This window comes from Caenimonas aquaedulcis, assembly GCF_015831345.1.
GTDB classification, from domain to species: domain Bacteria; phylum Pseudomonadota; class Gammaproteobacteria; order Burkholderiales; family Burkholderiaceae_C; genus Ramlibacter; species Ramlibacter aquaedulcis.
This window is the reverse complement of sequence record NZ_JADWYS010000001.1, coordinates 3,767,651-3,823,554: the sequence shown is the minus strand read 5'-3', so window position 1 is coordinate 3,823,554 and position 55,904 is coordinate 3,767,651. Positions and strand designations below refer to the sequence as shown.

At 67.2% G+C, this 55,904-nt stretch carries 54 protein-coding genes, 1 tRNA gene and 1 pseudogene (2 of these 56 running past the window's edge); 27 read left to right on the top strand and 29 right to left on the bottom strand.

The window, feature by feature from the left end; all coding sequences use genetic code 11:
- The 3 genes in view from I5803_RS18380 to I5803_RS18370 are tightly spaced (at most 52 nt apart) and all read right to left on the bottom strand, a layout consistent with a single transcriptional unit that may run on beyond the window.
- Nucleotides 1-459: the 5' portion of an alpha/beta fold hydrolase gene (locus tag I5803_RS18380; RefSeq protein WP_196987767.1), read on the bottom strand. 441 nt of this gene lie to the left of the window's left edge; 459 of the gene's 900 nt are visible here — the first part of the coding sequence; its start codon is at nucleotides 457-459; its stop codon lies off the left edge, out of view.
- Between the two features lie 10 nt (nucleotides 460-469).
- Entirely contained in the window at nucleotides 470-1,330 is an 861-nt protein-coding gene (locus I5803_RS18375; RefSeq protein ID WP_196987766.1) for a 2OG-Fe(II) oxygenase, read from the bottom strand.
- Between the two features lie 52 nt (nucleotides 1,331-1,382).
- Nucleotides 1,383-1,661 (bottom strand): hypothetical protein, encoded by a 279-nt coding sequence (locus tag I5803_RS18370; RefSeq protein ID WP_196987765.1) that lies wholly within the window; start codon nucleotides 1,659-1,661, stop codon nucleotides 1,383-1,385.
- Nucleotides 1,662-1,732: 71 nt separating this feature from the next.
- Between I5803_RS18370 and hemA the strand changes: the two genes are divergently transcribed.
- The 5 genes from hemA to I5803_RS18345 all read left to right on the top strand — a co-directional run bounded on the left by hemA (nucleotide 1,733) and on the right by I5803_RS18345 (nucleotide 6,569).
- Nucleotides 1,733-2,992 carry a glutamyl-tRNA reductase gene (gene hemA, locus I5803_RS18365; protein WP_196987764.1) on the top strand — a complete coding sequence of 420 codons (1,260 nt, stop codon included), beginning with the start codon at nucleotides 1,733-1,735 and terminating at the stop codon, nucleotides 2,990-2,992.
- A gap of 165 nt (nucleotides 2,993-3,157) precedes the next feature.
- On the top strand, nucleotides 3,158-4,252 hold the full coding sequence (prfA, locus tag I5803_RS18360; protein WP_196987763.1) for a peptide chain release factor 1: 1,095 nt from the start codon (nucleotides 3,158-3,160) through the stop codon (nucleotides 4,250-4,252).
- Nucleotides 4,249-5,076 carry a peptide chain release factor N(5)-glutamine methyltransferase gene (gene prmC / locus I5803_RS18355; protein ID WP_196987762.1) on the top strand — a complete coding sequence of 276 codons (828 nt, stop codon included), beginning with the start codon at nucleotides 4,249-4,251 and terminating at the stop codon, nucleotides 5,074-5,076. Before prfA ends, prmC begins: the two co-directional genes overlap by 4 nt.
- A 44-nt stretch (nucleotides 5,077-5,120) precedes the next feature.
- Nucleotides 5,121-5,447, top strand: coding sequence for a Grx4 family monothiol glutaredoxin (grxD, locus tag I5803_RS18350; protein WP_196987761.1), 327 nt, complete (start codon nucleotides 5,121-5,123; stop codon nucleotides 5,445-5,447).
- Between the two features lie 123 nt (nucleotides 5,448-5,570).
- Entirely contained in the window at nucleotides 5,571-6,569 is a 999-nt protein-coding gene (locus I5803_RS18345; RefSeq protein ID WP_196987760.1) for an AAA family ATPase, read from the top strand.
- Nucleotides 6,570-6,571: 2 nt separating this feature from the next.
- Here I5803_RS18345 and I5803_RS18340 read toward each other — a convergent pair whose 3' ends face one another.
- Together I5803_RS18340 and I5803_RS18335 are read right to left on the bottom strand one after the other, a co-directional pair.
- The gene (locus I5803_RS18340) at nucleotides 6,572-7,252 is read right to left on the bottom strand and encodes a lytic transglycosylase domain-containing protein (protein WP_435520861.1); all 681 of its coding nucleotides are present in this window, start codon (nucleotides 7,250-7,252) and stop codon (nucleotides 6,572-6,574) included.
- A complete protein-coding gene (locus I5803_RS18335) occupies nucleotides 7,249-8,994 on the bottom strand; it encodes a proline--tRNA ligase (protein ID WP_196987759.1) in 1,746 nt (581 codons plus the stop codon). The genes I5803_RS18340 and I5803_RS18335 overlap by 4 nt, the downstream gene beginning before the upstream one ends.
- A 93-nt stretch (nucleotides 8,995-9,087) precedes the next feature.
- On the opposite strand from I5803_RS18335, the gene I5803_RS18330 reads away from it, so the two are divergent.
- On the top strand, nucleotides 9,088-9,729 hold the full coding sequence (locus tag I5803_RS18330) for an RNA pyrophosphohydrolase (protein ID WP_196987758.1): 642 nt from the start codon (nucleotides 9,088-9,090) through the stop codon (nucleotides 9,727-9,729).
- Nucleotides 9,719-10,219 carry a CNP1-like family protein gene (locus I5803_RS18325; protein WP_196987757.1) on the top strand — a complete coding sequence of 167 codons (501 nt, stop codon included), beginning with the start codon at nucleotides 9,719-9,721 and terminating at the stop codon, nucleotides 10,217-10,219. The genes I5803_RS18330 and I5803_RS18325 overlap by 11 nt, the downstream gene beginning before the upstream one ends.
- 6 nt (nucleotides 10,220-10,225) lie before the next feature.
- Here I5803_RS18325 and proB read toward each other — a convergent pair whose 3' ends face one another.
- The 4 genes from proB to rplU all read right to left on the bottom strand — a co-directional run bounded on the left by proB (nucleotide 10,226) and on the right by rplU (nucleotide 13,078).
- Complete coding sequence (gene proB / locus I5803_RS18320) at nucleotides 10,226-11,350, bottom strand: glutamate 5-kinase (protein ID WP_196987756.1); 1,125 nt, start codon at nucleotides 11,348-11,350, stop codon at nucleotides 10,226-10,228.
- A complete protein-coding gene (gene cgtA / locus I5803_RS18315) occupies nucleotides 11,347-12,414 on the bottom strand; it encodes an Obg family GTPase CgtA (RefSeq protein ID WP_196987755.1) in 1,068 nt (355 codons plus the stop codon). The genes proB and cgtA overlap by 4 nt, the downstream gene beginning before the upstream one ends.
- A 78-nt stretch (nucleotides 12,415-12,492) precedes the next feature.
- On the bottom strand, nucleotides 12,493-12,750 hold the full coding sequence (gene rpmA, locus I5803_RS18310) for a 50S ribosomal protein L27 (RefSeq protein WP_196987754.1): 258 nt from the start codon (nucleotides 12,748-12,750) through the stop codon (nucleotides 12,493-12,495).
- 16 nt (nucleotides 12,751-12,766) lie between these two features.
- Complete coding sequence (gene rplU, locus I5803_RS18305; protein ID WP_196987753.1) at nucleotides 12,767-13,078, bottom strand: 50S ribosomal protein L21; 312 nt, start codon at nucleotides 13,076-13,078, stop codon at nucleotides 12,767-12,769.
- A gap of 147 nt (nucleotides 13,079-13,225) precedes the next feature.
- Here rplU and I5803_RS18300 point away from each other — a divergent pair, with 147 nt between their 5' ends.
- From I5803_RS18300 to I5803_RS18265, 8 genes are all read left to right on the top strand, one after another.
- Nucleotides 13,226-14,209: a polyprenyl synthetase family protein gene (locus I5803_RS18300; RefSeq protein WP_196987752.1), complete on the top strand. Its 984-nt coding sequence runs from the start codon at nucleotides 13,226-13,228 to the stop codon at nucleotides 14,207-14,209.
- Nucleotides 14,210-14,293: 84 nt separating this feature from the next.
- Nucleotides 14,294-14,370, top strand: a tRNA-Pro gene (locus I5803_RS18295).
- A 148-nt stretch (nucleotides 14,371-14,518) separates the two neighbouring features.
- Nucleotides 14,519-16,255, top strand: coding sequence for a type IV-A pilus assembly ATPase PilB (gene pilB / locus I5803_RS18290; protein WP_196987751.1), 1,737 nt, complete (start codon nucleotides 14,519-14,521; stop codon nucleotides 16,253-16,255).
- Between the two features lie 35 nt (nucleotides 16,256-16,290).
- Nucleotides 16,291-17,508 (top strand): type II secretion system F family protein, encoded by a 1,218-nt coding sequence (locus I5803_RS18285; protein ID WP_196987750.1) that lies wholly within the window; start codon nucleotides 16,291-16,293, stop codon nucleotides 17,506-17,508.
- A complete protein-coding gene (locus I5803_RS18280; protein WP_196987749.1) occupies nucleotides 17,508-18,350 on the top strand; it encodes a prepilin peptidase in 843 nt (280 codons plus the stop codon). The genes I5803_RS18285 and I5803_RS18280 overlap by 1 nt, the downstream gene beginning before the upstream one ends.
- Nucleotides 18,351-18,956: a dephospho-CoA kinase gene (coaE, locus tag I5803_RS18275; protein ID WP_196987748.1), complete on the top strand. Its 606-nt coding sequence runs from the start codon at nucleotides 18,351-18,353 to the stop codon at nucleotides 18,954-18,956.
- 37 nt (nucleotides 18,957-18,993) lie between these two features.
- Nucleotides 18,994-19,749, top strand: coding sequence for a cell division protein ZapD (zapD, locus tag I5803_RS18270; protein ID WP_196987747.1), 756 nt, complete (start codon nucleotides 18,994-18,996; stop codon nucleotides 19,747-19,749).
- A gap of 11 nt (nucleotides 19,750-19,760) precedes the next feature.
- Nucleotides 19,761-19,967: a DNA gyrase inhibitor YacG gene (locus I5803_RS18265; RefSeq protein WP_196987746.1), complete on the top strand. Its 207-nt coding sequence runs from the start codon at nucleotides 19,761-19,763 to the stop codon at nucleotides 19,965-19,967.
- 18 nt (nucleotides 19,968-19,985) lie between these two features.
- Here I5803_RS18265 and I5803_RS18260 read toward each other — a convergent pair whose 3' ends face one another.
- The 6 genes and pseudogenes from I5803_RS18260 to I5803_RS18240 form a co-directional block, all read right to left on the bottom strand.
- The gene (locus I5803_RS18260) at nucleotides 19,986-20,465 is read right to left on the bottom strand and encodes an NUDIX domain-containing protein (RefSeq protein ID WP_196987745.1); all 480 of its coding nucleotides are present in this window, start codon (nucleotides 20,463-20,465) and stop codon (nucleotides 19,986-19,988) included.
- Nucleotides 20,462-21,346: an ATP-binding protein gene (locus I5803_RS18255; protein ID WP_196987744.1), complete on the bottom strand. Its 885-nt coding sequence runs from the start codon at nucleotides 21,344-21,346 to the stop codon at nucleotides 20,462-20,464. The genes I5803_RS18260 and I5803_RS18255 overlap by 4 nt, the downstream gene beginning before the upstream one ends.
- Nucleotides 21,343-22,581 (bottom strand): bifunctional glutamate N-acetyltransferase/amino-acid acetyltransferase ArgJ, encoded by a 1,239-nt coding sequence (gene argJ / locus I5803_RS18250; RefSeq protein ID WP_196987743.1) that lies wholly within the window; start codon nucleotides 22,579-22,581, stop codon nucleotides 21,343-21,345. The genes I5803_RS18255 and argJ overlap by 4 nt, the downstream gene beginning before the upstream one ends.
- Nucleotides 22,582-22,616: 35 nt before the next feature.
- The gene (locus I5803_RS22145) at nucleotides 22,617-23,051 is read right to left on the bottom strand and encodes a rhodanese-like domain-containing protein (protein WP_231402898.1); all 435 of its coding nucleotides are present in this window, start codon (nucleotides 23,049-23,051) and stop codon (nucleotides 22,617-22,619) included.
- Between the two features lie 174 nt (nucleotides 23,052-23,225).
- Nucleotides 23,226-23,729 (bottom strand): annotated as a pseudogene (locus tag I5803_RS22140) (MBL fold metallo-hydrolase); the annotation flags it as partial.
- 41 nt (nucleotides 23,730-23,770) lie between these two features.
- Nucleotides 23,771-24,556, bottom strand: coding sequence for a fumarylacetoacetate hydrolase family protein (locus I5803_RS18240; RefSeq protein ID WP_196987741.1), 786 nt, complete (start codon nucleotides 24,554-24,556; stop codon nucleotides 23,771-23,773).
- 159 nt (nucleotides 24,557-24,715) lie between these two features.
- Between I5803_RS18240 and I5803_RS18235 the strand changes: the two genes are divergently transcribed.
- From I5803_RS18235 to I5803_RS18195, 9 genes are all read left to right on the top strand, one after another.
- The gene (locus I5803_RS18235; RefSeq protein ID WP_196987740.1) at nucleotides 24,716-25,831 is read left to right on the top strand and encodes a TRAP transporter substrate-binding protein; all 1,116 of its coding nucleotides are present in this window, start codon (nucleotides 24,716-24,718) and stop codon (nucleotides 25,829-25,831) included.
- Between the two features lie 92 nt (nucleotides 25,832-25,923).
- Entirely contained in the window at nucleotides 25,924-26,583 is a 660-nt protein-coding gene (locus tag I5803_RS18230; RefSeq protein WP_196987739.1) for a TRAP transporter small permease subunit, read from the top strand.
- Complete coding sequence (locus I5803_RS18225; RefSeq protein ID WP_196987738.1) at nucleotides 26,580-28,520, top strand: TRAP transporter large permease; 1,941 nt, start codon at nucleotides 26,580-26,582, stop codon at nucleotides 28,518-28,520. The genes I5803_RS18230 and I5803_RS18225 overlap by 4 nt, the downstream gene beginning before the upstream one ends.
- A 53-nt stretch (nucleotides 28,521-28,573) precedes the next feature.
- Entirely contained in the window at nucleotides 28,574-31,867 is a 3,294-nt protein-coding gene (gene icmF / locus I5803_RS18220; RefSeq protein WP_196987737.1) for a fused isobutyryl-CoA mutase/GTPase IcmF, read from the top strand.
- Nucleotides 31,868-32,024: 157 nt separating this feature from the next.
- On the top strand, nucleotides 32,025-32,798 hold the full coding sequence (locus tag I5803_RS18215; RefSeq protein WP_196987736.1) for an ABC transporter ATP-binding protein: 774 nt from the start codon (nucleotides 32,025-32,027) through the stop codon (nucleotides 32,796-32,798).
- 1 nt (nucleotide 32,799) lies between these two features.
- Complete coding sequence (locus tag I5803_RS18210) at nucleotides 32,800-33,504, top strand: ABC transporter ATP-binding protein (protein ID WP_196987735.1); 705 nt, start codon at nucleotides 32,800-32,802, stop codon at nucleotides 33,502-33,504.
- Between the two features lie 40 nt (nucleotides 33,505-33,544).
- Nucleotides 33,545-34,744: an ABC transporter substrate-binding protein gene (locus I5803_RS18205; RefSeq protein WP_196987734.1), complete on the top strand. Its 1,200-nt coding sequence runs from the start codon at nucleotides 33,545-33,547 to the stop codon at nucleotides 34,742-34,744.
- A gap of 62 nt (nucleotides 34,745-34,806) precedes the next feature.
- The gene (locus I5803_RS18200) at nucleotides 34,807-35,691 is read left to right on the top strand and encodes a branched-chain amino acid ABC transporter permease (protein WP_196987733.1); all 885 of its coding nucleotides are present in this window, start codon (nucleotides 34,807-34,809) and stop codon (nucleotides 35,689-35,691) included.
- Nucleotides 35,688-36,644: a branched-chain amino acid ABC transporter permease gene (locus tag I5803_RS18195; protein ID WP_435520860.1), complete on the top strand. Its 957-nt coding sequence runs from the start codon at nucleotides 35,688-35,690 to the stop codon at nucleotides 36,642-36,644. The genes I5803_RS18200 and I5803_RS18195 overlap by 4 nt, the downstream gene beginning before the upstream one ends.
- Here the strand turns inward: I5803_RS18195 and I5803_RS18190 are convergent.
- Nucleotides 36,641-38,299: a hypothetical protein gene (locus I5803_RS18190; RefSeq protein ID WP_231402452.1), complete on the bottom strand. Its 1,659-nt coding sequence runs from the start codon at nucleotides 38,297-38,299 to the stop codon at nucleotides 36,641-36,643. The genes I5803_RS18195 and I5803_RS18190 overlap by 4 nt on opposite strands.
- Nucleotides 38,300-38,445: 146 nt before the next feature.
- Between I5803_RS18190 and I5803_RS18185 the strand changes: the two genes are divergently transcribed.
- Nucleotides 38,446-39,225, top strand: a complete 780-nt coding sequence (locus I5803_RS18185; RefSeq protein ID WP_231402451.1) for an SDR family oxidoreductase — start codon at nucleotides 38,446-38,448, stop codon at nucleotides 39,223-39,225.
- Here I5803_RS18185 and I5803_RS18180 read toward each other — a convergent pair.
- From I5803_RS18180 to I5803_RS18150, 7 genes are all read right to left on the bottom strand, one after another.
- Nucleotides 39,215-40,102: a carbohydrate kinase family protein gene (locus I5803_RS18180; protein WP_196987731.1), complete on the bottom strand. Its 888-nt coding sequence runs from the start codon at nucleotides 40,100-40,102 to the stop codon at nucleotides 39,215-39,217. The genes I5803_RS18185 and I5803_RS18180 overlap by 11 nt on opposite strands.
- Before the next feature lie 18 nt (nucleotides 40,103-40,120).
- The gene (locus I5803_RS18175; protein ID WP_196987730.1) at nucleotides 40,121-41,086 is read right to left on the bottom strand and encodes a DUF3426 domain-containing protein; all 966 of its coding nucleotides are present in this window, start codon (nucleotides 41,084-41,086) and stop codon (nucleotides 40,121-40,123) included.
- 35 nt (nucleotides 41,087-41,121) lie between these two features.
- Nucleotides 41,122-42,003: a 50S ribosomal protein L11 methyltransferase gene (gene prmA / locus I5803_RS18170; RefSeq protein ID WP_196987729.1), complete on the bottom strand. Its 882-nt coding sequence runs from the start codon at nucleotides 42,001-42,003 to the stop codon at nucleotides 41,122-41,124.
- On the bottom strand, nucleotides 42,003-43,352 hold the full coding sequence (gene accC / locus I5803_RS18165) for an acetyl-CoA carboxylase biotin carboxylase subunit (protein ID WP_196987728.1): 1,350 nt from the start codon (nucleotides 43,350-43,352) through the stop codon (nucleotides 42,003-42,005). The genes prmA and accC overlap by 1 nt, the downstream gene beginning before the upstream one ends.
- Before the next feature lie 14 nt (nucleotides 43,353-43,366).
- Entirely contained in the window at nucleotides 43,367-43,819 is a 453-nt protein-coding gene (accB, locus tag I5803_RS18160; RefSeq protein WP_196987727.1) for an acetyl-CoA carboxylase biotin carboxyl carrier protein, read from the bottom strand.
- A gap of 147 nt (nucleotides 43,820-43,966) precedes the next feature.
- Entirely contained in the window at nucleotides 43,967-44,503 is a 537-nt protein-coding gene (locus tag I5803_RS18155) for a TlpA disulfide reductase family protein (RefSeq protein WP_196987726.1), read from the bottom strand.
- The gene (locus I5803_RS18150; RefSeq protein ID WP_196987725.1) at nucleotides 44,500-45,093 is read right to left on the bottom strand and encodes a hypothetical protein; all 594 of its coding nucleotides are present in this window, start codon (nucleotides 45,091-45,093) and stop codon (nucleotides 44,500-44,502) included. The genes I5803_RS18155 and I5803_RS18150 overlap by 4 nt, the downstream gene beginning before the upstream one ends.
- Nucleotides 45,094-45,158: 65 nt before the next feature.
- Here I5803_RS18150 and I5803_RS18145 point away from each other — a divergent pair, with 65 nt between their 5' ends.
- Nucleotides 45,159-46,790, top strand: a complete 1,632-nt coding sequence (locus tag I5803_RS18145) for a long-chain fatty acid--CoA ligase (protein WP_196987724.1) — start codon at nucleotides 45,159-45,161, stop codon at nucleotides 46,788-46,790.
- 43 nt (nucleotides 46,791-46,833) lie between these two features.
- Nucleotides 46,834-48,249: a UDP-N-acetylmuramate:L-alanyl-gamma-D-glutamyl-meso-diaminopimelate ligase gene (gene mpl, locus I5803_RS18140; RefSeq protein ID WP_196987723.1), complete on the top strand. Its 1,416-nt coding sequence runs from the start codon at nucleotides 46,834-46,836 to the stop codon at nucleotides 48,247-48,249.
- Here mpl and I5803_RS18135 read toward each other — a convergent pair.
- The 6 genes from I5803_RS18135 to I5803_RS18110 form a co-directional block, all read right to left on the bottom strand.
- Nucleotides 48,246-49,286, bottom strand: coding sequence for a hypothetical protein (locus I5803_RS18135; RefSeq protein WP_196987722.1), 1,041 nt, complete (start codon nucleotides 49,284-49,286; stop codon nucleotides 48,246-48,248). The genes mpl and I5803_RS18135 overlap by 4 nt on opposite strands.
- A gap of 19 nt (nucleotides 49,287-49,305) precedes the next feature.
- A complete protein-coding gene (locus I5803_RS18130; RefSeq protein ID WP_196987721.1) occupies nucleotides 49,306-50,316 on the bottom strand; it encodes a hypothetical protein in 1,011 nt (336 codons plus the stop codon).
- A gap of 87 nt (nucleotides 50,317-50,403) precedes the next feature.
- Nucleotides 50,404-51,525, bottom strand: coding sequence for a 3-deoxy-7-phosphoheptulonate synthase (locus I5803_RS18125; RefSeq protein WP_196987720.1), 1,122 nt, complete (start codon nucleotides 51,523-51,525; stop codon nucleotides 50,404-50,406).
- 209 nt (nucleotides 51,526-51,734) lie between these two features.
- Nucleotides 51,735-52,292, bottom strand: a complete 558-nt coding sequence (locus I5803_RS18120; protein WP_196987719.1) for a hypothetical protein — start codon at nucleotides 52,290-52,292, stop codon at nucleotides 51,735-51,737.
- 25 nt (nucleotides 52,293-52,317) lie between these two features.
- Complete coding sequence (tldD, locus tag I5803_RS18115) at nucleotides 52,318-53,778, bottom strand: metalloprotease TldD (RefSeq protein ID WP_196987718.1); 1,461 nt, start codon at nucleotides 53,776-53,778, stop codon at nucleotides 52,318-52,320.
- 55 nt (nucleotides 53,779-53,833) lie between these two features.
- Nucleotides 53,834-55,904, bottom strand: the 3' portion of a protein-coding gene (locus tag I5803_RS18110; protein WP_196987717.1) for a protein kinase domain-containing protein. The gene runs 20 nt beyond the window's last position; only the last 2,071 of its 2,091 coding nucleotides appear in the window; its start codon lies off the right edge, out of view — the gene reads right to left on this strand; the stop codon is at nucleotides 53,834-53,836.

Here is a 55,904-nt window from a genome sequence, read left to right as displayed (position 1 = left end):
CAGACCGCGCGCGCCGCTCGAACTCATGATGCTCGTGAGGCTCGCCACGCGCGCGGGCGCGGCCAGCGCGACGCGCTGCGCGATCATCCCGCCCATGCTCACGCCCACGACGTGGGCGGTCTCGATGCCGAGCGCATCGAGCACACCCAGCGTGTCGTCCGCCATGTCCTGCACGCCGTAAGGCGCGCGCACCGGCAGGCCCACCTTGAACTTGAAGCTTTCCCACAGCAGGTTCGGCACGCCGAGGTGGTCGAAGTGCTGCGACAGGCCGATGTCGCGGTTATCGAAGCGGACCACGCGAAAGCCCGCGTCCTGTAGCGCCTGCACGAAGGCAGGCGGCCAGGCGATGAGCTGCATGCCCAGGCCCATGATGAGCAGCACCACCGGCCGCCCGGCCTGCGAGCCGTCGGCGTCCGTGTCCTCGACCTCGATGCCGATCCCGTTGGCCGTAACCTTCACAAGCGGCCCTTCACTCGAACTTCCGCTCGCGCAGCCACTTGGTCGCGATCCACTTTTCTCCGGCCAGCACGGGGGAGCCGCCGTGCAGCGTCTTCGTCGAAGGATGCGGCCGCTCGTAGCTGAAGAACACCGCGTTGCCCCGCTTGGGCGCGACTTCCAGGTGCACGTCGGGGAAGATCGTGCCGCCGCCCTTGTCGGGCTCGCCCAGGTACATGACGATCGTGGCGACCCGCTGGCCGCCGCGCTTGAGGATGGTCGGCGTGCCCGGCTCGTTCGGGTCGAAGTAGTCGTAGTGCGGCTTGTATTCCGTCCCGGGCCGGTAATGCAGCACCTGCAGGCCCTCGCCGTTTTCTTCGGGCCAGTCCACCAGCCGGGCGATGCGCGACTCGATGACCCGCACCAGCTCGTTCTCGCCGCGCTGGAAGAACATGCCGTTGCTGGTGCGGTCGGCATTGACCTCCTCGCCGCCGGTCTTGATGGAAACGGTGAGCGAGCGGGCCAGGCGCGGCTTGGCGAGTTCGATGAGCGCGTCGCACTCCTCGTCGGACAGCAATCCGCCGAACACCACCACCCGCGGGGCGACCATCGTCTGCAGGATGCAGACGCGGCGATCCCCGGCATCCACGTAGAGCGGCGAGTCGTCCAGCTTGGGGTCGGGCACCGGAACGCCGGGCGGCAGGCCGCTCTGCACCGCCTGCTGCTCGAGGTGGCCACGCAACGTGGTCTCCATCGCCTCGATCGCGACATCCTCGCTCCAGCCCGATGCGAGCATGGACTTGAGCACGGCGTCCGCGCCGTGCCCGGCCTGCGCCTGCTCGACGATCCATTGCCGCAACTGGGGAGTGATCTGCTGGGACTGGGTGGTGCTCATTGGATGTGATTTTGCCCGCGGCGCGGCCGGCCGGGCGTGGAATTGTTCCGCCTCAGCCGCGCCAGGCCTTGCTTCGCGCCCACTGCACGCTCGCGATCGCGGCCACCAGCGCCGCATAGCTGGCCATCTTCCCGTCCACGCCGAAATACCACAGGCCGGCCGCCAGCACCCCCACCCCAACTATAAAATTGATAGCAGCATCGCCCCACCAGGCGCTACCCGCGGACTGGCGCGGCAATACGAGGCGGGCCGCGAGCGCGACCAGCGCGCCCACGGCGAAGGCCGGGGCGACGAAGCCGAGCGCGTGAAGGATGAGGTCGAAAGGGCCCATGCGGGGGGAACTCGGGGGGGTTTGAGGCAGCGCAAGCACTGCGCCTGCCCGCAAATTTTATAATCCCATCCATGGCAGTCTGGGCTTTGGGCATCAATCACACGACCGCGCCGCTGGACTTGCGCGGCCGCTTCGCCTATGCCATCGACCAGATCGAGCCCACCCTGCACGCGCTGCGCGGCTCCCTGTCGCGCAAACCCGAAGCCGCGATCCTGTCCACCTGCAACCGCACGGAGATCTATTGCGCGGGCGACGCGGGGGACATGGACCACACGATCAACTGGCTCGCGGACTCCGGCGGCGTCGCCCCGGCGGTGCTGCGATCGCATGCCTACACCCTGCACGACGGGCTCGCCGCCAGGCACGCCTTCCGCGTCGCGAGCGGGCTCGATTCCATGGTGCTGGGCGAAGCGCAGATCCTCGGCCAGATGAAGGACGCGGTGCGCGTGGCCGACCAGGCCGGCGCGCTTGGCACGACGCTCAACCAGCTGTTCCAGCGCTCCTTCGCTGTCGCGAAGGAAGTGCGCAGCTCCACGGAAGTGGGCGCCCATTCGATCAGCATGGCGGCCGCCGCCGTGCGGCTCGCGTCGCAGCTTTTCGAAGACCTCGGCAAGATCCGCGTGCTCTTCGTCGGCGCCGGCGAGATGATCGAGCTGGCCGCCACGCACTTCGCCGCGCGCAACCCGAAAGGCATCGCCATCGCCAACCGCACGCTGGAGCGCGGCGAGCGATTGGCCACGCGTTTCGGCGGCGAGGTGATGCGCCTGGCGGACCTGCCCTCTCGCCTGCATGAATTCGACGCCGTGATCAGCTCCACTGCCAGCACCCTGCCCATCATCGGGCTGGGCGCCGTCGAGCGTGCGCTGAAGGCGCGCAAGCATCGCCCGATGTTCATGGTCGACCTGGCCGTCCCGCGCGACATCGAGCCGGAGGTCAAAGATCTCGAGGACGTGTACCTGTACACGGTCGACGATCTCGCCGGGGTCGTGCAGACCGGCCAGGCCCATCGCCAGGCGGCCGTCGCGCAGGCCGAGGCCATCATCGACGCCGGCGTGCAGAGCTTCCTGCACTGGATGGACCAGCGCGGCAGCGTCCCGCTGATCCAGCAGCTCAACGCGCAGGCCGACGAATGGCGCGCGCTGGAACTCGCGCGTGCCCGCAAGCTGATCGCGCGCGGCGAAAACGTCGATGCCGTGCTCGAGGCCATGTCGAAGGGCCTTACGCAGAAGATGCTGCACGGCGCGATGGCGGAGCTGCATGCCGGCGACGCCGCGTCACGCGAACGGGCGACGTCCGCGATCCAGCACTTCTTCCTGCGCAAAGAGCGTTAGCTGCGCTTGCACTGATGGCGCGCCTCTGTATTTTTGAACGCAGAGGACGCAAAGGATTCGCAGAGGGCGCAGAGAAAACCAATTCTCCTTTTGTCTTGCTCTGCGTTCTCTGCGTAACCTTCGCGTCCTCTGCGTTCAAAAGGACCTCTCGCACCGCACCCGCCAGTGAAAACCTACCTCCGCCAGCAACTAGAGCGCTACCCCATCCGCCTGAAGGAACTCGACTTCTTCCTGCAGCAGCCCGAAGTCGTGCAGGACATGGAGCGCTACCGGGCACTCACGCGCGAACACGCCGAAGTCAGCGAAGTCGCCGCCGTCTTCGAAAAATTCCTGCACGACGAAAGCGCGCTCTCGCAGGCGCGCGAGATGGCCGACGACCCCGAGATGGCCGAGATGGCCCGCGAGGAAATCGCGTCGCTCGAAGCGAGCCTCCCCGCGCTCGAGGACGAGCTGCAGCGGCTCCTGCTGCCCAAGGACCCGGACGACGTGCGCAACACCTTCCTGGAAATCCGCGCGGGCACGGGTGGCGACGAATCCGCCCTCTTCGCCGGCGACCTGCTGCGCATGTACACGCGCTACGCCGAGCGCCAGGGCTGGCGCACGGAGATCGTGAGCGAAAGCGAGGGCGAGGTCGGCGGCTTCAAGGAAGTCGTGATCCGCGTCGTGGGCGACGGCGTGTATGGAAAGCTCAAGTTCGAATCGGGCGGCCATCGCGTCCAGCGCGTGCCCGCGACGGAGACGCAGGGGCGCATCCACACCAGCGCCTGTACGGTCGCCGCACTGCCCGAGCCCGACGAAGCGCAGGCCGTGCAGATCAACCCGGCGGACCTGCGCATCGACACCTATCGCGCGAGCGGCGCGGGCGGGCAGCACATCAACAAGACCGATTCGGCGGTTCGCATCACCCACTTGCCGACGGGCATCGTGGCGGAATGCCAGGACGACCGCTCGCAGCACCGCAACAAGGCCAAGGCCATGCAGGTGCTCGCCGCGCGGATCAAGGAGAAGGAGCGCAGCGAGCGTGCGGCCAAGGAAGCCGCCACGCGCAAGGGCCTCATCGGCAGCGGCGACCGCAGCGACCGCATCCGCACCTACAACTTCCCGCAGGGGCGCCTGACCGACCACCGGATCAACCTGACGCTCTACAAGCTGCAGTTCATCATGGAAGGCGACCTCGACGAAGTCATCGCCGCGCTGCTGCTGGCGCGCAAGGCCGAACAGCTCGAAGAGCTGGAGATCGGCCCGGGCGGCCGCGCGTGAACATCGCCGCGGCGCTCGCGCAGGCCGGCAGCCTGGGGCTCGCGCGGCTCGACGCGCAGGTGCTGTTGCTGCACGTGCTCGGGCGCCCCGAGCGCGATCGCGCCTGGCTGTTGGCGCACGACACGGACACGGTGGACCCGGCGGTTCTCGCCGCCTTCCTCGCCCTGTGCAGGCGCCGGTTGGCGGGAGAACCCGTGGCCTACCTGACCGGCCGCAAGGAGTTCTTCGGCCTGGCCTTGCGTGTCGATGCCCGCGTACTCGTCCCGCGGCCGGACACCGAGACGCTGGTCGAGTGGGCGCTCGACCTGCTGCCCATGGATGGTGCCTCGCGCGTCATCGACCTGGGCACCGGAAGCGGCGCCATTGCACTGGCGATCAAGCACGGCCGGCCCGGGGCGCAAGTGGAGGCCGTCGACCTCAGCCCGGGCGCCCTGGAAGTCGCCACCTCCAACGCCCGCGCCCTGGGCCTGGACGTGTCGTTCCGGCAGGCGTCCTGGCTCGATGGGGCGAGCGGGCCCTACGAGCTGATCCTGAGCAATCCCCCCTATGTCCGCGAGGGCGACCCGCACCTGGCCGCCCTGGCCCATGAGCCCATGTCCGCCCTGGCGGCGGGCGAAGACGGCCTTGCCGACTGCCGCGCCATCGTCCGGCAGGCGCCGTCCCGGCTCGCGCCGGGTGGCTGGCTGTTGCTGGAGCATGGCTACGACCAGGCGGCCACGGTTCGTGGGCTGCTGGAAGCGGCGGGCTTCGGTTCCGTCGCAAGCCGGCGCGACCTCGCGGGCATCGAGCGCTGCTCCGGCGGAAAGTGGCTTGAACTGGGATAATCCACCCCAATGATTCAGGCACCGGCCTGCAAGGAGTTTTACCCATGAGCGATCCCCAGCAACGTATCGACCAACTCGTCAAGGGCAGCGACGTGCTGCTGTTCATGAAGGGCAACGCGAGCTTCCCGCAATGCGGCTTTTCCGGCCGGGCGATCCAGATCCTCAAGGCCTGCGGCGTCGACCCGAAAGCGGTCACGACCGTCAACGTCCTGGAAGACGACGAAATCCGCCAGGGCATCAAGGAATACAGCAACTGGCCGACCATTCCCCAGCTGTACGTCAAGGGCGAATTCATCGGCGGCTCGGACATCATGATGGAGATGTACCAGAGCGGCGAGCTGCAGCAGGTGCTCGGCGCGACGCAAAGCTGACGCCCGCGCGGGCTTATTGCTGACGCAGGAAATCGCCTGCGGCCTCCGGGCATTGAACTGTGGCACGGCTTATGCTGGAATCGTCAGCAAGCCGTTCCATCAGCAAGCCGCCAAGGAGTGTCGATGTCTTCACACAGCCTCGTTCCGCACGGAGCCTCCGGGTTCCAGCTGCCGGTCGCGAACCTTCGCAACGTCTTCCGCCCGCACGAGGTGGAGCGAAAACTCGCCAAGCTGCCGCAACGCGAACACGAGAGCCTGCGCACCACCTATGAACGCATGCTGGAACGCGGTCCCGAGCGCTTCCAGGTCAAGCCGAGCGGCGTGCCCGACATGGCTGCCCTCTACGAACAACTCCCGAATTTCACGGACGCGCTTGACGACGTGAAGCGCCACGTGGCCCTGTCACAGGATTGCCGCGACGGGCTGGAGGTGACGCCGATGCTCCTGCTCGGTCCGCCCGGTATCGGCAAGACGCATTTCGCGCGCAAGCTCGCCGAATTGCTCGGCACCGGCATGAACCTCGTTCCCATGAGCTCGATGACGGCCGGCTGGCTGCTTTCCGGCGCCTCGTCGCAGTGGAAGGGCGCGAAGCCCGGCAAGGTGTTCGAGGCGCTGGTCGATGGTCAATACGCCAACCCGGTGCTGGTCGTCGACGAGATCGACAAGGCCGCGGCGGACGCGCAATACGACCCGCTCGGATCGCTCTACAGCCTCCTGGAGCACGACACGGCGGGCGCCTTCATGGACGAATTCGCCGAAGTGGCGATCGATGCGAGCCAGGTCATCTGGATCATGACGGCGAACGACGAGCGCTGCATCCCGGAGCCGATCCTCAACCGCATGAACGTCTTCCAGATCGAGGCGCCGACGCACGAGGCTGCGCGGCTGATCGCGCGAAACCTCTACACCTCCATCCGCGGCGATCACGGCTGGGGCCAGCACTTCGAACCCGAACCGCGCGACGACGTGCTGGACGCACTCGCCGAGCTCGCGCCGCGCGACATGCGGCGTGCGCTGATGACGGGCTTCGGCAATGCGCGACTGGATGCGCGCGGCGAAATCGGGATGCAGGACCTGCCGAAGTGCGGCGGTTCGCGCACGAAGGTCGGCTTCCTGCAATAGGGCTAATTCGGCCCGTTGGGAAGCTTGTCGGGGCGCGTCGGGTCCATGGGGCGCTCCTGCGCGGGCAGGTCGTGCCAGTCCCAGCCCTTGCTCGCGGCGAACACCGCGTTGGGGTATTGCGGCTTGCCGCGGCTGCCGTTGTAGCGGCCCAGCGCCATGAACAGGTCGCCGCGCTCCCGGTCGATGTAGTGGCGCAGGATCACGCAGCCGAAGCGCAGGTTGGTCTGCATGTGGAACAGCTTGCCCGCGTCTCCGTCGCCGATCACGCGCGTCCAGAAGGGCATGACCTGCATGTAGCCGCGCGCCCCCACGCTGCTGACCGCGAACTTGCGGAAGTTGCTTTCCACCTGGACCAGCCCGAGCACGAGCCCCGTGTCGAGGCCGGCGCGCTTGCTCTCATACCAGATGGTCTGCAGGAATTCCTTGCGCTCCAGCCATTCGGCCTTGCGCTTGCGCAGCCGCGTGCTCATCGCGCCCAGCCACCGCAGGTAGGCGAGGCGCGATTCGATGTCCCGGAATTCCGGAACAGGGGGCGCCGAGTTGGCCACCGCGGAGCTGAGCGCTGTGCGCACTGAATCGGCGAGGGGTTCCTCGACCTGGCCGCCCGCGAAGGCGAACCGCGGAAGCAAGGGAAGACCGAGACCGGCGGCGATCGCGACGACCGCGCCGCGCCGGCCGCTCACGACGCGAGCCGGGACTTGACGAAGCTCGCCACTTCGCCGGCCGGCACCTTGGTCGCCTGCGCATCGCGGCGGTGCTGGTACTCCAGTTGGCCTTCCTTCAGGCCGCGATCGGAAATCACGACGCGATGCGGCACGCCGATCAACTCCCAGTCCGCGAACATGGCGCCGGGGCGTTCGCCACGGTCGTCGAGCATCACGTCGATGCCCGCGGCCTGCAAATCGTCGTGCAGCCTTTCCGCGGCCGCCTTCACGTCCGCGCTGCGGTCCATGCCGATCGGGCACACCACCACGGTGAAAGGCGCCAGCGCGTCGGGCCAGATGATCCCGCGCTCGTCGTTGTTCTGCTCGATGGCGGCGGCGGGCAGGCGCGTGATGCCGATGCCGTAGCAGCCCATCTGCATCAGCTGGGGCTTGCCGGATTCGTCGAGGAAGCTCGCCTTCATCGGCGCGCTGTACTTGGTGCCCAGGAAGAAAATGTGGCCGATCTCGATGCCGCGTTCGATGGCGAGCAAACCGCTGCCGTCGGGCGACATGTCGCCCGCGACCACGTTGCGCAGGTCCGCCACCGCGTCCGGCTCCGGGAGGTCACGCCCCCAGTTGACGCCGGTGAAGTGGAAGCCTTCTTCGTTCGCGCCGCAGATCCAGTCGGCCATCAGGGCGACTTCGCGGTCGGCGACGATCTTCACCGGCTTTTTCAGGCCAATGGGGCCGAGGTAGCCGGGCTTGGTGCCGAAGTGGTCGACGATCTCGCCGACCGTGGCGAAGCGGAACGTGGCATCCAGCCCCGGCACCTTGCCGGCCTTGATTTCGTTCAGGTCGTGGTCGCCGCGCACGAGCAGCAGCCAGACCTGCGTCTTCACGATTTCGCCCTTGTCGTTCGCTTGGTCGGTCGCGAGCACCAGCGATTTCACCGTCGTTGCAAGTGGGACCTTCAGCAGGTCCGCGACGTCGGCGCAGGTGCTCTTGCCGGGCGTCGGCGTTTTCGCTATGGCCTGCGCGGGCGCGGGACGCGGGCCCTGCGGCGCGAGCGCCTCCGCCTTTTCCATGTTGGCCGCGTAGCTGCTGCCCTCGGAATAGACGATGGCGTCCTCGCCGGTTGCGGCGATCACCTGGAATTCCTCGGAGAGGTCGCCGCCGATGGCGCCGCTGTCCGCGGCCACCGCGCGGTAGCGCAGGCCGAAGCGGTCGAAGATTGCACGGTAGGCCTTGGCCATCACCTGATAGCTCGCCTTGGCCGCGGCCTCGTCGCGGTCGAAGCTGTACGCGTCCTTCATGATGAATTCGCGGCTGCGCATCACGCCGAACCGGGGGCGGCGCTCGTCGCGGAATTTGGTCTGGATGTGGTACAGGTTCTTCGGCAGCTGCTTGTAGCTGCGCAGTTCCTGGCGCGCGATGTCGGTGACCACTTCCTCACTGGTCGGCTGGATGATGAAGTCGCGCTCGTGGCGGTCCTTCACGCGCATCAGCTCGGGGCCCATCTTGTCCCAGCGCCCGGTTTCCTGCCAGAACTCGGCCGGCTGCACGACCGGCATCAGGAGTTCCACGGCTCCGGCGCGGTTCATCTCCTCCCGGACGATGGCTTCGACCTTGCGGACCACCCGCAGGCCCATGGGCATCCAGGAGTAGATGCCGGCGCCGAGCTTCTTGATCATGCCCGCCCGCATCATGAGCTGGTGGCTGACGACCTCGGCGTCCGAGGGAGCTTCCTTGAGGGTGGAGATGAGGAACTGGGAGGCTTTCATGCGGTCCTGCGCGGGCTGTGCGCCGCCTGGTTCGCTTGCCGGCGCGCGGGCGCCGTGCATAATGAACTCAGTTTAAAAATTTGGGGTTTGATTATGCTTGACCGGGACGGCTTTCGGCCGAACGTCGGCATCATCCTGCTCAACCAGAAAAACCAGGTGTTCTGGGGCAAGCGCATACGCACCCACAGCTGGCAGTTTCCGCAAGGCGGCATCGACCGGGGCGAGACACCCGAGCAGGCCATGTTCCGGGAATTGCACGAAGAGGTGGGACTGCAGCCTGAGCATGTGCGCATCATTGCCCGAACCCGCGACTGGTTGCGCTATGAGGTGCCCGACCGGTACATACGGCGGGATGCGCGAGGGCATTACAAGGGCCAGAAGCAGATCTGGTACCTCCTGCAACTCACGGGGCAGGACTGGAACCTGAACCTGCGCGCGACAAACCATCCGGAATTCGACGCCTGGCGCTGGAACGACTACTGGGTGCCGCTGGACGTCGTCGTCGAGTTCAAGCGCGGCGTCTACGAGATGGCGCTCACCGAGCTCGCGCGCTTCCTGCCCCGGCACGACCACCGCAACCGCTACCTGCGCAGCGGCATGCGCGCGCGCGACCACGAAGGCGGCGTCGCCGAGGCGATGCCGGGCGCCGGAATGGAACTGCCGCCGGGCGCCACCTTCGAACCCGATCCGCAAGCCGGGCTGCACCAGCCCCTGGAAGGCAAGCATGCGCCGTAGCCTCGTCGCGCTGGCGCTCACCGCCTGCGCCCTCGCCTCCCACGCGCAGCTCAACCCGGTCGACCCCGACTGGAAAGAGGTCGAGGCGCCGCCGCCCGGCGCCCTGGTCGTGGACGGCGCCATCCCCCTCGAGATGCCTCGGTCCTTGCTGCGCTTCGGTGTGGCGCCGGCTTCGGTGTCGATCGGCGCGGACGGCATCGTGCGTTATGTCGTCGTCGCGACCAGCGCGAGCGGCGCGGTGAACGGACTCTACGAAGGCATCCGCTGCAACACGGGGGAATTCAAGGTCTACGCGCGGCACAACCCGGGCAGCGGGTGGGTGATCGCGAAGGACGCGCAGTGGAAGTCGCTGCACGAGACCCATGTGTCGGCGCACAGCCTGGCCATCGCGCGCACCGGCGCATGCATCGGACACGGCACGAACCAGACCGCATCGGCGATCCTTCGGGACCTGCGCCGTCCGGCGGACAGGCGCTTCGAGCAGCCCTGAAAAAATTCAGCGGGTCACGACGAGATTCGTGCGGTGGATCATTTCCGGCTCGGCCGCGTAGCCGAGCAGCTTTTCGATCTCGCCCGAGGGCTTGCGGCAGATCTGCCGCGCTTCCCCGCTCGAATAGTTGGCGAGACCCCGCGCGAATTCCACACCCTCCGCATCGCGCACGGCGATGACGTCTCCGCGCGAGAAATCGCCGTCGACGGCCGTCATGCCGATCGGCAGCAGGCTCTTGCCCTCCGCGCGCACCTTGGAGGCCGCGCCTTCGTCCACCGTGACGGCCCCGCGCAGTTGCAGATGGTCGGCGATCCAGCGTTTGCGCGCCTGGCTCTTCTGCGTGGGCGCGACGAGCAGGGTGCCGATCGCTTCCCCGCGGGAGAGGCGCAGCAGGCAATCGGGCTCGCGTCCCCAGGCGATGACAGTGGAAGCCCCCGAGCCCGCCGCGCGCTTGGCGGCGAGGATTTTCGTGATCATCCCGCCACGTCCCAGGCTCGAGCCCGCGCCACCCGCCATGGCTTCCAGGGCCGCGTCACCGGCGCGTGCTTCGTGCACGAATGTCGCGGAAGGATCCTTGCGCGGGTCCGCGCTGTACAGCCCCTTCTGGTCCGTGAGGATCACGAGGGCATCGGCCTCCACGAGGTTCGCGACGAGCGCACCGAGCGTGTCGTTGTCGCCGAACTTGATTTCGTCGTTCACCACCGTGTCGTTTTCGTTGATGACGGGCACGACCCCGAGCCGCAACAGCGTGAGCAGCGTGGACCGCGCATTGAGGTAGCGTTCCCGGTCCGCCAGGTCCGCATGCGTGAGCAGCACCTGGGCCGAGCCCATGCCGCTCTCGCGCAGCTTGGTCTCGTACATCTGCGCGAGGCCCATCTGGCCCACGGCGGCCGCGGCCTGGAGTTCGTTGAGACCGTGCGGGCGCGTCGCCCAGCCCAGGCGCTTCATCCCCTCGGCGATCGCGCCGCTGGACACCATGATCACCTCGCGCCCATCGCGCGCGAGCGCCGCGAGCTGGCGGCACCATTCGCCGATGGCGCCTTCGTCGAGGCCCCTGCCCTCGTTCGTGACGAGGCTGGAGCCGACCTTGACTACGATGCGCCGCGCGGCGGCCAGCACCGCGGTGCTCATGCCTCGTCGCCGCCCGCAAAGCGCGGGTCCACGTATTCGGAAGGCTGCTCGGCCACCTGCTGCGCCTTGATGTGCTGGTAGACGGCCTTGATCAGCTCCTGTGTGCCCTCATGCGTGAGCGCGGAAATCTGGAAGACCGGGCCCTTGTGCTTGAACTTCTTCACGAAATCCTTCACGCGCACCTCGCGCTCCTCGGGGGACAGCATGTCCAGCTTGTTCAGGACGAGCCAGCGCGGCTTGTCGTAAAGGGCCGGGTCATACTTCTTCAGTTCGCCGGCAATCGCCTTGGCCTGCGCCACCGGATCGGCGCCGTCGAAGGGCGCCAGGTCGACGATGTGCAGGAGCAGGCGCGTGCGCTGCAGGTGCCGGAGGAACTGGTGCCCGAGTCCGGCGCCTTCCGACGCGCCCTCGATGAGGCCCGGCAGGTCGGCGATGACGAAGCTTTGCTCCGGGCCGACGCGCACGACGCCGAGGTTCGGGTGCAGCGTGGTGAAGGGATAGTCGGCGATGCGCGGACGCGCGTTCGACACCGCAGTAATCAGCGTCGACTTGCCCGCATTGGGCAGGCCGAGCAGGCCGACGTCCGCCAGCACCTTGAGCTCCAGCTTCAGGTGGCGCTTCTCCCCGGGCCAGCCGGGCGTCTTCTGCCGCGGCGCGCGGTTGATCGAACTCTTGAAGCGCATGTTGCCGAAGCCGCCGTCGCCGCCCTTGGCGATCGTGATGAGCTCGCCGGGCTTCAGCAGTTCGAACAGCACCTCGCCCGTTTCGGCATCCGTGATGATCGTGCCGACCGGCATCTTCAGGACGATGTCGTCGCCCGCGGCCCCGAACATGTCCGACCCCATGCCGTGCTCACCGCGCCTGGCCTCGTGGCGGCGCGAAAAGCGGAAGTCCACCAGCGTGTTGAGGTTCGGGTCGGCAAGCGCGAACACATGGCCGCCCCGGCCGCCGTCGCCGCCGTTCGGGCCGCCGAATTCCTTGTACTTCTCATGGCGAAACGAGACGCAGCCGTTCCCGCCGTCGCCCGCGGCGATGTCGATATAGGCCTCGTCGACGAATTTCATGATGGTTCGATTCTAGTGAGCGCCAACAAAAAGGCCCTGCGCGGGAACGCAGGGCCTTCGTGCTGAAAGCCTGATCGCTTACGCCGGGAGGACGCTCACGGTCTGCTTGTTCAGGGAACCCTTCACCGCGAACGACACGTGGCCGTCCACCAGGGCGAAGAGGGTGTGGTCCTTGCCCAGGCCGACGTTGGTGCCGGGATGGAACTTGGTGCCGCGCTGGCGCACGATGATGGAGCCGGCGGTGATCAGTTCACCACCGAAAGCCTTCACGCCGAGCATCTTGGGCTGGGAATCCCGCCCGTTTCGCGTAGAGCCGCCGCCTTTTTTCTGTGCCATTTCGAATTGCTCCGAGTTAGCCGGCGATCGCGCCGATTTGCAGTTCGGTGAACTGCTGGCGATGGCCCTGGCGTTTCTGATAGTGCTTGCGACGGCGCATCTTGAAGATGCGAACCTTGTCGTGCTTGCCGTGTGCCACGACCGTGGCAATGACAGTCGCGCCGGACACCAGGGGTGTGCCGACCTTGAGTCCGCTGCCGTCGCCGACAGCCAGGACCTGGTCGATCACGATTTCCTGGCCTACGTCCGCAGCAATCTGTTCTACTTTAATTTTTTCGCCGGAAGCAACGCGATACTGCTTGCCACCGGTTTTTATGACCGCGTACATGTTGACCTCTTGAAATGGAGTCTCCACGGACGGATTTCCGCAGAGCCCACGATCATAGCATAGTTGGTGGTCGCTCACAAGCGGGCCGCCGGGGCCGCTCGGACAGCGGGGCGCGGTTCCTATAATCGCCCAAAACACCCTCTCGCCTTGACCGCCTCCTCTTCCAGCACCGCCTCCGTACTCGCCCTGATCGCCGACGACATGCGGGAGGTCGACGCCGTGATCGCCCGGCGGCTGGATTCGGCGGTTCCCCTGGTCGGCGAGGTCTCCCGTTACATCATCTCCGCCGGGGGCAAGCGGCTGCGGCCGGCCCTGCTGCTGCTGGTTTGCGGCGCACTCGGCTTGCACGATGCGCAGCGCTTCAACCTGGCTGCCGTGGTGGAATTCATCCACACCGCCACACTCCTGCACGACGACGTGGTGGACGAATCGACGCTGCGCCGCGGTCGCGCGACTGCCAACGAAAGCTTCGGCAACCCGGCCAGCGTGTTGGTCGGCGACTTCCTCTACTCGCGCGCCTTCCAGATGATGCTGGACGCGGGACGGATGCGGATCATGGAAATCCTCGCCGACGCCACCAACGTGATAGCCGAAGGTGAAGTCCTGCAGCTCATGAACATGCACGACCCCTCCCTCGACGAGGAGGCGTACCTGCGCGTGATCCGCTCGAAGACGGCCAAGCTGTTCGAGGCCAGCGCCCGCCTGGGGGCGGTCCTGGCGGGGGCGCCCCCGGCGCTGGAGCAGGCATGCGCGGATTACGGCCAGGCGCTGGGCACCGCATTCCAGGTGATCGACGACGTGCTCGACTACGACGGCGACGCCGGCGAAATGGGCAAGAACCTGGGCGACGACCTGCGCGAGGGCAAGGCGACACTGCCGCTGATCGCCGCGATGCGCAGGGGCAGCGAAGAGGAGCGCCAGTTGATCCGCGATGCGGTCCAGACAGGTGGGGCGGAACACCTGGAACGGATCATCGACATCGTCAAGCGGACGGGCGCGCTGGAGGTGACGCGCGCCGCCGCCGCGTCGGAGGCGCAGCGCGCGGTCGACGCGGCAAAGCAGCTCCCGGACAACCCGTATTCGCGAGGGCTGCTCGAACTGGCGGCGCAGCTCCTCGATCGCCGCAGCTGACACCTCGGTGGGTTTGCTACAATCGTGGGCTTAACTGCAGCAAGGCCGCCACTGAACATTCAGCGCGCCGGCCCGGGCCGCAATCGGGGTGTAGCTTAGCCTGGTAGAGCGCTACGTTCGGGACGTAGAGGCCGGAGGTTCGAATCCTCTCACCCCGACCAGTTTGTCCCTTCACCGTGACATCCGCCCCACTGTCCTGCGCAGCTTGGGCGGGCGGCGATTTACAGGGCCAAGCCAATCAGCGATGATCGACTCCGGTTTGCCGTGCATGAGCAGGCCGCCCTTGTTTCCATCCGATACATCCGCTCCATGGCCGCAGTCGATTCCGTTCCAGTCGAAGCACCCACTCTGGGCCTTCCCGGGCTCGCGCGCGCGCTGATTTCCGCCGGCAAGCTCGGCCAGAAGTCCGCCGAGGACATCTCCCGCAAGGCAGCAGCCAACCGCACCAGCTTCATTGCCGAACTCACGGGATCCGGCTCCGTCTCGGCCGCCGACCTCGCCCACACGATGTCGGCCTCCTTCGGCGCCCCGCTGCTGGACCTGGACGCGATCGACGTCCAGCGCCTGCCTAAGGGCTTGCTCGACACCAAGATCTGCCAGGCGTTCCGCGTGGTGGTGCTCAGCAAACGCAACAACCGCCTGATCGTCGCCACGGCCGACCCGTCCGACCAGCAGGCCGCCGAGAAGATCAAGTTCGCCACGCAGATGGGCGTCGACTGGATCATTTCGGAGTACGACAAGCTCTCGAAGATGGTCGAGGCCAATGCGACCACCGCCACCGAGGCGATGGACAGCATCATCGGCGACGACTTCGAGTTCGACGAATCGACGATGGAGACGCCGAGCGCCGACGACGACGCCGCCACCTCCGAGGTCGAAGACGCCCCCGTCGTCAAGTTCCTGCACAAGATGCTGCTGGACGCCTTCACGATGCGCGCGTCCGACCTGCACTTCGAGCCCTACGAGAGCACCTACCGCGTCCGCTTCCGCATCGACGGCGAACTGCGCGAGATCGCATCGCCGCCCATCGCCATCAAGGACAAGCTCGCCTCGCGCATCAAGGTGATCTCCAAGATGGACATCTCCGAAAAGCGCGTGCCGCAGGACGGCAAGATGAAGCTGAAGGTCGGCCCGGACCGCGTGATCGACTTCCGCGTGAGCACGCTGCCCACCCTCTTCGGCGAAAAGATCGTGATCCGTATCCTGGACCCGAGCAGCGCCAAGCTGGGCATCGATGCGCTCGGCTACGAAGCCGACGAGAAAAAGCGCCTGCTCGACGCGGTGCAGCGTCCCTACGGCATGGTGCTGGTGACGGGCCCCACGGGTTCGGGCAAGACGGTGTCGCTCTACACCTGCCTGAACATCCTGAACAAGCCGGGCATCAACATCTCCACGGCCGAGGACCCGTCCGAAATCAACATGCCGGGCGTGAACCAGGTCAACGTGAACGACAAGGCCGGCCTCACCTTCGCCGCCGCCCTCAAGTCCTTCCTGCGCCAAGACCCGGACGTGATCATGGTCGGCGAAATCCGCGACCTGGAAACGGCGGACATCGCGATCAAGGCCGCGCAAACGGGCCACATGGTGCTGTCCACGCTGCACACGAACGACGCGCCCACGACGCTCACGCGGATGCGCAACATGGGCATCGCGCCCTTCAACATCGCCTCCAGCGTGATCCTCATCACCGCGCAGCGCCTCGCGCGGCGCCTGTGCCCCAACTGCAAGGCGCCGGCCGACATCCCGCATGAAACCCTGCTGGAGGCCGGCTTCAAGGAAGAGGACGTCGACGGCACCTGGACGCCCTACCGTCCGGTGGGCTGCTCGATGTGCAACAACGGCTACAAGGGCCGCGTCGGCATCTACCAGGTGATGCCGATCAGCGAAGACATCCAGCGCATCATCCTGGCCGACGGCAATGCGCCCGAGATCGCCCGGCAGGCGGAACTGGAAGGCGTGCGCAGCCTGCGCCAGTCCGGCCTGTCCAAGGTCCGCATGGGCGTCACGTCGCTGGAAGAAGTGCTGGGCTGCACGAATGTCTCGTAGGCCCGTTTCGATATAACAGGGAAAGAGGAGCTGCCATGGCCACCGCCACCGCGACCAAGGTCGTCGAATTCGTCTTCGAATGGGAGGGCAAGGATCGCAACGGCAAGCAGGTGCGCGGCGAGACGCGCGCGGCCGGCGAGAACCAGGTCCAGGCCGCCCTGCGGCGCCAGGGCATTTCGCCCACCAAGGTCAAGAAGCGCCGCATGCGCTCGGGCGCGAAGATCAAGCCCAAGGACATCGCGATCTTCACGCGCCAGCTCGCCACGATGATGAAGGCCGGCGTGCCCTTGCTGCAGGCCTTCGACATCGTGGGCCGCGGCAACGCCAACCCCAGCGTCGCAAAGCTGCTCAACGACATCCGCACCGACGTCGAAACCGGCACCTCGCTGTCGGCGGCGTTCCGCAAATACCCGCTGTATTTCGACAACCTGTACTGCAACCTGGTGGAAGCCGGCGAGGCGGCCGGTATTCTCGAATCGCTGCTCGACCGCCTCGCGGTCTACATGGAAAAGACCGAGGCCATCAAGTCGAAGATCAAGTCGGCGCTGATGTACCCGATCTCCGTGGTGGTCGTGGCCTTCGTCGTGGTCGCCGTGATCATGATCTTCGTGATCCCGGCCTTCAAGGAAGTGTTCACCTCCTTCGGCGCCGACCTGCCCGCGCCGACGCTCTTCGTGATCGGCATGAGCGAGTTCTTCGTCAAGTACTGGTGGCTGATCTTCGGCGGCGTGGGCGGCGGCCTCTACTTCTTCATGCAGGCCTGGAAGCGCAACGAGAAAGTCCAGATCTTCATGGACCGCCTGATGCTCAAGCTTCCCGTCTTCGGCGACCTGGTCTACAAATCGGTGATCGCCCGCTGGACGCGGACGCTGGCGACCATGTTCGCGGCCGGCGTGCCGCTGGTCGAGGCGCTCGACTCCGTGGGCGGTGCCTCCGGCAACTACGTGTTCCAGACCGCGACCGAGAAGATCCAGACGGAAGTCTCCACCGGCACCAGCCTCACCGCCGCCATGACCAACGCCGGCGTCTTCCCGACCATGGTGCTGCAGATGTGCGCGATCGGCGAGGAATCCGGCGCGCTGGACCACATGCTCGGCAAGGCCGCGGACTTCTTCGAAGCCGAAGTGGACGACATGGTCGAAGGCCTCTCCAGCCTGATGGAGCCCATCATCATCGTGTTCCTGGGCGGCCTCATCGGCGGCATCGTGGTGTCGATGTACCTTCCCATCTTCAAGCTCGGCCAGGTCGTTTGATGTTGATCTCCCCGGTGTTCGATGCCGCGCTGGGCGGCGTTTTCGGCCTGCTCGTGGGCAGCTTCCTCAACGTGGTGATCTACCGGTTCCCGAAGATCCTGGAGCGCCAGTGGGACCAGGAGTGCGCGGAGCTCTCCGGCACGCCGCTGGAGCCGCAGCCGGAGCTCACCCTGGCGCGGCCGCGATCGCGCTGCCGCCAGTGCGGGCACATGATCCGCTGGTACGAGAACATCCCCGTGGTGAGCTACCTGGCGCTGCGGGGCAAGTGTTCCTCCTGCGCCGCGCCGATCGGCATTCGCTACCCGCTGGTGGAACTCGCCACCGGCGCGCTGTTCTTCTTCTGCATCTACACGGGCGGCGTCACGCCGCATGCGCTTGCATGGTGCGGATTTTCCGCGGCGATCGTCGCGCTGGCGATGATCGACTGGGACACCACCCTGCTGCCCGACGACATCACCCTGCCCCTCGTCTGGGCCGGCCTCATCGTGGCGGCCCTGCGCTGGAACAACCTGCGCCTCACCGATGCTTTGTGGGGCGCGATCGCGGGCTATATGTCCCTGTGGCTGATCTACAAGGGCTTCAAGCTGCTCACCGGCAAGGAAGGCATGGGCTACGGCGACTTCAAGCTCTTCGCCGCGCTGGGCGCCTGGTTCGGCTGGCAGGCGCTGGTCCCCATCATCCTGATGGCATCCGTCATCGGCGCCGTGGTCGGCATCGCCATGAAGATGAGCTCCAGCCTCCGCGAAGGGGGCTATGTCCCCTTCGGGCCTTTCCTCGCCGGTGCGGGCCTCACGGCGATGATCTTCGGGCCGGCGTCCATCCTCGAGGTGGTGGGGCTGTAGGTGGCCGCGCTGCGCGTCGGCCTCACGGGCGGCATCGGCAGCGGAAAGAGCACAGTGCTCGCCATGCTCGCGCAGGCGGGTGCGGCGGTCGTCGACGCCGACGCGATCTCACGCGCGACGACGGCGCCGCAGGGCGCGGCCATCGCCGCCATCGCGCAGCGCTTCGGCGCGCACTTCATCGATGCACAGGGCGCGCTCGATCGCGCCCTCATGCGCGAACACGCCTACCGCGACCCGCTCGCGCGCAAGCAGCTCGAGGACATCATCCACCCGCTCGTGGGCGCGGAGAGCGCGCGGCAGGTCGAGGCCGCGCTCGCCTCGGGCGCGAAGTGCATCGTCTTCGACATCCCGCTGCTGGTCGAATCGGGCCGCTGGCGCTCGCAGGTAGACCGGGTGCTGGTCGTCGATTGTTCGCCCGAAACGCAAGTGGCACGGGTCGTTGCACGCAGCGGCCTGAAGCCCGCCGAAGTCGAGGCGATCATCGCGGCGCAGGCGCCTCGCGCGCTGCGGCTTGCGGCCGCGGACATCGTCATCTGCAACGAGGGCCTGGCCCTCGACGAATTGCGACACGAAGTGGTACAGGCCGCCCGGCGCTTCGGGCTATGATTGGCCGCTTTGCTGCTGTATGTAGGGCCCGGTCAGCGTGATTCTTTACGAATACCCATTCAACGAACGCATCCGCACCTATCTGCGCCTCGAACACCTGTTTCGCCGGCTCGGTGAGCTGGTGCCGCGCGAGCACCCGATCGACCACCACTACGCCCTGGCCACCATCTTCGAGGTGATGGACGTGGCGGCCCGCGCGGACCTGAAGTCCGACGTGATGAAGGACCTGGACAAGCAGAAGCTGGTTCTCAACGGCTACCGCGGCAACCCTGCCATCGCCGAGTCGGTGCTCGACGAAGTTATCGGCAAGCTGGACGCCTGCTTCACCACGCTGAACAACCTGCCCGGCAAGGCCGGCCAGTCGCTCACGGAGAACGACTGGCTCATGAGCATCCGCAGCCGCGTGGGGATCCCCGGCGGCACCTGCGAATTCGACCTGCCGTCCTATTACGCCTGGCAGCACCATACCGCGCGCGACCGCCAGCGGGACCTGGAACGGTGGGCGTCCACGCTGGCGCCGCTGGCGGAATCCATCCACATGCTGCTCAAGATGCTGCGCGAATCCGGCACGCCGCAGAAGGTCGTCGCGAACCACGGCCAGCTGCAGCAGAACCTGCCGCAGGGGCGCACCTTCCAGTTGCTGAGGCTGCGGCTGGACCCTTCGCTGGGCCTCATCCCGGAGATCAGCGGCAATCGTTTGATGGTGTCCGTCCGGCTCATGCGGCAGGAAGCGGCCGACCGGCTGCAGGCGAGCAACGACAACTCGCAATTCGAACTCACGCTCTGTTCCTAGCTCCAAGCGTCATGGACGAATCGACCACCCCCTATCGCGTGGTGCGCTGCCCGGCTTGCGGCGGCGACAGCATCTATTCCAGGGACAACCCGTTCCGGCCGTTCTGCAGCGAACGCTGCAAGAACATGGATTTCGGCGCGTGGGCGAGCGAGAGCTTCCGCGTGCCGGACCCCACGCCGCCGGACGACCTGCCCTTCGGCGACGCGAAGCTGCAGTAGGCTCTCGCCGCCGCGCCGCTACTCGCCGGCGTGGGTCGCGCCTTCGAAGCCGCGCTCCTGCGCGAACCACGCGAGCACCGGCACCGTCCCGGGCAGCACAGGCTGCACGCGCACCGGCAGCTGCTCCCAGGAGAAAGCCTGACCTTCGTGCATGTGCAGCTCGCCTGACCACTCGTGGACTTTGCAGAAGTTCAGGCGAACGAGTGCGTGCGGGTAGTCGACCACTTCGACGCGCCAGGGATGCACCGCGCCGATGGTGACGCCGATCTCCTCGATCAACTCCCGCCGCAGCGCCGCTTCCACCGTCTCGCCGGCTTCGACCTTGCCGCCGGGGAATTCCCAGTAGCCCTCGTAGACCTTCCCTCGCGGCCGCGAGGTGAGCAGGAAAGCGCCGTCGGCACGCAGCAGCACGCCCACCGCGACTTCGACCTGCTTGCGATCCGGCCCGCCCTCACGCGGACGGTCGCCGTGCGCGACGAGCACGCCATTCGCGCTCATCGGGTGGCGCTGCCGCCGTGGCGTCCCGAATAGTCGCGCGCGAACTGGTAGGCGACGCGGCCGCTGCGCGAGCCCCGCTCCAGCGCCCACACGAGCGCCTCGGGCCGCGCGGCCGCAATCGCGTCAGCGCTGACGCCGAACCACGACAGCCACTGCGCGGTGATCGCGAGGTATTCCTCCTGGTTGAACGGATAGAAACTTACCCACAACCCGAACCGCTCGGACAGGGAAATCTTCTCCTCGACCACTTCCCCCGGATGCACTTCGCCATCCTCCGTGTGCGTGTAGCTGAGGTTTTCCTTCATGTACTCCGGCAGGAGGTGGCGGCGGTTGCTGGTCGCGTAGATCAGCACGTTGGGCGACGCGGCCGCGACCGACCCGTCGAGGATCGACTTGAGCGCCTTGTAGCCCGGCTCGCCCTCCTCGAAGCTGAGGTCGTCGCAGAACACGATGAACTTCTCGGGCTGCGACGCGACGACGTCGACGATGTCGGGCAGGTCCACGAGGTCCGCCTTGTCGACCTCGATCAGGCGCAGCCCCTGCGCAGCGTATTCGTTCAGGCAAGCCTTGATCAGCGAAGACTTGCCCGTGCCCCGCGCGCCGGTGAGCAGCACGTTGTTGGCCGGCTGCCCCTGCACGAACTGCAGGGTGTTGCGCTGGATCTTCTCCATCTGCACGTCGATCTCTTTCAGGTCCGACAGGCGGATGCCCGCCACGTGCTTCACCGGCTCCAGCGCGCCGTGGCCCGAGGACCGCTTGCGGTAGCGCCAGGCGGTGGACGCGCTCCAGTCGGGCGCGGAGAGCGGCTGCGGAAGGATGGCCTCGATGCGGGCGAGCAGTTCCGCGGCGCGTTCGATGAGATGCTCGAATTTTTCGTTCACGACCGGTAGTCCGCGTTGATGCTCACGTAGTCATGGCTGAAATCGCAGGTCCACACGGTGTCCTCGGCCTTGCCGCGGCCCAGGCCGACGCGCACGGTGATCTCGCTTTGCTTCATGACGCGCTGGCCGTCTTCCTCGCGGTACGACGGGTTGCGGCCACCGCCGGTGGCCACGTGCACGTCGTCCAGGTGCAGCTCGATCCTCGTCTGGTCCAGGTCCGCGATCCCTGCGTAGCCCACCGCGGCAAGGATGCGCCCGAGGTTCGGGTCGCTTGCGAAGAACGCGGTTTTCACGAGCGGCGAATGCGCGATGGCGTACGCGACCAGCCGGCACTCGGCTGCGGTCTTGCCACCTTCCACACGCACCGTGATGAACTTGGTCGCACCCTCGCCGTCGCGCACGATCGCCTGCGCGAGCAGCCTCGCGACTTCGAGCATGGCGGACTTCAGCGCCTTGCCGTTCTCGCTGTCCAGGGACGTGATGGCCCCGTGCTTCGCCTTGTTCGTGGCGATCACGACGAAGGAATCGTTGGTCGACGTGTCGCCATCCACGGTCGCGCGATTGAACGAACCCTCGGCCAGTTCCAGGGCCAGCTGCTTCATCACGCCGGCGTCCACTGTCGCGTCGGTCGCCATGAAGCCGAGCATGGTCGCCATGTTCGGCCGGATCATGCCGGCGCCCTTGCTGATGCCCGTCACCGTCACCTGCACCCCGCCGATCGTCACGCGCCGGCTGAAAGCCTTGGCGATGGTGTCCGTGGTCATGATGCCCTCGGCCGCGCGCAGCCAGTGGTCCGGCTTCGCGTCGGCGATCGCCGCGGGCAGCCCCGCCTCGATGCGCTCCACCGGCAACGGCTCCATGATCACGCCGGTGGAAAACGGCAGCACCTGTTCCGGCGCGATGTCCAGCTTCTGTGCCAGCGCGACGCAGGTCCTGCGGGCGCGCACCAGGCCGTCTTCGCCGGTGCCCGCGTTCGCGTTGCCGGTGTTGATCACCATCGCGCGGATGCCGCCCGATGCCGCCACGCGATCCAGGTGGTCGCGGCACAGCTGCACCGGCGCGGCGCAGAAGCGGTTCTGCGTGAACACGCCCGCGACGGACGCGCCTTCGTCGATGAGCACCACCGAGAGGTCCTTGCGGTTGGCCTTGCGAACGCCCGCTTCGGCGACGCCGATGCGCACGCCGGGAACGGGAAAGAGATCGGCCGCGCGGGGCGCGGACAGGTTGACGGCCATGCTTGCTTGCCTTGTGGGTTGCGTTGAAAAAAATCTCAGCCCTGGCGCCAGGGCAGGCCGCGCAGGCGCCAGCCGCCGCGCTTGCCGCGCTGGGCGTTCTCGTCGGGGTCGCCCTCGAAGCCTTCGAGGATGTTGTAGGCCTCGATGCCCAGCTCCGTCGCGCGCTTCGCCGCGGCGATGGAGCGCACGCCGCTGCGGCACATGAGCAGCGCTTTCTTGCCCGGGGGTACGGCGGCCTTCAGCCCTTCATCGAAGGCGACGTTGACCGCCATGCCGGGCCACTGCTTCCATGCCAGGGGCACGGCGCCGGGCACGAAGCCGACCCATTCGCGTTCGGCGTCGGTGCGCACATCCACCAGGACGGCCTGCCCCTGCTTCCACCACTCGTAGGCCGTCTGCGGCGTGACGTCGCCCGCATAGCCTTGCGCGGCCCTCGGTTCAGCGCCGCCACCGCCCGCGTCGTGGCGCAAGCCGGAGCTCTGGTTGGCGGGCACCGCTTCATCGATGCGCCGGGGTTTGGGCAGGTTCAAATCGTCCATGATCGCGGTGAATTCTGCCAGCGTCTTGCCGCCGAGCCGGGCGTTGCCGGCCTTCTCCGCGCCGATGGTGGAGTGGGTGCGGCCCTGGTAGTCGTGCGCCGGCCAGACGACGGTCTCCGTCGGAAGCGCGAACAGCACCTCGGTCACGCTGCGATAGAGCGCGGCGGCGCTCCCGGACTGGAAGTCGGTGCGCCCGCAGCCGTTGATGAGCAGCGTGTCGCCCGTGAAGACGTTGCCGCGCCACAGGTAGCTCATGCTGCCGGCCGTGTGGCCGGGGGTGTGCAGCGCGAGCATTTCCTCGCCGCCGAACTTCAGGACGTCGCCGTGCTTGAGCTGCACCGCCGCCGTGCCGATGCCGCAGCCCTCCGGCGCCGCCGTGCGCGCGCCCGCGTGCTCGGCCAGCAGGCCTGCGCTCGTGACGTGGTCGGCATGGGCATGCGTCTCGACCGTCCAGAGCAGCTTGAGACCCCGCTCGCGCAGCACGGCCAGGTCGCGCGCGAGCTGCTCGTCGACCGGGTCGATGATCAGCGCCTCGCGCGTGGCGGGGTCGTGCAGCACATACGTGTAGGTGCTGGAGGCGGGGTCGAAGAGCTGGATGGGTGGGTACATGGGGCCGTCTCCCAGGCCCCAGTGTAAAACCGCCCCGGGAACTACACGATCTTCACGCTGAGGTTGGGGAGCTTGTCGATGTGCATCTCGATCACGTCGCCGCGCACCACCGGGCCGACATTCTCGGGGGTGCCCGAGTAAATGATGTCGCCCGGGAAAAGTTCGAACGCCTCGGACAGCTTGCTGATCTGCTCGGCCACGGACCAGATCATCTGGTTCAGGTTGGCGTTCTGCTTGACCTGCCCGTTCACCTTGAGCCAGATCGCGCCCTGCGTGAAGTGGCCGATGCTCGCCACCTTGTGCAGCGCGCCGATCGGCGCGGAGCGGTCGAAGCTCTTGCCGATCTCCCAGGGCTTCTTCTCGTCGCCCATGGCGCGCTGCAGGTCGCGGCGCGTCATGTCCAGGCCGAGGGTATAGCCCCACACGTGGTCGAGCGCGCTCGCCACCGGGATGTTGCGACCGCCCTTGCCGAGCGCGGCCACGAGCTCCGCCTCGTAGTGGTAATTCTTCGTCAGCGGCGGATACGGATGGTCGGGCACCGTGCCGGCTGCCACGTACTGGATCGCGTCGGTGGGTTTCTGGAAGAAGAACGGCGGCTCGCGGTTCGGGTCCGACCCCATCTCGCGGGCGTGCGCCGCGTAATTGCGCCCGATGCAGTAGATGCGCCGCACGGGGTACATCTCGTCCGAGCCCACGACGGGGATGTAGGTCGCCGGCACCGTGAAAGGCGTCTTCGCCGCACCCATGCCGCCGCCCGCCGTGGCGCATCCGGCGAGGCCCGTGGCCGCGACCGCCGCGCTGCTCCCGAAGAAATTCCTTCTGTCCATGACTGTCTCCTTGTTGGCTCGCAAACATAAGTACAAGTGCCCTTGCGAGTGGGCATCGGCGCTCGGTACAAACCCTCTTACTGAGCGGCGCCTGACCGTCCAAAGATAGCTTGCTAACGATCTGGAATCAATGAGAGATTTCAACCACAGGAGACAGCCATGACCCATCCGAAGAATTCCCGCCGCCGGTTGCTGAAGGGCGCGGCGGTCGCCGCCGGCGCGCTCGCGGCGCCAGCCGTGTCGGTCGCGCAGACCACCTCGTTCCGCTTCCAGAGCACCTGGCCGGCCAAGGACATCTTTCACGAGTTCGCACAGGACTTCGCCAAGAAGGTGAACGACATGGCGGGCTCCCGCCTGAAGATCGAGGTGCTGCCTTCCGGCGCCGTCGTTCCGGCCTTCCAGCTGCTCGAGGCGGTGAACAAGGGCACGCTCGACGGCGGCCACGGCGTGGTGGCCTACCACTACGGCAAGAATTCGGCGCTCGCACTGTGGGGTTCGGGCCCGGCTTTCGGCATGGACCCGAACATGGTGCTGGCCTGGCACTACTACGGCGGCGGCAAGGCGCTGCTGGAGGAGATCTACAAGTCCATCAACATGGACGTGGTGTCCTACCTGTACGGACCGATGGCGACGCAACCGCTCGGCTGGTTCAAGAAGCCGGTGTCCAACGTCTCCGCGTTCAAGGGCCTGAAGTACCGCACCGTCGGACTGTCCGTCGACATCTTCACCGAGCTCGGCGCCGCGGTGAACCCGCTGCCCGGCGGCGAGATCGTCCCCGCGCTCGACCGCGGCCTGATCGACGCGGCCGAGTTCAACAACGCCTCTTCCGACCGCGCGCTGGGCTTCCCGGACGTTGCCAAGAACTGCATGCTGCAAAGCTTCCACCAGTCCGGCGAGCAGTTCGAGATCCTGTTCAACAAGACGAAGTACAACGGCCTCGCGCAGGAGCTCAAGTCGATCATCGACTACGCGGTGCAGGCGTCTTCCGCCGACTTCAGCTGGAAGGCCATCGACCGCAACTCCAAGGACTACATCGAGCTCAAGACGAAGGACAAGATCGCCTTCTACAAGACGCCCGATGCGATCCTGAAGGCGCAGCTCGACGCCTGGGACAAGGTCGTCGCCAAGAAATCGGTCGACAACCCCTTCTTCAAGCGCGTCATGGACTCGCAGCGCGACTTCGCCAAGCGCGCCGGCCAGTGGCAGCAGGATTACATGGTGGACTTCAAGATGGCATGGAACCGCTATTTCGCGGCCGGCGCCAAGAAGACCTGAGGCTTTTGCCGTCTCCAGCGGCCCGGCCAGCATCGAACCGGTGCTGGCCGGTTTTTACATGGTGATCCGCAAATCGAACGAACAACAAGCCCATGACAGTTCAGAAACTGCTGCACGCGGTCGACACCGCGAGCACCTGGATCGGCAAGGCATTCGCCTGGCTCATCGTCGCGCTCATGCTGGTGGTCTGCATCGAGGTGTGCAAGCGCTACCTGCTCAACATGCCCACCTCCTGGGTATACGACGTCAACAACATGATGTACGGCACGCTCTTCATGATGTGCGGCGCCTACACCCTCGCGCAGGACGGCCACGTGCGCGGGGACTTCCTCTACGGCAGCATGAAGCCGCGCCGCCAGGCGTTCCTGGACCTCGTGCTGTACATCGCCTTCTTCCTGCCCGGCATCCTCGCGCTGACCTGGGCCGGCTGGATCTATGCGAGCGACTCCCTCGCCATCCACGAAACGACGTTCAACGCGACGCCGCTGCCGATCTACCCGTTCAAGTTCTTCATCCCGATCGCCGGCGCCACGGTGCTCGTGCAGGGCCTCTCGGAGATCCTGCGCTGCATCGTGTGCCTGAAGACGGGCGAGTGGACGCCGCGCCTGGCCGACGCCGATGAGATCGACGTGGTGAACCAGCAGCTGGCCGGCAGCACGTACGTGGACGAGGACGCCAAGCGCGACGCGATGTCCAAGGCCAAGCAGATCGACGAGTCGGCGCGCCAGCGCCATGCGGGGGGACAGACATGAGCGATCCGGCACTGGGCCTCACGATGCTGGGGCTGATCGTCGTGGTGATCATGCTCGGCTTCCCTACCGCCTTCACCCTCATGGGGCTGGGCATCATGTTCGGCTTCGTGGCCTTCTACGACCCGTCCGTCCACTTCTGGAACAACCGGGTCTTCGACCTCATGGTGCAGCGCGCGTTCGGCGCGATGACGAACGAGACCTTGCTCTCGATTCCCCTGTTCGTGCTCATGGGCTACGTGATGGAGCGAGGGGCGCTCGTCGACAAGATGTTCCACAGCGTGCAGCTCGCCTTCCGCCGGGTGCCCGGTTCGCTGGCGGTGACGACGCTCATCATCTGCACCTTCTGGGGCATCGCCTCGGGCCTCGTCGGCGCGGTGGTGGTGCTGATGGGCGTGATCGCCATGCGCCCCATGCTCAACGCGGGCTATGACGTGCGCCTTGCCTCGGGCGTGATCACGGCCGGCGGCACCCTGGGCATCCTGATCCCGCCGTCCGTGATGATCATCGTCTACGCGGCGGTCGCGGGACAGTCCGTCGTCAAGCTCTATGCGGCCGCGATGTTCCCGGGCTTCTTCCTCGCGCTGCTGTACCTCGTCTACGTGATCGGCTGGGTGATGATCAACCCGAAGATCGCGCCCTCGATCCCGGCGGACCAGATGCGCGTCGAAATTCCCCCGTGGCTGCAACGAGTGAGCACGGCCTATTCGCGGCGCATGCTGCCCGCGCTCGCGGCGGCCGTCGTCGCGCCGGGCAAGGTGCTGCGCGCGCAGGCCGACGGCGCCGCGATCACCTGGGGCATGCTGGTGCGCGGCCTGCTGGTCGCACTGGTGCCGGTGGCCGTCGCCGTGGCCACGCTCGGGGCGACCTGGTGGTACGTCGTCATCCATTCGCAGGAAACCGACGCCCCCGTGGCCGTGTCGCAATCGGAGAAGGCTTCGGCCCCGGCCGCGCTGAAGGAAGCGCCGGCGGCCGGCGGGCTGCAGGAGCCGCCTGCCGAAAGCGGTGGGCTGCAGGAGCCGCCCGCCGAGGGCGGCGGACTGAAGGAGCCGCCAAGCGAAGGCGGCGTGAAGGAACCCCCCGGCGCGACCGCGGTGCAGGAACCGCCTGCCGCCCGCGGCGAGCCGGCGCTCCAGTCCATGAACACGCCCGATGCGCAGACCGCCGTCGGCGTGCCCGCGGCCTTCTACACCGGCTTCTGGATCGCGGTGGCGATCACGCTTGGCTTGCTCGCCTGGTACTACTGGAAGTTCGACGCCGAGCAGTTCGAGATCCTGCGCATGCTCACCTCGTCGGTGATGCCGCTCGGCCTGCTGACCTTCGTCGTGCTGGCGGTGATCCTCTTCGGCATCACCACGGCCACCGAATCCGCGGCCGTCGGGGCGGCGGGCGCCTTCCTGATGGCCTGGCAGGCCCGCACGCTCAACTGGGAACGCATCAAGGAAGCGGTGTTCCTCACCGCGCGCACCACGGCGATGGTGTGCTGGCTGTTCGTGGGCTCGGCGATCTTCTCCGCCGTCTTCGCGATCCTCGGCGGGCAGGCGCTGGTGGAGCACTGGGTGCTCAGCCTGGACCTCTCGCCGATCCAGTTCCTGCTGCTGTCGCAGGCGATCATCTTCGTGCTGGGCTGGCCGCTGGAATGGACGGAAATCATCGTCATCTTCGTGCCGATCTTCCTGCCCTTGCTGCAGCACTTCCACATCGACCCGATGCTGTGGGGGGTGCTGGTCTTCGTCAACCTGCAGGCCGCGTTCCTCTCGCCGCCGGTGGCGATGTCCGCGTTCTACCTGAAGGGGGTGTCGCCGTCGCACGTGACGATCAACCAGATCTTCGCGGGGATGATGCCGTACATGCTGATCGTCATCCTGTGCATGGTGTTCATGTACATCTGGCCAGGGATGACCTTGTGGCTGCCGAACTACCTCTACGGCGGCGGGTGACAATTGACGTTTACGTAAACGTCAATTAAGCTGGCGGGCTGCTGGAGATTCCCATGACCGACCTGTCCGCCGAATTCAAGGCGCTCGCCAACTACCGCCCCACCCACAAGGTGCGCTTCGTCACGGCCGCGAGCCTGTTCGACGGGCACGACGCGGCCATCAACATCATGCGGCGCATCCTGCAGGGCATGGGTGCGGAAGTGATCCACCTCGGCCACAACCGCAGCGTGGACGACGTCGTCACCGCCGCCCTGCAGGAAGACGTGCAGGGCATCGCGATCAGCTCCTACCAGGGCGGCCACGTCGAGTACTTCAAGTACATGGTCGACCTGCTGCGCCAGCGCGGTGGCGAGCACATCCAGGTGTTCGGCGGCGGCGGCGGCGTGATCGTGCCGCCGGAGATCCGCGAGCTGCAGGCCTACGGCGTGTCGCGCATCTACAGCCCGGAGGACGGCCAGCGCATGGGCCTTGCGGGAATGATCGGCGAGATGGTGATGCGCTGCGACAAGGACATCTCGGGCTTCGCCCCGAAGGACGTCGCCGCGATCCAGGGCCATGGCGAGATGGGCTGGCGTGCGCTCGCGCAGCTCATCACCGCGCTGGAAAACGGCGCCGCGGACGGCAAGCTGATGGCGGAGGTGAAGACCGCCGCGCAGGCCCGTCACATCCCCGTGCTCGGCATCACCGGGACGGGCGGCGCGGGCAAGTCCTCGCTCACCGATGAGCTGATCCGCCGCCTGCGGCTGGACCAGGAAGACAACTTCCGCGTCGCCGTGATTTCCATCGACCCCTCGCGCCGCAAGAGCGGCGGCGCGCTGCTCGGGGACCGCATCCGGATGAATGCGATCAACCCGTGGCAAAAGGGTCCGCGTGTCTTCATGCGGTCCCTGGCCACCCGCGACTTCGGCAGCGAGATCTCCGCGGCGCTGCCGGACGTCGTGTCCGCCTGCAAGGCCGCGGGCTTCGACCTCATCGTGGTGGAAACCTCGGGCATCGGCCAGGGCGACGCGGCCATCGTGCCGCTGGTGGGCATCCCGCTGTATGTGATGACGCCGGAGTTCGGCGCGGCAAGCCAGCTCGAGAAGATCGACATGCTCGACTTCGCCGAATTCATCGCGATCAACAAGTTCGACCGGAAGGGCGCCGCCGACGCGCTGCGCGACGTCGCCAAGCAGGTCCAGCGCAACAAGGAAGCCTGGGGCAAGCGGCCCGACGAGATGCCCGTGTTCGGCACCATGGCCGCGCGCTTCAACGACGACGGCGTCACGGCCCTCTACCAGGCGCTGCTGCCGCGCTTGGCCGAACTCGGCCTGCCACTCAAGGAAGGCCGCCTGCCCGTGGCGGCGGTTCGCCACAGCACCAACCAGACACCGGTAGTGCCCGCCGCGCGCACCCGCTACCTCGCTGAGATCAGCGACACCGTGCGCGGCTACAAGAAGCGCGCGCGCGAACAGGCGAAGCTCGCACGCGAAGTCCAGCAGCTGCAGGAAGCCGCCCGCATGCTCAAGGTCGACAAGCCGGAACGCGCCCCCGCCGCCGAAGCGGCGCTGGACCTGGCAGGCAAGCGCAAGGCGCGCATGGACAAGGACGCGCTGCACTTGCTGCAGCAGTGGCCCGACATGGTGCGCGCGTACTCGGGCGACGAGTACGTGGTGAAGATCCGCGACAAGGAAATCCGCACCGCGCTCACGACGAAGTCCCTCTCCGGCACGGTGATCCGCAAGGTGAGCCTGCCGCAGTACGAGGACCACGGCGAAATCCTCAAGTGGCTGATGCTCGACAACGTGCCCGGCAGCTATCCCTACACCGCGGGTACTTTCGCCTTCAAGCGCGAGAACGAGGACCCGACGCGCATGTTCGCCGGCGAGGGCGATGCCTTCCGCACCAACAAACGCTTCAAGCTGCTCTCCGCAGGCATGGACGCCAAACGCCTGTCCACCGCATTCGACTCCGTCACGCTGTACGGCAACGATCCCGACCCGCGCCCGGACATCTACGGCAAGGTGGGCAACTCCGGCGTATCCATCGCGACGCTCGACGACATGAAGGTGCTGTACTCGGGCTTCGACCTGTGCAGCCCCTCCACGTCCGTGTCGATGACGATCAACGGCCCCGCGCCCACCATCCTCGCGATGTTCATGAACACCGCGATCGACCAGAACCTGGACAAATTCAAGGCGGACAACGGCCGCGAGCCGACGCATACGGAAGCCGCGAAGATCCGCGAATGGGTGCTGGCCAACGTGCGCGGCACGGTGCAGGCGGACATCCTGAAGGAAGACCAGGGCCAGAACACCTGCATCTTCTCCACCGAGTTCTCGCTCAAGGTCATGGGCGACATCGCGCAGTACTTCGTGCACCACAACGTGCGCAACTTCTATTCGGTGTCGATCTCGGGCTACCACATCGCCGAGGCGGGCGCGAACCCGATCTCGCAACTCGCGTTCACCCTCTCCAACGGCTTCACCTTCGTCGAGGCCTACCTCGCACGCGGCATGCACGTGGACGACTTCGCGCCCAACCTCTCCTTCTTCTTCTCCAACGGCATGGACCCCGAATACACGGTGATGGGCCGTGTCGCGCGCCGCATCTGGGCCACGGCGATGAAGGAAAAATACGGCGCGAACGAGCGCAGCCAGAAGTTGAAGTACCACATCCAGACTTCCGGGCGCAGCCTGCACGCGCAGGAGATCCAGTTCAACGACATCCGCACCACGCTGCAGGCGCTGATCGCGATCTACGACAACTGCAACTCGCTGCACACCAACGCCTTCGACGAGGCGATCACCACGCCGACCGAGGACAGCGTGCGGCGCGCGATGGCGATCCAGCTGATCATCAACCGCGAATGGGGCCTCGCGAAGAACGAGAACCCGAACCAGGGCGCCTTCATCATCGAGGAGCTGACCGAGCTCGTCGAGGAAGCCGTGCTGGCCGAATTCGAGCGTATCGCCGAGCGCGGCGGAGTGCTGGGCGCGATGGAGACGGGCTACCAGCGGGGCCGCATCCAGGACGAATCTATGCACTACGAGATGCTCAAGCACACGGGCGAGCTGCCGATCGTGGGCGTGAACACCTTCCGCAACCCCCATGGCGACCAGGTCCAGGACAAGCTGGAGCTCGCCCGCTCCACCGAGGACGAGAAGCAGAGCCAGCTCAAGCGCCTGGCCGACTTCCACGCGCGCAACGCCGGGGAAGCGCCGGCGATGCTGCAGCGCTTGCAGCAGGCCGTGATCGACAACCGCAACGTGTTCGAGGTGCTCATGGACGCCGTGCGAGTGTGCTCGCTGGGCCAGATCACGAACGCCCTATTCGAGGTCGGCGGGCAGTACCGGCGCAACATGTAGGACCGGCAGCGCCAGTCAGCCTTCTGACAGCCTGACAGCCAAGCAAAACTACCTAAGGTTTTACCCCCTACCGCGCTGCAGCATCGCTCCCTAGCATTCGCCATCCCGTCGCGCAGGCCTCCATGCCGCGCGACCCGTGTCCATGCAAGGAGAAGAATTGGCTGCTGAGATCATTCTCGAGACGAAGGGCTTGACCAAGGAGTTCAAGGGTTTCGTCGCGGTCAACAGCGTCGACCTGAAGGTGCGCCGGGGCCACATCCACGCCCTCATCGGCCCCAACGGCGCAGGCAAGACGACTTTCTTCAACCTGCTCACGAAATTCCTGACGCCCACCCGCGGCTCGATCACGTTCAACGGGGCCGACATCACGAAGGAGAAGCCCGCGCAGACTGCGCGGCGCGGCATCGTGCGTTCCTTCCAGATTTCGGCGGTGTTTCCGCACATGACGGTGCTGGAGAACGTGCGCGCCGCCCTGCAGCGCGGCCAAGGCACGTCCTTCCACTTCTGGAAGCCCGAAGCCAGCCTGTTCCACCTGCACCAGCGGGCCGACGAACTGCTGCACGCCGTGGACCTTCAGGATTTCCGCGACGAGATGACGGTGAACCTGCCCTATGGCCGCAAGCGCGCGCTGGAACTCGCGACCACCATGGCGCTGGAGCCCGAGCTGATGCTTCTGGACGAACCCACGCAGGGCATGGGCCACGAGGACGTGCACCGCGTCACCGAACTGATCAAGAAGGTGTCGGCCGGGCGCACCATCCTCATGGTGGAACACAACATGAAGGTGGTCTCGTCGATCGCCGACCGCATCACCGTGCTGCAGCGCGGCGCGATCATCGCGGACGGCCCCTACGCGGAAGTCTCCGCCAACCCGCTGGTGATCGAGGCCTATATGGGCACGACGGACGCGGCACTCCAAGGGGCTCACTGACATGACCAAAGAGCTCCTCAAGATCGAAGGCCTCAACGCCTGGTACGGCGAGTCGCACATCCTGCACGGCGTCGACCTCACCGTGAACGAAGGCGAAGTCGTCTGCCTGCTGGGCCGCAACGGCGCCGGACGCACCACCACGATGCGCGCCATCGTCGGCCTGACCGGCGCACGCAAGGGCTCGATCCGCATCGATGGCCAGGAAGCGATCAAGCTGCCGCCGCACAAGGTGGCGCGCCTGGGCGTGGGCTACTGCCCGGAAGAGCGCGGCATCTTCGCGAGCCTGTCGGCCGAAGAGAACCTGATGTTGCCGCCGGTGATCGCACCGGGCGGAATGAGTGTGGGGGAGATCTACGAGATGTTCCCCAACCTGAAGGAGCGTGCCGGCAGCCCCGGCACGCGACTGTCGGGCGGCGAGCAGCAGATGCTGGCCGTCGCGCGCATCCTTCGCACCGGCGCGCGGCTGCTTCTGCTGGACGAGATCTCCGAGGGCCTCGCCCCCGTCATCGTGCAGAAGCTGGCCGAGATGATCCGCACGTTGAAGGCGAAGGGCTACACGGTGGTGCTGGTGGAGCAGAACTTCCGCTTCGCCGCGCCGCTGGCCGACCGCTTCTACGTGATGGAGCACGGCCGCATCGTCAAGCAGTTCGAGCAGCGCGAGCTCGCGGACAACATGGCGATGCTGCAGGAATTCCTCGGCGTCTGACCCGCTTCCCCAACCCCCAAGTTTTATCAGGAGACCCACAATGAAACTCAAGACCCTCGTCGCAGCCATGGCCGTCGGCCTCGGCACCATGGGCGCCCTCGCCCAGACCAACTCCGGCCCCGTCAAGATCGGCATGATCACCGACATGGCCAGCCTGTACGCCGACATCGACGGCCCCGCGGGCGCCGAGATGGTGAAGTGGGCGGTGCAGGACTTCGGCGGCAAGGTGCTGGGCCGCCCGGTCGAAGTGCTGTCCGCGGACCACCAGAACAAGGCGGACGTCGCGAGCTCCAAGGCCCGCGAGTGGATGGACAAGGACAACCTCGCGATGCTGATCGGCGGCACGTCCTCCGGCACCAACCTCGCCATGGCCAAGGTCGCGCAGGAGAAGAAGCGCCCCTTCATCTCCATCGGCGCCGGCTCCGCCCGCCTCACGAACGAAGACTGCACGCCCTACACGGTGCACTACGCCTACGACACCGTCGCGCTCGCGAAGGTGGCGGGCAACGCGCTCATCAAGGCCGGCAACAAGAGCTGGTACTTCCTCACCGCCGACTACGCCTTCGGCCAGTCGCTCGAAGCGGACGCCACCACCGTCATCAAGGCCAACGGCGGCACCGTCGCCGGCTCCGTGAAGCACCCGCTGAACGCGTCGGACTTCTCGTCCTTCCTGCTGCAGGCGCAAGGCTCCAAGGCGCAGATCCTGGCGATGGCCAATGCCGGCGGCGATTTCACCAACGCGATGAAGGCAGCCAAGGAATTCGGCATCACCAAGACCATGAAGGTCGCCGGCCTGCTGGTGTTCATCAACGACGTGCACTCGCTCGGCCTGTCGAACACCGAAGGCCTGCAACTGGCCGACAGCTGGTACTGGAACCAGGACGACGCCAGCCGCAAGTTCGCCAAGCGCTTCTTCGACAAGTACAAGCGCATGCCGTCCAGCCTGCAGGCCGCCGACTACTCCGCGACGATGAACTACCTGAAGGCCGTGCAGACTGCCGGCACGACCGACGGCGACAAGGTCATGGCCACGCTCAAGTCCATGAAGTTCGACGACTTCTACAGCAAGGGCACGATCCGCGCGGACGGCCGAATGATCCACGACATGTACCTCTTCCAGGTCAAGGGCCAGAAGGAATCGACGACGCCGTGGGACTACTACAAGCTGGTCGCGAAGGTCCCGGGCGACCAGGCGTTCACCACGCCCGCCGAGTCCAAGTGCTCGCTGATCAAGAAGTAAGGCACCCTCACCCCTGCCCTCTCCCGCATGCGGGAGAGGGAGCAACCACCTGAGGCATCCCCTTGGAAATCTTCGGCATCCCCCTGCAGGCCTTTCTCGGCCAACTGGTGCTGGGGCTGGTCAATGGCGCGTTCTACGCCATGCTCAGCCTCGGCCTGGCCGTCATCTTCGGCCTGCTCGACATCGTGAACTTCGCGCACGGCGCCCTGTACATGGTGGGGGCCTTCGCCGCGTGGATCATGCTGGACAAGTTCGGCATCAATTTCTGGTTCGCGCTCGTCCTCGCCCCGCTCCTCGTGGGCGTGCTCGGCGTGGTGATCGAGCGCACTTTCCTCAAGCGGCTGTACGGGCTCGACCCGCTCTACGGCCTGCTCCTCACATTCGGCCTGTCGCTGATCCTGGAAGGCATCTTCCGCGACCAGTACGGCGTCTCCGGCCAGTCCTACCCCGTGCCCGAGCTGCTCGAAGGCGCGACCAACCTGGGCTTCATGATCCTGCCGAACTACCGCGCGTTCGTGGTGCTGGCATCGCTGGTCGTGTGCCTGGGCACCTGGTTCCTGATCGAGCGCACCCGCCTGGGCGCCTACCTGCGCGCCGGCACGGAGAACGCGAAGCTGGTGCAGGCCTTCGGCGTCAACGTGCCCCTCATGGTGATGCTCACCTACGGCGCGGGCGCCGCGCTCGCGGCCATGGCCGGCGTGCTCGCCGCGCCCATCATCCAGGTGACGCCGCTCATGGGCTCCAACCTGATCATCGTGGTCTTCGCCGTCGTCGTGATCGGCGGCATGGGCTCCATCCTCGGTTCGGTCGTCACCGGTCTCGTTCTGGGCCTGATCGAAGGCATGACCCGCGTGTTCTACCCGGAAGCCTCCAGCGTGGTGGTGTTCGTCGTGATGGTGATCGTGCTCATCATCCGGCCGGCCGGCCTCTTCGGCAAGGAAGCATGAGCATGAGCACGAACCACACCAAGCTGATTCGCGCGACCTATATCGGAATCCTCGTCCTCGCGCTCGTCGCGCCGCTGATCGGCCTGTACCCCGTCTTCGTGATGAAGCTGCTGTGCTTCGCGCTGTTCGCCTGCGCGTTCAACCTGCTGCTCGGCTTCACCGGCCTGCTGTCCTTCGGCCATGCGGCGTTCTTCGGCTTCGCCGCTTACGTCACCGGCTACTTCATCAAGTCGCAAGGCTGGTCGCCGGAAATCGCCATCCTGGCGGGCACGCTGGTGGCCGCCTTCATCGGCCTCGTCTTCGGCCTGATCGCGATCCGCCGGCAAGGCATCTACTTCGCGATGATCACGCTCGCCCTGGCGCAGATGGTGTACTTCATCTGCCTGCAGGCGCCCTTCACCGGCGGCGAGGACGGCCTGCAGGGCGTGCCGCGCGGCAAGCTGCTCGGCCTGCTGGACCTCTCGTCCGACACGACGATGTATTACGTGATCCTCGCAATCTTCGTGGCCTGCTTCCTGGGCATCGCGCGCATTGTCACTTCGCCGTTCGGCCAGGTGCTCAAGATGATCCGCGAGAACGAGCCGCGCGCCGTCTCGCTGGGCTACGAAGTCGACCGCTACAAGCTGGTCGCCTTCGTGCTCTCCGCCGCCCTCGCGGGCCTCGCGGGATCGCTCAAGACGCTCGTCATGGGCTTCGCCACGCTCACGGACGTTCACTGGTCCATGTCGGGCGAGGTGATCCTCATGAGCCTGCTCGGCGGCGTCGGCACCTTCTTCGGCCCGGTGTTCGGCGCGGGCATCGTGATCGCCCTGCAGGACCTGCTGGCCGACAAGGTCGGCGCCTGGGTCACCGTGATCATCGGCGCGATCTTCGTGGTGTGCGTGCTGGCCTTCCGCAAGGGCGTGGTCGGCGAGGTGCACGCCTGGCTGGAACGGCGCCGGGCCCGGGCCTAGTCGCGCTCCACCGTGCCCGGCCGCCACACGGCGGCCAGCACCTTCGTCTTCTGCCACACGCTCAGCCGCTCGTCCGATAGCGCATCGAGGAAATCCGAGAGGCGCTTGGATTTCGCCATCGTGTAGAACGTGAGCCAGATGGTCGGGATGAAGACCGCCAGGAAGTACACCAGCTTCTTCGCGAGCGGCGCATCGCCCTCGTTGATCAGGTTCATGCCGAGGAAGCCGCTGGTCACCGTGCCGATCAACCCGAAGATCGTCACCACCGTGAGGCGCACGATGGTGTTGGCCTGGCGCCGCAGCCCGTCGCCCTCGAGGTACATGCTCATGTCCGCGATGCGCGACTTCACCTCCTCGTACAGCGGATCGATCTCGAGGTGGCGGGACGTGAGGTGCCACAGCGCCTTCACCTGCGCCTGGTCGGAAATCTCGTGGAACCAGTAGCGGTGCGTGAACCGCAGGAAGCCCTCGAAGCTCGCGCGGATCGCCCGCTTGAAGGCGCGCACGCTGTCGGGGTTGCCGATTTCCAGCGAGCGCAGCGCCTCGACCAGCCGGTCCGAATACATCAGGAGCGCCGCCTTCTGGAAGTGCGCGATGAGGAAGAGCAGGAAGTGTTGATGGCGGAACTGCGCGAGCACGCCGCGGTCGCGGCAGGCGAAGAAATGCGATTGCGCGCCGCCCACCACCATCAGCGAGTGCCCGCTGCACAGGTAGCGCGTGAACGGCGCCGCACCGCCCGGGCCCCAGAAGCGGTCGTAGCAATGGCTGCGCTCGAAATCCGCGAGCCAGCCCTGCGTGTTCGTGAGCGTCGGGTCGGTCGCGCCCGTCACCGTGCCGAGCGCGAGGAAGTCCGCACGCGACAGCGCCTGCGGGTCGTCCAGGGCGAGGTAACCCATCACCGGCATGCGGTAGTACTCGATCTGGCGAAAGCGCAGCGGGCCCGGCTCGCCGGAATGATCGCTCACCAGCGGCTGCATCATGAAAGCCCAGTGCGCGGCCACCCGCGGCGCGCGGTGCTCGCAGACATGCGCGAGGAAGAGCTCGCGCTCCTGCGCGTCCGACGCCGCGAGCACGCGCCCCTGCGCATCGAGCCACTCCACGCTCTGGGCGCAGTGCTGCGCGCGCCCGTCGTCGTCCCAGCCGCCGGGGTAAGCCCGGCCGAAGCGGTACAGCTGCTCCTGCGCAGCGCGCAGCGGCAGGTCCCGTGCGCTCACTTCCAGGTTCAGCAGGACCAGGTCGACGTCGAAGAAGAAGTAGAGGTCCGCATGCACGATGTCCAGCACGAGCGGCGTGTCGCCCGGCCGTGCGAGGACACGCACTTGCGCGATGTCGCGCCGCCGGAACACGCGCATCGGCGAGCCCGTGCGCGGGTCGTTGGATTGCCGCGACGCGCGGCCTTCGCCGTAGAGGAAGCGCTGCACGTAAGGCAGGAAAGCGGTGAACTCCTGGTAATGCCGTTCGTGGAAGTCGCCGCTCTCGCCGGTGTATTCGTCGACCACTTCCCGCCAGGGCGAAGCATCGCCCATGTCGCGCAGGATCTCCCAGGGCGCCTTGCGCGACTGCGCGACGGGGATGAGGCGCAGCGGCCACAGGAGCACCTGCCGCAGCTGCCGCACGGTGGGCGGGGCGCCCTCCGCCATCTCAGGGCTTCCCATGTGGATCTCCTCGAAACGGAAGGTTGGGGGGAGGTGCCCGCGCATCCTACCTCCGCCCGGCGCGCATGACCAGCGGGGTGTCATGCAGGTGATTGGCCGCCGCGTCCCGTCCGCGCTACGCTGTGCCATCGCAACAAGGAAGCGCCATGACCGACTCCATGAAAGACCTCTTCTCGCTCGCCGGCCGCACCGCCCTCGTCACCGGCGGCTCGCGCGGCATCGGCCGCATGATCGCCAAAGGCTTCCTGGCCCAGGGCGCGCGCGTGTACATCTCGTCGCGCAAGGCGGACGCGTGCGACGCCACCGCGAAGGAGCTCTCGGCGATCGGCACCTGCATCTCCCTGCCGGCGGACGTCTCCACGGTGGAGGGCGCGAAGGGCCTGGCCGCCGCGTACATGGCCAGGGAAGGTTCGCTGGACATCCTCGTGAACAACGCGGGTGCCGCGTGGGGCGAAGACTTCGACACCTTCCCCGAGAAGGGCTGGGACAAGGTCGTGGACCTGAACCTGAAATCGCCCTTCTTCCTCACGCAGGCCCTGCACGAAGCGCTGCGCAGCGGTGCGAAGTCCCGGCCGGCGAAGGTGATCAACATCGCTTCGATCGACGGCGTGTCGGTGAACCCGCAGGAGACTTATTCGTACGCCGCGAGCAAGGCGGGCCTCATCCACCTCACCAAGCGGATGTCGCTTCGGCTGGTGCGCGACAACATCGTGGTGAGCGGCATTGCGCCGGGCGCCTTCGCCTCGGACATGAACCGCGTGGCGCGCGATCATGGCGACGAGGTGGCCAAGCGCATTCCCGCGGGCCGTATCGGCGTCGACGACGACATGGCCGGCGTGGCGATCTACCTCGCGTCCCGCGCGGGCGACTACGTCGTGGGCGAGACCATCGTCGTGGATGGCGGCGTGACGCTGGCTAGGGGTTGAGCGTGTAGTTCTGCGGGCCGCGGCTCGCGATCTTGATCGCGCCGACGCGGTTGCCGAGTTCCGCGCATCGCTCCAGCGCCCAGCCCTGCTCCAGGCCGTGCAGCAGGGCGCCGCGCCAGGCGTCGCCGCAACCGGTCGGATCGACGACCTGCGTGGCCTTCACCGGCGGCACCACCCGCTTCTCGCCACCCACCCACACTTCGCATCCCTCCCCGCCCAGCGTGACGACGAGGCCCTGCACGCGCTTCGAGATCTCCGCGTTGCTCCAGCCGGTGCGGTCGCAGAGCATCTTGCCTTCGTAGTCGTTCACCGTCACCCAGTCCGCCTGGTCGATGAAGGCCGCGAGTTCGGGGCCGTCGAACATCGGCAACCCCTGGCCCGGGTCGAACACGAAAGGAATGCCCGCCGCCCTGAACTGCGCTGCATGCTGCAGCATCGCGTCGCGCCCGTCGGGTGAAATGATGCCCAGCTTCACGTCCGTGCCCGGCTCGATGCGGGTCACGTGCGCCTGCATCATCGCGCCCGGGTGGAAAGCGGTGATCTGGTTGTTGTCGCGGTCGGTCATGATCATCGCCTGCGCAGTGTAGGTGTCGCCGACCTGCTTGACGAAGCGCGTGTCGATGCCCTGCGCAGCCAGCCGCGCGACGTATTCCGCGCCGTCGCTTCCCACCGTCGCCATCGGCACCGGGTCGCCCCCCAGCAGCTTGAGTGCGTAGGCGATGTTGCCCGCGCAGCCGCCGAAGTCGCGGCGCAGTGCCGGCACGAGGAACGACACGTTGAGGATGTGCAGCTGCTCGGGCAGGATCTGCTCGGCGAAGCGGCCCTCGAAGCTCATGATGGTGTCGAACGCGAGGGAGCCGCAGATCAGGCTTGCCATGGGGGTCTTTTCAAAAGTTCAGGGATAGAAAGCGAGCAGGCGGTACCCCGCGATGCGCTCGCCGAGGGTCGCCGTGTTCACGGCCAGCGCCACCGAGCCGGACCACTCCGATGCAGCCTGCAGGACAGGCGGCCTGTTCGTGAATTCCGCGGGGGTCAGTACGCGGCGCACGACCGGCTGGTCCTGCCCGTCGGTGAGGGTGAGTTCCAGCGAGGGCATCGCGACTTCGGTGGGCGCCTGGTTCTTCAGGGTGAAGTTCAGGCGGTAGGCGTCGCCGCGCAGCTTGTTGAACGAGGAGCTGTCGATGGACAAGGTGTCGATCTGGCGTGGCGGCCCGACGCGGCACGCCAGCGGCTCGCACAGGCGGGCGAGCCAGGGACGCAGCGCGGGCTCGATGGCGGCGATGCGGTCCCGGTCGTGAATGGCCACCTGCGCCACCAGCAGCGCGGCAAGGGCAAGGGCCGCCAGCGCCAGGAGCACCCGCATGCCGGGGCTGCGCCAGAATTCCTCCCGTCGCGCCTGGCGCACGAACGGGATTTCGTGGAGTTCCGGTTCGGGTTCGGGCCGCGGCCGGGCCTCCGCGGGAGGCGGCGCCTCGACAGCGTCGGACGTGTCGGCGCGCATGAGCGAGAACGGCCGGTCCAGCGGGGTTTCGGCCAGTGCCCGCGCTTCCGCTTCGAGTTGCGTGGAGTCGGGCGGCTCGGAGGCCAGTGAATCGCCGACTTCGGTGGTGAGCGACGATCCGAATTCCTCCTCGTGCGGCGGGATGGATTCGCCGGAGATCGATTCCGGAAGATCGGCCAGGGCGTGCGGGACGGGAGGAGTCGGCTCCATCGGCGCCGCTTCTTCCACCTGCATGTTCGCGGCGGCGTCGAAAACTTCGGAGCAATGGCCGCAGCGCACCCAGCCTTCCGAAATCCTGAGCTGGTCGGGCACGACTTTGAACATCGTCCCGCAAGCGGGGCATCGCGTGATCAGGCTCATGAGCGAGGCATTGTAGCGAGCGCCCCGCGCGACGCTTACAGGCGGGCGGTCATCAGGACCCAGCCGTCCTGCGTGTCGCCCACCGCCAGTTCGGCGTAAGGCGCGTAGGCGGCCGTCAACTCGCCCGCCTGCCGCTCCAGGATGCCCGCGAGCACCAGGTGCCCGCCCTTCTCCACATGGCCGCACAGCAGCGGCGCGAGCACCTTGAGCGGCGTCGCGAGGATGTTGGCCAGCACGAGTTCGTACCGCCCTTGCGCGGCGTCCGGCAGGCCCGCATGGAGCTCGACCGCATTCGCAGTCGCGTTGTCCTTCGTGGACTGCACCGCGGCGGGGTCGATGTCGACGGCGTCGATGCGGCCCGCGCCGAAGCGCGCGGCGCCGATCGCGAGGATGCCGGAGCCGCAGCCGTAGTCGAGCACGCGCTGCCCGCGCGGCGGATGCGCGGCGATCCACCGCAGGCACATGCGGGTGGTCGGGTGCGTGCCCGTGCCGAACGCCAGGCCCGGGTCGAGCCGGATCACCTGCTTCGCGGCGGCCGGCGGCTCATGCCAGGTGGGCACGATCCAGAACTCCGGCGTGATCTCCACGGGCTCGAACTGCGACTGCGTGAGGCGCACCCAGTCCTGGTCTTCCACGGGGTGGATGCCCAGGAGCTGGCAGCCTTCGAAGAAGTCCTGGACTTCCAGCAGCCGCGACGCTTCACGGGCCGCTTCTTCGGTGGCGAAGAGGGCGAGGATGCGGGAGCACTGCCACCCTTCCGCGGGCGGCGGCATGCCGGGTTCGCCGAAGAGCGCGTGCTCCGCGTCGGTCTGCGCGTCGGCGTCTTCCACCGAGACGCTCAACGCGTCGAGCGCATCCAGCGCATCGCTCAGGGCCTCGACACTTTGCTCGGGGCACAGCAGGCCGAGTTCGAACATCACCGCTTATGGTGCGACAGCCACTCTTCCAGGTAGTGGATGTTGGTGCCGCCGTCCATGAACTTCGCGTCCACCATCAGCTCGCGGTGCAGCGGGATGTTGGTGTTGATGCCCTCCACCACGGTTTCCGCCAGCGCAGTGCGCATGCGCGCCAGGGCCTGCTCGCGGGTGTCGCCGTGGACGATGATCTTGCCGATCATCGAGTCGTAGTTCGGCGGGACGAAGTAGTTGGTGTACACGTGCGAGTCCACCCGCACGCCCGGCCCGCCGGGCGCGTGCCACATCGTGATGCGGCCCGGCGATGGCACGAACTTGTACGGGTCTTCGGCGTTCACGCGGCATTCGAGCGCGTGGCCACGGATCACGATGTCGCGCTGGGTGAAGGGCAGCTTCTCGCCGGCCGCCACCATGATCTGCGACTTGACGATGTCCACGCCGGTGATGAGCTCCGTCACCGGGTGCTCCACCTGCACGCGCGTGTTCATCTCGATGAAATAGAACTCGCCGGCCTCGTAGAGGAACTCGAAAGTGCCCGCCCCGCGGTAGCCGATGCGCTTGCACGCGGCCACGCAGCGCTCGCCGATCTTCTCGATCAGCTTGCGCGGGATGCCCGGCGCCGGCGCTTCCTCGATCACCTTCTGGTGGCGGCGCTGCATGGAGCAGTCCCGCTCGCCGAGGTACACCGCGTTCTTGTGCTTGTCCGCGAGGACCTGGATCTCGACGTGGCGCGGGTTCTGGAGGAACTTCTCCATGTACACGGCCGGATTGCCGAAGGCCGCGCCCGCCTCCGCCTTGGTCATCTGCACCGCGTTGATGAGCGCGGCTTCCGTGTGGACCACGCGCATGCCGCGCCCGCCGCCGCCACCGGCCGCCTTGATGATCACCGGGTAGCCGACCGCCTTGGCCGTGCGGCGGATGACCACCGGATCGTCGGGCAGTTCGCCTTCGGACCCGGGCACGCAGGGCACGCCCGCCTTGATCATCGCCTGCTTGGCCGAGACCTTGTCGCCCATGGTGCGGATGTTTTCGGGCGTGGGGCCGATGAACTGGAAGCCGCTCTTTTCCACGCGCTCGGCGAAGTCCGCGTTCTCGGACAGGAAACCGTAGCCGGGGTGGATCGCCTCGGCGTCGGTGACTTCGGCCGCCGAGATGATCGCGGGCATGTTCAGGTAGCTCTGGGGCGACGGCGCCGGGCCGATGCAGACGGCCTCTTCCGCGAGCTTCACGTACTTGGCCTCGCGGTCGGCTTCCGAATAGACCATCACGGCCTTCACGCCGAGTTCGCGGCAGGCACGCTGGATGCGCAGCGCGATTTCGCCCCGGTTGGCAACAAGGATTTTCTTGAACATGGGGGGCGGCGCCGTTATTCGATCTCGAACAGCGGTTGACCGTACTCGACGGCCTGGCCGTTCTCGCAGTAGATCTTCGTGATGGTGCCGCTCTTGTCGGCTTCGATCTCGTTGAGGATCTTCATCGCCTCGATGATGCAGACCGTCTCGCCTTCCTTGATCGCGGAGCCGAGCTCGATGAACGGCTTGGCGCCGGGACTGGAGGAGCGGTAGAAAGTGCCGACCATGGGGGATTTGACGATGTGGCCGGCGGGCGCCTCGACCGGCGCAGCCGCGACGGGCGCCGCCGCTGCCACCGGCGCGGGGGCCGGCGCGGGGACCATGGCCTGCGGCGCGGGCATCGACTGCACCATCGCCCCGCCGCCCTTCACGATGCGGACCTTGCCTTCAGCTTCCGTGATTTCCAGTTCCGAGACATTCGATTCCGACACGAGGTCGATCAATGTCTTGAGTTTGCGCAAGTCCATGTGCTCTCCAACGCCTGCAACGAAAGGAACGCGAATTTACAGCAAAATTCGCTTATCCAACGTTTCTTCGGTCATTTTTAGATTATTTTCGATTCCGGGCTTGACAGCCGGACCGAAGGAAGGCGGTCTCCGGGGCGCTTGGCAGGCTCAGGCCAGGGCCACCCACTGGGCGAGGTCCGCCGCCACGAGGCGCCCCATTTTACGCTGCAAAACCCGGCCGGATGCGTCCAGCGCGACGGTGAATGGCAGGCCGCCGCCGGCGTTGCCGAGCGCCAGCCCCAGTTCGGTGCCCCCCAGCCCCGCCATGCCGATCGGAAAGGTGACGGGCGTGCGGGCCAGGAATTTGCGGACAGCCGACGGCTGGTCGATTGCCAAACCGATGACTTGCCAGCCTTTTGCCGAGTGTTCCCTGAAAAAGCCGTCCAATAGCGGCAACTCTTCCACGCAGGGCGGACACCAGGTCGCCCAGAAATTCACCACGAGGGGTTTGCCGCGCAGGGACTGCATGGGCAAGGGCTGGCCCCCGGGGGTCTCGAAGTCCAGCGGCCAGAGCATGTCCGCGCGGTCCGTATCGGGCGCGGCGGCCCGATGCGACTCCCACCAGCCGTAGCCCGCACCGGCCGCCGCCGCCGCGAGACCCACCCCGCCGAAGAGCCAGCGCCGCCGTTTTGCATCGATCGTCATGCGGGCTGATTTTCCACCAGTGCCCGGACCGCGGCCAGGTCGCCGCGCGGCTTGCGGCCTTTCGCGTCGGGCTTGAGCGCGCCGCGCAGGTCGTCATGGTCGTAGACCAGGAAGTGCACGCCGATGTGCTCCTTCAGCTCCGGGCTGAGGCTGGAAAGGCTCAGGGCATCGACCTGCTCGCCCTGGAAGCCCGTGACGGTGCGCACCTCGTAGTCGGCACCCTTGTCGATCATCGCGAGCTCCGCGGACTTCGGGTCGTCGCAGAACAGCTGGATATAGATGTCCGACAGGCGGGTGGCGGTGCCGTGCCACACTGCGCCGGCCAGGTGAGGACGGAACTCGCCGAGCCGCTCCATCCAGGTCAGCGCCAGGCGGCGCAAGGCGGCGAGCTCGGCCGGCTGCGTGTCCGCGCAGAACAGCTCGATGTACTCGCGCACGGCATCCTCGACGGCATCATTGTCCGGCAGCGCCGCGCGGGCGTTGAGGCCCAGCTGCCTCACAGCACGGCGTTTGGCCGGCCCGTATTCCAGTCCTTCCTCCACCACCATCCTCGCCGCGGTCGCGGCGATTTCCGATTTCGCGCTGTCCATCAGGGTGATTCTGCATTCATCCCGCCGCGCGCGGGCCGTACAGTGGGCAAGACCTGGAGGCCGACATGCAAAGCACGATGATGGATGTCCCGCTGTCGCTGAATCACCTGCTCGAGAGGGCGGGGCAGTTGTTCGCGCAAAACGAGATCGTCTCCCGGCTGCCCGACAAGAGCCTGCGGCGCCACAGCTTCGGCGCGTTTTACCGCCGCACGCGGGCACTTGCCTCGGCCCTGCGCAAGCTCGGCCTGGAAAAGGGCGACCGCGTCGCCACGCTGTGCTGGAACCACCATGCGCACCTGGAGTGCTACTTCGGCATCCCGGCCGCGGGCGGCGTGATGCACACGCTGAACCTGCGCCTGTCGCCCGACGAGATCGGGTGGATCGCGGGCGATGCGAGCGATCGCTTCCTGGTGGTGGACGACGTGCTCCTGCCCCTGTACAGGCAGTTCGCGCACCTGCACGCATTCGAGAAGGTCATCGTGTTTCCCTTCTCGGGGGCGGCCGTACCGCGGGAGTTCGCGAACTACGAAGCGCTGCTCGACGCGGCGGACGCGGATGCTTTCGAGTACGCGCCGCACGACGAAAACGACCCGGTCGCCATGTGCTACACCTCCGGGACCACGGGACGCCCCAAGGGCGTCGTGTATTCGCACCGATCCACCGTGCTGCACACGCTGGTCGCCAGCCTGGGCGACTTCTGGGGCCTGCGCGGCACGGACGTCGTGCTGCCGGTCACGCCCATGTTCCACGCCAACTGCTGGGGCATGCCCTACGGCGCCGTGATGATGGGCGTGAAGCTCGTCTTCCCGGGCCCGCACCTGCACCCCGACGACCTGCTCGACCTGATCACGCAGGAGCCCCCCACGCTCGCCCTGGGCGTCCCGACCATCTGGATGGGGCTGATCCAGACCTACGACGCGGCCCAGGGCGAAGCCTCGCCGAACCGCGGGCGCTGGAAGCTGCCGCACGGGATGAAATCCCTGGTGGGCGGCGCGGCCGTGCCCGAGTCGCTGATCCGCGCCTTCAACAAGCACGGCATCTGGATCCTCCAGGGCTGGGGCATGACGGAGACATCGCCCGTATGCACCATCTCCTATCCGCGCGCCGAGCTGCGCGGCGCGGATGCAGACGAGCGCTACCGGCGCGCCGCGATGGCGGGCGTGCCCGTGCCGCTCGTGGACCTGCGCGTGCGGGGCGACGACGGCACGTCGCAGCCATGGGACGGCAAGAGCGTGGGCGAGATCCAGGTGCGCGGCCCGTTCATCACGGGCAGCTATCACGAGGTGCCGGTGGCACCGGACAAGTTCACGGCCGACGGGTGGCTGCGCACGGGGGACGTCGCATCGGTCGACTCGCTCGGCTTCGTGCGCATCACCGACCGTACCAAGGATCTCATCAAGTCCGGCGGCGAATGGATCAGCTCCGTCGATCTCGAGAACGCGATCATGGCGCACCCTGCGGTCGCCGAGGCCGCGGTCATCGCGATCCCCGACGAGAAGTGGAGCGAGCGGCCCCTCGCCTGCGTGGTGCTGCGGCCGGGCCGCGAAGCAAGCCCGGCCGAATTGAATGCGCACCTGCTCAAGAGCGGATTTGCCAAGTGGCAGGCGCCGGAACGCTACGAGTTCATCGATGCCGTGCCGCGCACTTCCACCGGCAAGTTCTGGAAGGTGAAACTGCGCGAGCGCTTCCCTCGCTAGCGCGCACGCAGGTGAGCCGTGGTGGGGCATCGATAATTGCCCCATGCACATTCATATCCTAGGCATCTGCGGCACGTTCATGGGAGGCGTCGCCGCGCTCGCGCGCGAGGCGGGGCACAAAGTCACCGGTTGCGATGCCGGCGTCTACCCGCCGATGAGCGACCAATTGCGCGAACTCGGCATCGAACTCATCGAAGGCTTCGGCGGGGACCAGCTCGCGTTGAAGCCCGACGCATGGGTGATCGGCAACGTGGTCTCGCGTGCGCGGCAGGCGGATGGCTCGCCGCGCTATCCGCTGATGGAGGCGATCCTGGATTCAGGCCAGCCTTACATCAGCGGTCCGCAGTGGCTCGCGGAGAACGTGCTGCAGGGCCGGCACGTGCTCGCCGTCGCGGGCACGCACGGCAAGACGACCACCACGTCGATGCTGGCCTGGGTGCTGGAGCACGCGGGCCTGCAGCCGGGGTTCCTCGTCGGAGGCGTCCCCAGCAACTTCGGCATCTCCGCAAGATTAGGCGCCCCCACGCTCCCCGCTTCGCGTGGCCCGGCAGCGGGACGGCCCGGCTTGTTCGTGATCGAAGCGGACGAATACGACACCGCGTTCTTCGACAAGCGCAGCAAATTCGTCCACTATCGCCCTCGCACCGCGGTGCTCAACAACCTCGAGTTCGACCACGCGGACATCTTCGACGACCTCGCGGCGATCGAGCGGCAGTTCCACCACCTCGTGCGCACCGTGCCGCCGAGCGGACGCATCGTGAGCAACGGCCTCGAGGAGAGCCTCGCGCGCGTGCTGCACATGGGGTGCTGGAGCGAGGTGCGCAGCTTCGGCGCCGCCAACTCCGACTTCACCGCGCAGGGCGAGCCCGGCCGCTTCGATGTACTGGAGCGCGGCGAAAAAGTGGGCCGGGTCGAATGGGCGCTGGGCGGCGTGCATAACCAGCTCAATGCGCTCGCCGCCATCGCGGCCGCGCAGCACGCGGGCGTCGCGCCCGCGGCGGCGGCCAGGGCGCTGTGCGAATTCCTCAACGTGAAGCGGCGCATGGAAGTGCGCGGCGTGGTGGACGGCGTCACCGTCTACGACGACTTCGCGCATCACCCCACGGCGATCCGCACGACGGTGGACGGCTTGCGCCGGCAGGTCGGCGCGGCGCGCATCCTCGCGGTGTTCGAGCCGCGCAGCAACACCATGAAGCTCGGCTCGATGAGCGCGCAGCTGCCCTGGAGCCTGGAGCAGGCCGACGTGTCGTTCTGCCACGCCGCCAACCTCGGATGGGACGCCGCACAGGTGCTCGCGCCGATGGGCGGCAAGGCGCGCGTCGCCTCGTCGATCGACGACCTCGTGCGCGAGGTGGTGCGGGAGGCGCGGCCGGGCGATCACGTGCTATGCATGAGCAACGGGGGTTTCGGCGGCTTCCACGCGAAGCTGCTGTCGGCGCTGGCCGCGCGCGGGCGCTAGCGGGGACGCCAGCGTTCGAGCCGCGCGGGTGCGGTCAGGTCGCTCGCCTGCTGCACGTGCGCATCGGCGCGCAACAGGGATTCGAACCCGGGCTCCGACAGGTTCGGCTCGCTGTCGCGCCGGGCGCTGTCCCGCGCCGCGGATTTGCCTGCCCTCGTGGTGATCGCGCCCGCGTAGTACAGGCAGGTGAGGTCGTGCTCGATCTGCGTCATCGCGAGGCCCGTGAGCTGGCGCAGCGTCGCCAGCGTGGCGGGCTGCACCGACAGCTCGCGCAGCAGCATCAGCTGCGAGTCGCGCAACCAGCGCAGCGGAACGCCGGGCGCGCGCCGGTAGTGGATGGTGTCGGCGCGGTAGCGCGGCGGCAGCAGGTCATGGTCGGTGCGACGCACGTAGGCCCACGCGAGCTGCGCGGGCGATGAAGGAATGAAGCTCTCCGGAAGGTCGTGCGCGCCGACCGGTCGCTTGTCCCATTGCGCCTCCCACAGGTCCACCGGGTGCGCGCGCGGCAGGATGGCCGCGCGGCCCTGCTGGAAGTCGATCACGGCGAGCAGCTTGCCCGCGAGGTTCACGTGATACACACCGCGTCGTGCTTCGGGCTCGCGCCGCACGATCCGCCGGCCGAGCACGAACTCCGCGCGCGTGAGCCACAGCCAGCTTTCGCACTGCGCGAGCGCACCCTGGATGCTCGCCTCGGACGCGGGATCGAACGTGCAGCGCGCGTCGACGCCGGCACTGGCGAGCGGCAGCGCGAAAGCCACGGGGCGGTCCACCTCGCCGAGATGCAGCTTCAGCGGCCGTTCGGTGGGCGCGCCCCCGGCGACGCGCAGGCCGCCATCGGCCATCGTGGCTTTCGCGCCGTTGATCCACCATGCATCCGCCTCGCCGAAACTGCAGACGCGCCAGCGTGCATGGCCGTCGGGCAGCACCAGCCTGGATTGAAGCAGCGCACGCTGTTCCGCCGAAAAACCCGCCATGCCCAGCCAGAGGATCGGCTGCTCCGGCAGCACGCCCACGTCGTCCAGGTCGGAGATCGACATGTCGATGCGGCTTCCCGCCCTACCGTGGCCCGATCGGCGCAGGCGCCGTGAAATCCTGCATCGGCGGCAGGCGGGGCGGCTCGGCCGGCGACACCGAATCCAGCCCGGAGGGCAACTGGCTGTACAGGCTGCCTTCGGTGTCGTCCCGGCGTACGGGCGACGGCGTGGCGCGCTTCGGGTTGGAGGTGATACTGCCCACGAAGTACAGCGCGGCGAGCGCGTGCGCGAGCTGCGGCGCGGCCATGCCGGTGCGCATGCGCAGGGCCTCGAAGCTCGCGGGGGCCGTCGCGAGCTCGCGCATCAGCAGCAAGTGCGTGTCCTGAAGCAGCCGGGCAGGCAGGCGCGGCGGCCGGCGGAAGTACAGCAGGCCGGTACGGTAGTGGCGGGGAAGCAGGTCGCGCTGGGTGCGGACGCTGTAATGCCACATGAGCTGCGACAGCGTCGTGCGGATGAAGTTGTCCGGCACGCGCGCCCTGGTGGTGCGGGGGTGCCACTCGGCATTCTCGAACTCGTTCGGATCGAGCCCCGGCAGCACGCCCACTTCGCCATGCATGTCCACCACGGCGAGCAGCCGGCCGCCCACGCCGAAGTCATAGACGCCGCGGCCGAGCGCGCTCTGGTTTTCCACGATCTCGGAGGCGAGGCAGAACTGCGCGGTGATCGGTGCGAGCCAGCCCTCGAATTCGGCCAGGATGGCCGCGATGCTTTCGGGCGACTTCGGGTCGAAGCTGTAGCCGGGCTCCAGCGCGCTGGCGACGAGCGGCAGCGCGAAGGCGATGGGCCGGTCGATGTCCGGGAGGTGCAGCTGCACTGCGCGGCTGCCGGGCGCCGCGGCCCGCACGCGGATCGTTCCCTCGGCAACGAGATGGGTGCGCGCCCCGTTGACCCACCATGCATCGGCCTCCTCGAACGCGGAGATCTCCCAGCGCAGGTGGCCCGACGCGTCGGACAGCGCTGCGCCCAGGGCCTCCTGCTGTTGCGCGGAAAACCCTGCCAGGCCCAAGCGCAGGACAGGTAGTTCGATGGTCATGCCGGCCGATCCCGACGGAACGGTTATCGGCTGCGAATATAGAGGGTTTGTTACCTTCTGTAAAACAATCGCCGTGAATGTGCGCTCCTAGCGCGCCCGGCGCGCCTTGACCGCGTCGGACAGGACGTCCAGGAGCTGCAGGGAATCCGTCCAGCCCAGGCATGCGTCCGTCACGCTCTTGCCGTACTCCAACTGGGCCGGATCGTCCTTGCCGGGCGTGAATTTCTGCGCGCCGGGGTTGAGGTGGCTCTCCACCATGAGCCCGAAGACGCTGCGCGAGCCGCCGGCGACCTGCCTGGCGATGTCGCGCGCCACGTCCAGCTGCTTCTCGTGCTGCTTGCTGCTGTTGGCATGGCTGCAGTCCACCATCAGCGTGGCGGGCAGCTTGGCGGCCTCCAGGTCCCGGCAGGCCGCCGCCACGCTGTCGGCGTCGTAGTTCGGGGCCTTGCCGCCGCGCAGGATCACGTGGCAGTCGCGATTGCCGTTGGTCTGCACGATGGCGACCTGTCCGTTCTTGTGCACCGACAGGAAGTGGTGGCCGCGCGCCGCCGCCTGGATCGCGTCGGTCGCGATGCGGATATTGCCGTCGGTGCCGTTCTTGAAGCCGATGGGCGCCGACAGGCCCGAGGCCAGCTCGCGGTGCACCTGGCTTTCGGTCGTGCGCGCACCAATTGCGCCCCAGGCGATCAGGTCGCCGATGTACTGCGGCGAGATCACGTCGAGGAACTCGCTGGCCGCCGGCAGGCCCAGGCGGTTGATCTCGATCAGCAGCTGGCGCGCGATGCGCAAGCCTTCGTCGATGCGGTAGCTCTCGTCGAGGTACGGGTCGTTGATGAGGCCCTTCCAGCCCACGGTGGTGCGCGGCTTCTCGAAGTAGACGCGCATGACGATCTCCAGCGAGTCCCGGTACTTGGCACGCACTTCCTTCAGCCTGCGCGCGTACTCCAGCGCCGCCACGGGGTCATGGATGGAGCACGGCCCGATCACCACCAGCAGGCGGTCATCCTGGCCCGCCATGATGTTGTGGATCGCCCGGCGCGTCTCGGTGATGAGCGTTTCCACGGGCGTGCCGCTGATGGGGAAGAAGCGGATCAGGTGTTCGGGAGGCGGCAGCACGGTGATGTCCTTGATGCGTTCGTCGTCGGTCTGGCTGGTCTTGTCGACGGGGTGCGCATAAAAGGCCTCGGTGGCCGTGGTCTTGGCTGTCATTCGCTGCTCCTTCACGGGTTTCAAGAATCGCTGGTTTCTAAAAGTCGGGCAAAAAAAAACCGCCGGGGTCCGGCGGTTTGGTTGGAGTCGTTCGCGTTTGTCTGGGTACGCTCAGATCTCTCGACCGCCGGTGGGCGTGAGATGCCAGAAGTAGCCAAAAAAATACGCGCGAGTCGTATGCATGGATGCGAATGTAGCACAGGCCCGGCTCACCGCCGCAACTTCTTCCACCACTGCACGGCGCGCTCCACCTGCGGCTGGGTCGGGTCGAACAGCGTGGAAGGCTCGTCGCTCTGGCGCGACACCACCTGTTCGTACATGTCGATCATGAGGGTGCCTTCGCCCAGCGTGCGCCACGCGACGAGCTCGAAATCCTCGGCGGACACCAGCAGGTCGATGCTGCGCGGACCGCCATCGAGCAGCCACTGCCCGATCAGCACGCGGAAGTTGTTGAGCGCCTGCAGGTAGCCCGCGTACTCGTACAGCCCGCGCCAGGGCAGGCCGAGGTTCACGATGAGGTTGCGGTGCGAGCGCAGCACCGTGAGCATGTCGACCAGCATGGGCGCGACGGCCGTGCGGTTGCGGTTCAGCCGCAGCCTCGCGATGATCGCCTCGACGTGCGTCGCCAGCTGGCCCATGCTCTCCGAGAGCTGGCGGCTGTCCTCGTCGGCGACCGCGCTGCGCAGGAAGTTGCTCAGCTCGCCGAACGAATTGATGCTGGGCAGGTTGGTGGTCGGGTCGATGGGAAGGCGGGGCTTGCTCGCCATGTTCGCCGCTTCCTCCCGCCCGCGCTCAGGCCGTGCCGCCGACGGTCAGCCCGTCGATGCGCAGCGTCGGCTGGCCCACGCCCACCGGCACGCTCTGGCCTTCCTTGCCGCAGGTGCCCACGCCGGTGTCCAGTTTCATGTCGTTGCCGACCATCGTCACGCGCGTGAGTGCGTCCGGGCCATTGCCCACGATGGTCGCGCCCTTGACGGGATAGAGGATCTTCCCGTTTTCCACCCAGTAGGCTTCGCTCGCGGAGAACACGAACTTGCCCGAGGTGATGTCCACCTGCCCGCCGCCGAAATTGGTCGCGTACAGGCCCTTCTTGATGCTCGCCACGATTTCTTCGGGGACTTTGTCGCCGCCGAGCATGTAGGTGTTGGTCATGCGCGGCATGGGCACGTGCGCGTAGCTCTCGCGGCGGCCATTGCCCGTGGGCGCGACGCCCATCAGGCGCGCGTTGAGCGAATCCTGGATGTAGCCGCGCAGGATGCCGTCCTCGATCAGCACGTTGCGCTGGCTCGGGTTGCCTTCGTCGTCCACGTTGAGGGAGCCCCGCCGGTCGGCGATGGTGCCGTCGTCCAGCACGGTGACGCCCTTGGCCGCGACGCGCTTGCCCACGCGGCCCGAAAACGCGCTCGAGCCCTTGCGGTTGAAGTCGCCCTCCAGCCCGTGGCCGATGGCCTCGTGCAGCAGGATGCCGGGCCAGCCGGAGCCGAGCACGACCGTCATCTCGCCGGCCGGCGCGGGCCGCGACTCGAGGTTGGTGAGCGCCGCGCGCACGGCGTCGTCGACGTACGACTCCACCTGCTCGTCGCTGAAATACTCCAGGCCGAAACGCCCGCCGCCCCCGCCCGAGCCCACCTCGCGGCGCCCGTTCTGCTCGGCGATCACCGTGATGGACAGGCGCACCAGCGGCCGCACGTCCGCGGCGAGCGTGCCGTCCGCGCGCGCGACCATCACGACGTCGTATTCGCTCGCGAGGCCCGCCATCACCTGCGCGACGCGCGGGTCCTTGGAGCGCGCGAGCTTCTCGGCGCGTTCGAGCAGCTGGACCTTGGCCGTGCTGTCGAGCGAGGCGATCGGGTCGAGGCCGTGGTAGAGCGAGCGGGCGCCGGCGATCTTGCGCGCGCCGACCTTCACCCGGCCCTTGCCGGTGCCGGCGGCGATGGTGCGCACCGTGCGCGCGGCGTCCAGCAGCGACGCCTCGGAAATGTCGTCGGAGTACGCGAAAGCCGTCTTCTCGCCGCTCACGGCACGCACGCCGACGCCCTGGTCGATGCTGAAGCTGCCGGTCTTGACGATGCCCTCTTCGAGGCTCCAGCCTTCGCTGCGCGTGTACTGGAAGTACAAGTCCGCGTCGTCCACGCGATGCGTCGCGATTTCGGACAGGGCTTTGGAGAGATGGGATTCGTTGAGGCCGAAAGGCTCGAGGAGGAGCCGCTGCGCCGTGGCGAGGCGCTCGATGGTGGGTTCGCGGGAGATCATCGGACGATTCTAGGCTTCCCCGGCCGGCCTCGCCGCCGCGGGGTCGGCGGCCGGATCAGCCGCCCGGGCCGGTAACAGTTTGCAGCAGCGCCCGCTGGTCGAGGTCCGCGAGCAGCTCCGCCGGGGTGGCATAGCGCGCCCCGGGGTCCTTCGCCATCAGCCGTTCCACCACCGGCTGCAGGCTCGCATGCGCCTGCGGCAACGCGGGCGTCGGCGCCGAGATGTGGTGCGCGAGCAGCAGGTTGAGCGACTCCGCGCGGAAGGGCCGGTGGCCCACCAGCATCTCGAACATCATCACGCCCAGGCTGTACAGGTCCGATTGCGGCCCGATCGGGTGCCCCGCCGCCTGCTCGGGGCTCAGGTAATAGGGCGTGCCCACGACGTCGCCGTGGCGCGTCTGCGTGAGCGCCATGTTCTCCGCCTGCAGCATCGACTTGGCGATCCCGAAATCCGCCAGCGAAATCCGGCCGCCCTCGCGCCGCATGATGTTCTCGGGCTTCAGGTCGCGGTGGATGATGCCGCGCGCGTGGATCGCGTCGAGCGCCTGCGCGACCTGCGTCACGATCGCCAGCACGCGCTGCTGGCTCATGCCGGCCGTGATCTCCGCGCGCAGGTCGCCCTGCTCGAAATATTCCATCGCGATGTACGCGTGGTCGTCCGTGAAGCCCTGGTCGTAGATGCGGATCACGTTCGGGTGGTCGATGCGCGAGAGCAGCGTGTACTCCTGGATGAAGCGCGACAGGTGCTCGCTCACGCCCTTGCCGCTCGCGTCCAGCACCTTCAGCACCACCGGCAGGCCGTCGGACTCGCGCACGGCGAGGTAGACCTCCGTCATGCCGCCCGCGCCGATCTTGCGCGACAGCCGGTAGCCCTTCAGGCGGGGCGGCTCCTGCCCGGCTTCGAACTGGTGCTCCTTGAAGGCCGAGAGCTTGGACTGCAGCGCCCCCTTCACCGCGCGGGCGGTGATCTCCGAGTTGACCTGCACCGCATCGCGCACTTCGTCGGCGCGCTCCGTGAGCGTCGCCATGCCGTGGCGCTTGTCGTCCAGGTTGGTGACCAGGCCGATGATCTCGGCCACGTCCACGTAGCCGTTGTTCGCCCGCACGGCGAGCGACGTCATGCCGCCCGTCTGGATGCCCTCGCCGGCTTCGGACATGACCGCGCTGCTCGCGACCACCGTCCAGCCCAGTTCCTTGCTCGCGGATTCCAGGCGCGCGGCGACGTTCACGGTCTCGCCGATCGGTGTCGTCTCCTTGTTCTGGATGGTGCCGAGGCGGCAGATCGTCACCTCGCCCGCATGCAGGCCCACGCCGATGGCGAAGGGCGGCAGTCCGCGCTGGTCGAAACGCCTGTCGATCCACGCGCGGAACTCGTGCGTCGCCAGCGCCATGCCGAGGGCGGCCGAAATCGCCCGCCGCGCGGCCGGCAAGGGCGAGCCCCCGCTCAAGGTATCGGCGAAGACGGCCATCATGCCGTCGCCGATGAACTTCAGGTGCCGCCCCCCGTTCTTGAGGACGGGGTCGCAGACGCGTTCGAAATATTGCGTCAGCAGCTCGGCCACTTCGCGCGAGTCGAGCTTTTCGGCCAGGGAGGTGAAGCCGCGGATATCGGCGAAGAGCACCGTCGCGCCCAGCACCTGGTCGGCCACGGCGCCCTGCGGCGCCCCGAGGTCGAAGCGCCCCGCCGGCGCGTCTCGCCCGCCCATGCTCTCGGTGAAAGCCTGGCGCAGGTAATCCTCGCGCGCCTTCACGGCCGATTCGATCGAGTGCTCGATGCGCCCCTTCTTCTTCATGAGGCCCTGCAGCGCGTCCAGCAGTTCGACGCGAGTGAAAGGCTTGGCGAGGTAGTCGTCCGCGCCGGCCGTCATCCCGCGGCGCATGCTGGCGCGGTCGTCGAGGGCGGTGAGCAGCATGACCGAGGTGGCCGCAAGCTCACGGTCCGCGCGGATCGCTTCGAGCATCTCGAAGCCGTCCATCTCCGGCATGCTCACGTCGGAGATCACGATGTCCGGCCTGGCCCGTCGCACCTGCTCCAGCCCCTCGCGCCCGTTGATCGCCGAGGCGATCTCGAACCCCTCCAGCTTGAGCAGCCGGATGATGTTGTTGCGAATGGCGTCGTCGTCCTCG

Excerpts from the sequence above, each read along its gene's own strand:
- prmA (WP_196987729.1), bottom strand. The coding sequence starts at position 42,003 with ATGTTCGAACTCGGCCTGCTGTGCCCCGAGCAAAGTGTCGAGGCCCTG.
- argJ (WP_196987743.1), bottom strand. The coding sequence starts at position 22,581 with ATGGCCGTCAACCTGTCCGCGCCCCGCGCGGCCGATCTCTTTCCCGTT.
- I5803_RS18120 (WP_196987719.1), bottom strand. The coding sequence starts at position 52,292 with ATGGCGAGCAAGCCCCGCCTTCCCATCGACCCGACCACCAACCTGCCC.
- I5803_RS18260 (WP_196987745.1), bottom strand. The coding sequence starts at position 20,465 with ATGAGCGCGAATGGCGTGCTCGTCGCGCACGGCGACCGTCCGCGTGAG.
- cgtA (WP_196987755.1), bottom strand. The coding sequence starts at position 12,414 with ATGAAATTCGTCGACGAGGCCTATATCGACATCGCCGCGGGCGACGGC.
- mpl (WP_196987723.1), top strand. The coding sequence starts at position 46,834 with ATGCACATTCATATCCTAGGCATCTGCGGCACGTTCATGGGAGGCGTC.
- I5803_RS18190 (WP_231402452.1), bottom strand. The coding sequence starts at position 38,299 with ATGGGAAGCCCTGAGATGGCGGAGGGCGCCCCGCCCACCGTGCGGCAG.
- I5803_RS18185 (WP_231402451.1), top strand. The coding sequence starts at position 38,446 with ATGACCGACTCCATGAAAGACCTCTTCTCGCTCGCCGGCCGCACCGCC.
- I5803_RS18370 (WP_196987765.1), bottom strand. The coding sequence starts at position 1,661 with ATGGGCCCTTTCGACCTCATCCTTCACGCGCTCGGCTTCGTCGCCCCG.
- pilB (WP_196987751.1), top strand. The coding sequence starts at position 14,519 with ATGGCCGCAGTCGATTCCGTTCCAGTCGAAGCACCCACTCTGGGCCTT.
- I5803_RS18265 (WP_196987746.1), top strand. The coding sequence starts at position 19,761 with ATGGACGAATCGACCACCCCCTATCGCGTGGTGCGCTGCCCGGCTTGC.
- I5803_RS18180 (WP_196987731.1), bottom strand. The coding sequence starts at position 40,102 with ATGGCAAGCCTGATCTGCGGCTCCCTCGCGTTCGACACCATCATGAGC.
- I5803_RS18345 (WP_196987760.1), top strand. The coding sequence starts at position 5,571 with ATGTCTTCACACAGCCTCGTTCCGCACGGAGCCTCCGGGTTCCAGCTG.
- I5803_RS18230 (WP_196987739.1), top strand. The coding sequence starts at position 25,924 with ATGACAGTTCAGAAACTGCTGCACGCGGTCGACACCGCGAGCACCTGG.
- rplU (WP_196987753.1), bottom strand. The coding sequence starts at position 13,078 with ATGTACGCGGTCATAAAAACCGGTGGCAAGCAGTATCGCGTTGCTTCC.
- I5803_RS18145 (WP_196987724.1), top strand. The coding sequence starts at position 45,159 with ATGCAAAGCACGATGATGGATGTCCCGCTGTCGCTGAATCACCTGCTC.
- I5803_RS18235 (WP_196987740.1), top strand. The coding sequence starts at position 24,716 with ATGACCCATCCGAAGAATTCCCGCCGCCGGTTGCTGAAGGGCGCGGCG.
- I5803_RS18205 (WP_196987734.1), top strand. The coding sequence starts at position 33,545 with ATGAAACTCAAGACCCTCGTCGCAGCCATGGCCGTCGGCCTCGGCACC.
- I5803_RS18225 (WP_196987738.1), top strand. The coding sequence starts at position 26,580 with ATGAGCGATCCGGCACTGGGCCTCACGATGCTGGGGCTGATCGTCGTG.
- icmF (WP_196987737.1), top strand. The coding sequence starts at position 28,574 with ATGACCGACCTGTCCGCCGAATTCAAGGCGCTCGCCAACTACCGCCCC.
- I5803_RS18285 (WP_196987750.1), top strand. The coding sequence starts at position 16,291 with ATGGCCACCGCCACCGCGACCAAGGTCGTCGAATTCGTCTTCGAATGG.
- I5803_RS18175 (WP_196987730.1), bottom strand. The coding sequence starts at position 41,086 with ATGAGCCTGATCACGCGATGCCCCGCTTGCGGGACGATGTTCAAAGTC.
- I5803_RS18335 (WP_196987759.1), bottom strand. The coding sequence starts at position 8,994 with ATGAAAGCCTCCCAGTTCCTCATCTCCACCCTCAAGGAAGCTCCCTCG.
- proB (WP_196987756.1), bottom strand. The coding sequence starts at position 11,350 with ATGAGCACCGCGGTGCTGGCCGCCGCGCGGCGCATCGTAGTCAAGGTC.
- rpmA (WP_196987754.1), bottom strand. The coding sequence starts at position 12,750 with ATGGCACAGAAAAAAGGCGGCGGCTCTACGCGAAACGGGCGGGATTCC.
- accC (WP_196987728.1), bottom strand. The coding sequence starts at position 43,352 with ATGTTCAAGAAAATCCTTGTTGCCAACCGGGGCGAAATCGCGCTGCGC.
- tldD (WP_196987718.1), bottom strand. The coding sequence starts at position 53,778 with ATGATCTCCCGCGAACCCACCATCGAGCGCCTCGCCACGGCGCAGCGG.
- I5803_RS18375 (WP_196987766.1), bottom strand. The coding sequence starts at position 1,330 with ATGAGCACCACCCAGTCCCAGCAGATCACTCCCCAGTTGCGGCAATGG.
- accB (WP_196987727.1), bottom strand. The coding sequence starts at position 43,819 with ATGGACTTGCGCAAACTCAAGACATTGATCGACCTCGTGTCGGAATCG.
- I5803_RS18125 (WP_196987720.1), bottom strand. The coding sequence starts at position 51,525 with ATGACAGCCAAGACCACGGCCACCGAGGCCTTTTATGCGCACCCCGTC.
- I5803_RS18130 (WP_196987721.1), bottom strand. The coding sequence starts at position 50,316 with ATGACCATCGAACTACCTGTCCTGCGCTTGGGCCTGGCAGGGTTTTCC.
- hemA (WP_196987764.1), top strand. The coding sequence starts at position 1,733 with ATGGCAGTCTGGGCTTTGGGCATCAATCACACGACCGCGCCGCTGGAC.
- grxD (WP_196987761.1), top strand. The coding sequence starts at position 5,121 with ATGAGCGATCCCCAGCAACGTATCGACCAACTCGTCAAGGGCAGCGAC.
- I5803_RS18195 (WP_435520860.1), top strand. The coding sequence starts at position 35,688 with ATGAGCATGAGCACGAACCACACCAAGCTGATTCGCGCGACCTATATC.
- I5803_RS18150 (WP_196987725.1), bottom strand. The coding sequence starts at position 45,093 with ATGGACAGCGCGAAATCGGAAATCGCCGCGACCGCGGCGAGGATGGTG.
- I5803_RS18155 (WP_196987726.1), bottom strand. The coding sequence starts at position 44,503 with ATGACGATCGATGCAAAACGGCGGCGCTGGCTCTTCGGCGGGGTGGGT.
- I5803_RS18135 (WP_196987722.1), bottom strand. The coding sequence starts at position 49,286 with ATGTCGATCTCCGACCTGGACGACGTGGGCGTGCTGCCGGAGCAGCCG.
- I5803_RS18330 (WP_196987758.1), top strand. The coding sequence starts at position 9,088 with ATGCTTGACCGGGACGGCTTTCGGCCGAACGTCGGCATCATCCTGCTC.
- I5803_RS18210 (WP_196987735.1), top strand. The coding sequence starts at position 32,800 with ATGACCAAAGAGCTCCTCAAGATCGAAGGCCTCAACGCCTGGTACGGC.
- I5803_RS18325 (WP_196987757.1), top strand. The coding sequence starts at position 9,719 with ATGCGCCGTAGCCTCGTCGCGCTGGCGCTCACCGCCTGCGCCCTCGCC.
- I5803_RS18280 (WP_196987749.1), top strand. The coding sequence starts at position 17,508 with ATGTTGATCTCCCCGGTGTTCGATGCCGCGCTGGGCGGCGTTTTCGGC.
- I5803_RS18240 (WP_196987741.1), bottom strand. The coding sequence starts at position 24,556 with ATGGACAGAAGGAATTTCTTCGGGAGCAGCGCGGCGGTCGCGGCCACG.